Consider the following 57,671-nt stretch of genomic DNA (forward strand, 5'->3'; position numbering starts at 1 on the left):
GCATCCTGCAGTGGCCGCCGCGCTGGCCAACGATGCGATCAACCTGCTCGGCTGGGTCTACGACATCGGCGACGGCAAGATCACCGTGCTCGACGAAACGAATAACAACTTCATCCCCCTGGCCGAAGCGATCAAGCGCGAGCACCAGGCGTGATCCTTCCCGGCCGGGCGCATCTGGGCCACATCCTGCGTTACGTGGGCAAGCCGCTCATCTGGCTGTTCGCATGGGACGTGGCCGTAACGGCCTTCTGGTACGTGATGCACCCGCGCTGGACCGCCGAGTTTCCCGCCCTGCCGCTGACCCTGCTCGGCTCCGCTGTCGCCGTGTACCTGAGCTTCCGCAACACCACCGCCTATGCGCGCTGGTGGGAAGCACGCACGTTGTGGGGCGCGATGGTCAATGCCTCACGCACCCTGGGCCGCGAGGCGCTCACCATGCTGCCGGAGCGTGCCACCGCCATCGCGATCGCGCATCGGCAGATTGCCTACGTGCATGCGCTGCGGCTGCACCTGCGTCGCCAGTCGCCGTGGGAGGAGCTCACTACGCGCCTGCGCGCCGATGAAATCGAGTCGCTGCATCGTGTCGCCAACGTGCCGAACGCCATCCACGTGCGCACGGGTACGCTTATCGCCGAGGCGAAGCCCGAGCCCATCCTGCTTGCGGCCTTCGCCCGCACGCTTTCGGATATCTCCAACGCCCAGGGCGGCATGGAGCGGATCAAGAACACACCGCTCCCGCAGCAATATGCGACCTACCCTGCCATCTTCACCCACGGCTTCTGCATCCTCCTGCCGTTGGGTCTGGTGGAAACCCTGGGCGTGTACACCCCGCTCGGTTCCACGGTCGCCGGCTTCCTGTTCCTGGCACTGCTGCAGATCGGCAACGACATGCAGAACCCCTTCGAGAACCTCGACGACGACGTTCCGATGACCACCCTCACCCGAAGCATCGAGATCGACCTGCGCGACGCCCTCGGCGAGTCGCACGGCCTCGAGCCGGTGAAGCCGAACGACGGCATCCTCTGGTAATACCCCCTCCGGCGAGACGGCATGGTGCAGCGCATCCATGACCGTTGGCACACGACCGCCGCGCCAAATGGGATTTCAATCGATATAAATACCGGTCCCACGGAGATATGCCCTTGCGCGCGATGCACCCGTTCGTCCTTGCCGCTGCCTTGTTGCCTGCGGCCGTCGCCGCCGCATCGGGCCCCGCCGCCCTGGTCAATCCGCTTATCGGCACCGCCAACGGGGGTAATGTGTTCCCCGGCGCCGTGGTGCCGTTCGGCATGCTGCAGTTCTCCCCGGAGGCCTCGCCGTTACCCGGCAAGAAGTCGCCGATCGCCGCGCCGGGTGGCTACGAGTACCGCGCCGATGCCATCCGCGGCTTCAGCCTGACCAATGTCGAAGGCTGGGGTTGTGCGGGCGGCTCGGGCGACGTGCCGATCATGCCGATCACTGAGGACGTCGCCGCTTCTCCGTCGACCGACTTCCGTCACGCGTACGCATCGAAATTCTCGCACGCGAACGAAGTGGCCAAGGCCGGCCACTATCACGTGACTCTCGACAACGGCGTCACCACCGACCTCACCGCTGCGCTGCACTCGGGCGCGGCGCGCTTCGCCTTTCCCGCGGGCAAGCCGGTCAACGTGCTCGTACGCGCGTCGGATTCCGAGTCCGGTTCCGAGAAGGCGACGGTCAGCGTCGATGCCGCACATCAGCGCATCAGTGGTGAGGTCACCAGCGGCAACTTCTGCGGTTACATCAACGAAGCCGATCGTCGTAGCTACTACACCGTTCACTACGTGATCGAATTCGACCAGCCGTTTGCCGATACGGGCACCTGGAAGGACACCACCGTTACCAAGGGTGGCAAGCAGGCCGAAGGCGGCACGGGTTACGGAGAGAAAGGCTTCCCGGATACCGGCAAGGGCTCGGGTGCATGGGTCGGCTTCGCCAAGGGCACGAGCACGGTCAACGTGCGCGTCGGCATTTCGTACGTCAGCACCGCGAATGCCCAGGCCAACCTCGACGCCGAGAACCCCAAGGGAACGACATTCGAAGCCCTGCGGGATAAGGCCGTCGACGCCTGGAATGCGCGCCTCTCGCATATCGATATCGAAGGCGGCACGCCGGACCAGCGCACCGTGTTCTACACGGCGCTCTACCACTCCCTGATGACGCCGAACGTGTTCAGCGACATCAACGGTGAATACGCCGGTTTCGACCAGAAGGTCCATAAGGTCAGCGGTAGCCAGAAAGCGCAATACGCGAACTTCTCCGGCTGGGACGTCTATCGCTCACAGCTGCCGATGGTCGCGTGGCTCGAGCCGAAGACGGCGAGCGACATCGCCCAGAGCCTCTACAACCAGGCCCAGCAGAACAACGGCGTATGGGACCGCTGGACGCACAACAACGGCGGCACGCACGTGATGAACGGCGATCCGGCCGCAGCCGCGATCGCTGGCATCTATGCCTTCGGCGGGCGCGACTTCGACGCCAAGGGCGCCCTCGCCTCTCTTGTCCACGCGGCCGACAACCCGACCGCGCTCGACCTCTCGCATGACGGCTGTGAAGTCGAATGCGTCGGCCAGCGCCCCGGTCTCGATGCGTGGCTCAAGCTGCACTACATACCGGTCGGCGCACCCGCCTGGGGGCCAGCGGCCGATACGCTGGAAACTGTGGCTGCCGAGTTCGGCATCAGCTCGCTTGCATTACGTCTGGGCGATGTCGCAACCTCGCAGCGCTTCCTCGGCCGTGCGCAGTACTGGCGCAACCTGTTCGATCCCCAGGCCACGCCGGAAGGCGGATACATCCGCAATCGCAATGCAGATGGCACCTGGGCGCTGATCAAGGACGACGACAAGGAGCAGCCGCACGCGTTTACACCCTCCACCGAAGATGGCTTCGTCGAAGGCAGCGCCGCGCAGTACGTGTGGATGGTGCCGTTTAATGTCGGCGGCTTGTTCGACGCCATGGGCGGCCGCGAAAAGGCACGCAAGCGACTCGATGGATTCTTCTATCAGCCCGACGGTACGTTCGCCGTCACCAAGTCCGGCCCGCTTCACGCGGAGCTCGATAACGAACCGTCCATCGGCACGCCGTGGCTCTACAACTTCGCCGGCCAGCCGTGGAAGACGCAGGAGCTAGTGCGCCGCGTGCTCGATACGATCTGGGTGAATGCGCCGAATGGCATTCCGGGCAATGACGATCTTGGTGAGATGTCGTCGTGGTACGTGTTCGCCGCGCTTGGCGTGTACCCGTCGATTCCCGGCCGTGCGGAGATGGTCGTCGGCAGTCCGTTGTTTACCAGGGCCACCGTGCACCGGCCTGATGGCAATGTCGTGATCGAGGCGCCGAATGCCGGTACGGGTAAGCCATATGTCACGTCGTTGAAGGTCGACGGAAAGGTCACCACGAAGTCGTGGCTCCCCGAGTCCTTCGCCCTCAAGGGCGGCAAGCTGGAATTCGACCTCTCGGACAAGCCGAACAAGGCGTGGGCGACGAAGGCGACAGACGCCCCGCCCTCATTCGACAAGAAGTAAAGCCGTCGTTGCTGTTGCTTGTGTGGGAGCCGATTCATCGGCGAAATGGGTGCTAGCCGCAAGCACCCTATCGCCGATGAATCGGCTCCCACATTCTTACAGTCTTGCAGTCTTGCAGTCCTACATCTTTACAGTCTTACAGTCCTACATTCCCAAATTCGGGACTTACAGCTTGACCTTCACACCCAGGTTGAAGAACCGCCCGATCGCACCGTCCTGCGCATACGTCGGGTTGTAGTTCACGGCCGCATAGTTAGCCACGTCCAACGGCGCCTTGCGATCGAACGCGTTCTCTACCGACGCCGTCACGGCGATCTTCGGGGTGAACTGGTAGCTGCTGGTCAGGTTGAACTCGGTGAACGAACCGACGCGGCAGCTGGAATAGCCGTCCGGAATGCAGTCACTGCCATACACATCCGGCGCCGTGTTCTTCAAACCACTGGTGTGATAGAACGTGCCCGTCAGGGTGAGGTTGTTCCAGATCATCGTGTTCGACCACGACTCACGATAACGCGGCGTACCCGCGCCGGACGACAGGTTGTACGGACCGTGCGTGCCCGAGAACGATTCCACGGTGCCATCGGGCAGCGTCAGCTTCCAGCTGAAGATGTCCGTACCACTGAAGTCGGAGATGTACTGGATACCGTTGTTGAAGGTGAAGTGCGCCTGCAGGTCGACATCGAGGCCGTCGGTCTTCAGCGAGTTGGCATTGATATAGCTGCCGATCACTTCGATCGGACGAGCCAGCGCGGTGGGATTGGCCGGGTCCGCCTTGTCGGCGATGACCTGGGTACCTGCCGGCAACGGCTGGCCAGCGTAGTACGCGTCCAGGATCTGATTCGCGTCCGTCGACGTGATCACGTCGGTTTTCTTGATGTGGTAGTAGTCGAACGACGCATTCAGCCAGCTGGTCGGCTGCAATACGAGACCCAACGTGTAGCTCTTCGCACGCTCCGGCTTGATGTTCTTGTTCGCGTCGGTGAACTGCGCCAGCTGATACGACTGCACATAGCCGTTATTGCCATGGAGTGCAGCAAAATCCGCCGGTACGTTGTACGTGACGAAGCCTTCGTTGGAGCTCGAGCCGTTCTCCGAGAAGCTCGGAGCACGCACGCCCTTGGAGAACGTGCCGCGCACCGCCAGCCAGTCGAGCGGTTTCCACTTCAGGCCCAGCTTGGGCGCGAACTCCGTACCGATGTCCGAGTAATGATCGACGCGACCGGAAAGATCCGCTTCCAGCGACTCCAGCAACGGCGCATCGAATTCAAGATAGGCACCCTCGACATCGCGGCTTCCCTTGGTCTGTGCATTGCCCAGGCCCTGGAACTCGTTACCCGGATTCAACGTGGGGTCGTCCTGCCGTTCCTGACGCAGCTGGATACCGGCTGCCATGCCAAGCGCACCGCCCGGAAGGTCGAACAACGAGCGGTTGGCCGCCAGGTCGATGGCATTGAGGTCCGACGTGGACGTCTTGTTGTAGCCCGGCGCAAGCGCGTTGCGTACCGACGCACTGTTCGATGCCGGGTTGAGGAAGTTGTAGCTACCTGTATTGACCGCGTTGATCAGCGCCCCGTAATTGAGATAGCCGTAGAGCTGGGAATCGAGGCTGGTGTGATTGAGGACCAACGACGCGTCGTAGTTCCACTCACCCCAGGTACCGGCGATATCGCCAACGATACGCAGGTTGTGATTGTCGTAGCTGCTGCCACGGGGAATGTCGCCGAACGCATAGTTGAGCAGTGCGGCCTGACCGCTTGCCGCGAACGGATCGTTCGGGTTGAGGCTGCCGTTGCTCAGGTACGCCGGCAAGGCAATGTTATTGGTGTTGTTTGGCGTGCCCGACTGGATCTGCGCCGGGGATGCGATCGCATCGGTCTTGGTCTCCATGTAGCTCAGCGACACGTACGCCTTGGTCGTGTCATTGATCTTCATGGTCAGACGACCATAAACACCGCCCTCCTTCGTCTTGGCCTGGATCTGGCCGTACTGCGCCGCCGTGTTCTGCTGGCAGTAGGTACCCGAGCTATCGTGGGTCAACTGGCCTTTGGCACCGCAGCTGCCATTGAGCAGGCTGGCAGTCGCGCCGGTATTCGGAACGCCGGTGGTGACGTCGCCAGGCGTGCCCAGGGTCCCAGGGGTCACCGAGCCGTAGATCGAACCCGAGCCGTTAGCCGGCTGGCCGGTCTGCAGATTGGCGCCGCCGATGCTGCTCAGATCCGAGGTGTTGTACGGAAATCCGCGATCGCCCGCGCTGATCGCGTTGTCTTCCTGGTACTGCGCGCTGAAGTAGGCGTTGTAGCCGTCCTTATTCAGGTCGCCGCCGCCGGCGAGGAAAGTCGCCTTGCGCGTGAAGCCACCACCGTGCGCGGAGTTGCCGACATCAGCCGTCGCCTCAACGCCCTGGTAGCCTGGCTTGAGGATCACGTTGACCACGCCAGCGATGGCGTCGGCACCGTACAGCGACGAGGCGCCGTCCTTCAGCACCTCGATGCGGTCGACGGCGGCAAGCGGGATCGTATTCAGATCGACGAAGGAACGCTGGCCGTCATCGGCCACGGCGTAGCTGGCCGCACGATGCCCGTCGATCAGCACCAGCGTGGAGTTCACGGTCAGGCCGCGCAGGGCGACGCCCGAGGAGCCCGCAGCGAAGCCGGCGGTGAAGCTGTTGGGAATCGAGCCACTGTTGTCGGCCGAGATCGAGCGCACCACATCGGAGATGGTCGTGTAGCCGCTGCGCGCGATGTCCTTGGAAGTAATCGTCGTCACCGGCGAAGCGGTTTCGGTATCGATACGCGGAATAGCCGAACCGGTCACCGTGATCGTCTGCAGCGTGCTGGGGTTGGCGTTGGTTCCCTGCTGGGCGCCATCGGTAGTTGCAGACTGCGCCCACGCGGTACTGGCGACAGGAGTGAGAAGAAGCGCGGCCAAAGCGCACGCAAGCTTATTACGTTTCATGATGACGACCCTTACCCATTAATTTAAGCGAAGTGAGCCAGCCCGACGTGGTGATCAGGTTGCTAAATAGCGTGCGTTAAGACGGGGTCGTTAACAGGGGAAGACCTCGCCTGATATCGAGTCTTCCACCATCACTGGGCGTATACAAGCAATTAACACAACCGCATGAGATTCCGACGCTTGCCGCTATTGCTTGAGGATCCGATCTTGCCGCGATTTTCTACCACCCGCATACCATTCATTTCTGGGGATTTTTTAAACGTGATCGCAATATCCTTCCCTCGACCAGCCTCACCATCTTTCGTTAGTTTCATTTCCATTTCGTCTAAATGAATGCAAGGCAACGGCGGCTTGAACTAATGCCTCGCCGTCGCTTAAATGAAACAAAAAAAAGCCGCATGTGGGGACATGCGGCAATCGATGGGGAGAATTGAAACTGCGACACGCGATCCCGGCCCGGGATGCGCTCCGTCTGCTTATTAGATAATCCTGTATGCGCTGAAAACTCGCACAGCCAGGCTTTCAACAAGCTTTCCCCACCGCCTGTGTGGGAGCCGCTTCAGCGGCGATTGGGTGCTAGCCGTAACCCCGAATCGCCGCTGAAGCGGCTCCCACATGAAGCGGCTCCCACATGAAGCGGGATCGCGTCAGATCACCGCGCGACGCAACCTCAACGCATTCCCCACCACCGACACCGAACTCAGACTCATTGCCACGGCCGCAATCATCGGCGACAACGTCAGGCCGAACAGCGGATACAACACCCCCGCCGCCAACGGCACACCCACCGCGTTGTAAATAAATGCGAAGAACAAGTTCTGACGAATGTTCTTCACCGTCGCTTCGGACAGTGCGCGAGCACGAGCAATCCCCGCAAGATCACCCTTCAACAATGTGACCGATGCGTTCTGGATAGCGATGTCACTGCCGTTACCCATACCGATCCCGATATCCGCCGCAGCCAGCGCCGGTGCATCGTTCACACCATCGCCCGCCATCGCGACCTTCGCGCCACCAGCCTTCAGCGTGTTGACGATGTTCGCCTTGTCCTCGGGCGACGCACTCGCGTGGACTTCATCGATAGGCAGCGACGAGGCCACTGCTTTCGCCGTCGCTTCGTTGTCGCCCGTAAGCATCACCAACCTCACGCCCGCTGCGTGCAGTGCGTCCAGCGCCGGCTTCGTCGACGGTTTGATAGCGTCAGCCAGTGCAAGCACAGCGGCAAGCCGCCCGTCGATCGCCATGAACATGGCAGTCGCACCGTTGGCACGAGCCTTGTCGGTGACCTCACGACCGGCAGCGATATCGATGCGCTCGCCTTCCATAAGCCGTGCATTGCCCAATGCAATATCGTGACCATCGACCCGACCGCTGACACCCTGACCGACGATCACCTGGAACCCCGTGATCTTCGGAATGGAGAGGCCTTCGCCTTCCGCCGCCGCCACGATGGCGGCAGCAAGCGGATGTTCGCTGGGCTGTTCGACCGATGCGGCCCACGCCAGCACTTCGGCGCGCTCCCGCCCGAAGACACGCAGATCGACTAGTGTCGGCTTGCCCTCGGTCAGCGTACCGGTCTTGTCGAACACCAGCGTGTCGACCTCACGAAGCGTTTCGATCGCCGCGGCATCGCGGAACAGCACGCCTGCCTGCGCACCACGACCGCTTGCGACCATGATCGACATCGGTGTCGCCAGGCCCAGCGCACAAGGGCAAGCGATGATTAGCACCGAAACGGCAGCCACCAGCGCATGCGCCAGGGTGGGCGCCGGCCCGACCATCCACCACGCAGCGAACGCCAGCAGCGCCACGACCACAACCGCCGGGACAAACCACGCCGCGACACGATCCGCGACGCGTTGCAGCGGCGCGCGAGAACGCTGCGCCTCCGCCACCAGCGTGACGATGCGCGAGAGCACCGTGTCCTGACCAACGTGGTCGACTCGCACCACCAGGGCACCGTGCTGATTCTGCGTACCACCGGTAACTTTGTCGTGCATCGACTTCGCCACCGGTACAGGCTCGCCGGTGAGCATCGATTCGTCGACGTAGCTTTGCCCATCGATCACGCTGCCATCCGCTGGCACTTTCTCACCGGGGCGCACGCGCACGTGATCGCCAACGTGCAACGACTCGAGTGGAACGTCTTCCTCGGCACCATCCTTGCCGATGCGCCGTGCGGTTTTCGGCACGAGCCCAAGCAGACCGCGCAAGGCTTCACCCGTCTGCCGACGGGCGCGCAGTTCAAGGAAGTCGCCAAGCGTGACCAGCGCAACAATCACGGCGGCCGATTCGAAATAGACGGCCACCTGGCCGTGCATGTCCCGCATTGCCGGCGGAAAGAGCGACGGCAGCGCGAATGCGACCACACTGTAGAGCCACGCCACGCCCGTACCCAGCGCGATCAACGTGTACATGTTCGGCGACCACGGCAGCAGCGAGCGCCAACCGCGGGCGAAGAACGGTGCGCCACCCCACAACACCGCGAAGGTGGCCAACAGGGCTTCGACCCAGCCCAGAGCGCCCGCCCACGGCTGATGCCACATGCGCCCGGTGATGTGCGGGACCATGGCGATCAGGAAGACCGGAACGGTCAGCGCGACAAGCGCGCCGAGGCGACGGCCCAGGGAACGAACCTCGCCGTCATCATCGTCCAGCGAAGGCATGGCGGGCTCGAGAGCCATGCCGCACTTAGGGCAGGAGCCAGGACCTTCCTGACGAACCTCGGGATGCATCGGACAGGTGTAGATCGTCACCGCCGGCATGGGCACAAGATCGATCACGGTCGCGACTTCGTCGGCCGCGCCGTGCGAGCAACAGGCATGAGTCATGGGTTCGGCTCCGCCAGTGCCTTGAGGATCGGGCAGTCTTCCGGCGCACCGTGGCCAGGGCAGGCATCCACCAGCTCGGACAGGCCGTCGCGAACCCGCTGCAGCTCGGCGATCCGTTCATCGATCGCCTGGAGCCGCGCCGCGGCGCGCTCGCGGACGCCTTCGACGCCTTCGTTGCGGTCGGCGGACAGGGCGAGCAGCTCGCGAATCTCATCGAGCGTGAAACCAAGGTCCTTCGCCCGCCGGATAAAGCGCAGGCGAGAGACCGTGGCCTGGTCGTACTCGCGGTAACCCGAGGGACGGCGGCGAGGTTCGGGAAGAAGCCCTTCCCGCTCGTAAAACCGGATGGTGTCGATAGCAACGCCCGCGCTCTGCGCGATGCGGCCGATGGTGAGGGCAGCTGTTTGAGTGTTCATGGGGGTAAGTCTAGACCCTTGATCTAGGTCTAGAGTCAAGCCCTTTCAAACCGCGAGCTGTCGGGCTCTCTTTACCTTGTCATTCGGCTCTGAAACCGTGGCATTGACCCATTACCTTGTGACGGCTTATTACCTGGCCCGTATTCACGGGGAAGAAGCTCTTGCGCTAAAGACACGCGTCGACGTACCCGTCCAGGGACTGGTTCAATCCGAAAACAAACTTAGCCATGGGAATGCCCTCGCCTCGGCTTGGCCGATCGCCTGCCTTAACTATGATGACGAATGGCAGGCCCGGGATTCGACACGCATTTGCGAAACCTCAGCCGAGCCAGGCAATCACCGCTTCCTCATGTTCCGCGGCGGCCGCGTAGAAAGCACAAAGCGCGCGGAGATTGTCCGCAATGTAGCGGCGACTGCCATCACCTTCATCAAACCAACCACCCGGATAGATGTCCACCTTGTCCAGGCGCGAAAGGTCGACGGTGGCAACGATCGCATGCGCGTCGACCGAGCGTAGAGCCTCTGCGACGGCGTTCACGGTTACTGGATCGAGATGTCGCGCTGGGCCGTAACCGAGATCGTCACCGAAAGGTTCACCGCCGAACACGACCTGTGAAAGAATCCCGGGACCGGGCCATGGTTCCCCGTTCAATACGAAATGGATCGCGTGCCATGCCTTGTCGACATCCAGCTTGCCCTCGGCCCCGGGGCCATCGAAACTGATCAGACGATCGGCCGCCGCTGCGTCGGTCATCGCAAGATGGGCGGTCGCCGGAGGGAGTCGGCAAAAATAACCGATCATCGACATGGGTCATTCTCCGTGAGGAGCCTCGTCGCAAATCGCGACGAGGGAGGGAAGTAGTGTGGCCAGGAATATCTCGTTCGCTCGTAGGCATAGCTCGAGCAATTGTGGCGTGTTGGCTTGCATGTATGAGGCGGTGCCAAGGAAACCCAGGGACTTGAACAAGAAGCCTTGTTCATAATTTCGCTTCAAGCGCGAATCGAGCCCGACGAAGTCGATGTCCGGCATCACTAGCATGTCGACGAAGGCTGGAAACGGTATCCGTTTGTCGGTGAAGATCTTGATACCTAAGTAGCATCCCATGCCCGTTTCACTGGAACGGTGAAGCAGGAAATCCTTGCCGAACGCTCTTTTCTGCCGTTGAAAGCCAAACGGCGCGGCAACGGCATGGATCCGCTGAGCTATCGCCTTCGTATCGACAGCCCAGGCATCTCCCTCGGATATTCCAAGAGTACCCGCTTGCCTTTGCATGGCCGCGGTTCTCAACTCCGATGGTGGCTCAAGGCGATGCCTCTCCTCGTTGTATCCCCACAACCAGGGGATCGAGCCGATTAACTCGTGGACCCGGGGCTCCTGCTCGCCTCCATTGATCTCGTCGTACGTCAGGCCTACCGACGCAAGCCGGCACGTGATGGACTCGTTCGATACCCCGTAGCTGCGACCCACATCACCTATCCCCGCCCACACCGAGCCGAATCGCCACCGCCATACCTCCACCATGAATTGGATCCATTCGGGAACCTCGCTCCCTGGTGGTACGCCGACTCCTCCGAACCGCGCGTCCATAAGCTCGAACCCGTGTTCGACGAGGACGCCCGGGGCGAAGGCGAGGCACTTGGCGAGTTCACCGAATCGCGCGAGCTGACTTTCTGTAACCCGTGCTTTCGTTTCCGAGGACGTCATGCGCTTGAGGCTCCTATCCCTCAGCTCATCTGCTCAGCCAGACTACGTGTGCGCGAGGTCACTTCATCGCCCGTGTGCAACGTACTTGCAGGCTCGATCAACAACACCCAGCACTCTTCCTCCGCGACCGGATTGTGGCGAACACCACTCGGCACCGTCAGGAAGTCGCCCTCATTCAAGGTAACCGCTCTGTCCTCGAATTCGAGGCGCAACGAGCCCTTCACGATATAGAACAGCTCGTCCTGACCATCGTGCGCATGCCAGACGAGCTCGCCCTTGAGCTTCGCAGCTTTGAGCAGCTGGTCGTTCACCTGTCCAATCACCTTGGGCGACCAGTAGTCCTGGATCTTGTCGAAGGAGGCAGCAAGGGCAGTAGGAGAAAGCATGATCAGGCCTGTGAATGTTCCGGAGACGTCTGTATAGCCTCGCACGGACCCCGGGCTACTCGCCAATGGCGGAAAAGACCCTGGAGGCCAGAGGCGTCCAGCTCGTCCATTCGTGGACGCCCGGCCCGGTGATGACATGCATTGGTGGAACGGCAGGCGTCAGCAGGGGCATGTTGGGCGCGAACTTGTCTTTGTCACCGTAAGCCAGCCAGACACGCTCGTTTCCACCAGGATGGCTCGACCAGACCTTGGCGCGCCGCCAGATCTGCGGCTGCCAGTTGTCCGGGCCCGGCGTGGCCGCGGGCGGCGCCGGCCAGCGACTCAGACCGCCTGCGTTGCGCACCTCGTCGAGCATGCGGCGATCGCCCAGGAAGGGAGCAAGCAGCACGATCCCGTCGACATCGTCGGGAAACGTCGCGTCGTAAAGAAGAGCTCCCATCCCGCCAAGGGACGCACCGACCAGCCAGACCTGTCGATAGCCCTTCGCGCGTGCGGATCGAACGATCTGGTGAAGGTCGGGCATCGCCTGACCGTCCTTGTAGTAGCCGATGGTCATCTCGACCAGCACCACGTCAGCGTCCGGCCAGACCCCCTGGACGGCGTGCCCGATGCCGCCCGCTTCCAACGAGGCAAGGTTGTCGGCGATGCCCGGAAGCACGACCACCACACGCTGCGCCGCCTGCGAAGCCGGTAGCAGCCGTACGGCCGGCAGACGGGAGGTATTGCGCACGGGATAGCAGGCAGTGAGGAGCGACGTGGCCGCGACGATGACAAGACAGCCGAAACGATTCACGGGGTGACCTCGAAGATGATGCCCTGCAAGTGATACGACCACGCGCGGCCAACGGATGCGCACCAGGTTTTGTATCGAAACGTATCCGGGGACGGGCAGGACACATTCCGAGAGGTTAGGACCCCTTGCCGGACACATCCAGGACGAGTCTGCCTGTTCTCCTAGCATCGTCAAGCTACACACCCCCGGAGAGCCTCATGAACAAGAAAATCGCCCTGGCCGTCCTTACTGCTTTGGCAGGCATGATCGGCAGCGCTCACGCCCAGTCGGCGCAGCAAGCGCCAGCACAGCCACCCCTGCCGGCCCCTTCGTCGCAGGACGCGCTGGGCCCGCTGAAGCACATCCACGCGGGCGTTCTCGATGTCGCCTACGCCGAGCTCGGCCCAGCCAACGGTCCCGTCGTGATCCTCCTGCACGGCTGGCCCTACGACATTCACAGCTACGAGGCCGTAGCGCCTGCACTGGCAGCGAAGGGCTATCGCGTGCTGATTCCCTATGCACGTGGCTACGGCGAAACCCGCTTCCTTTCCGCCGACACGCTACGCAACGCAGAACCCGCTGCGCTCGGCCAGGACGTCGTCGACTTCATGGATGCGCTGCACATCAAGCGCGCCGTCTTCGGTGGCTTCGACTGGGGCGCACGTTCGGCTGACATCGTCGCCGCGCTGTGGCCGGAACGCGTGAAAGCACTGGTCAGTGTGAGCGGGTATTTGATCGGGAGCCAGGAGGCCGGCAAGTCGCCTCTGCCGCCTGAAGCCGAATATCAGTGGTGGTACCAGTACTACTTCGCCACCGAGCGCGGTCGCCTTGGCTACGAGAAGAACCACCACGACTTCGCCAAGCTGATCTGGCGCAACGCATCACCAAAGTGGAACTTCGACGATGCGACCTACGAACGCAGCGCACAGGCACTCGAGAATCCGGACCATGTCGCTATCACGGTTCACAACTATCGCTGGAGGTTGAACCTGGTCGGCGGTGAGGCGAAGTACGATGGTCTGGAGAAGCGCCTGGCTCAGGCGCCGAAGATTGCGGTGCCGACAATCACGCTGGAAGGTGATGCGAACGGCGCACCGCATCCGAAGCCGGAAGCGTATGCCAAGCAGTTCACGGGGAAATATGAGTTCAGGCTGATTACGGGTGGTGTTGGGCATAACTTGCCCGAAGAAGCGCCGGAGGCCTTTACCAAAGCAGTGATCGACGCGGACCGTCTGTAACAACGACCAGGGTGGGCGGTCCTTAAGGCTGCCCACCTCCCCCATCAACATCTCAACCGTGGTCGCCCTTATCCCAACACATCCGCGCATGCGCCTGCGCCGTGCATTGCACCCCCATGTGAGTCAGCGCACAAATCGCCTCCAACCCATGCGCCACACGCTGGCAGTCCACCGTCTCCGACTCATGAATAAAGTCAGCCAGTAGACGCGTAAGGCTCCGCGCGTACTGCAACCACTCTGTAGCCTCATTCATCAGGTCATGCGATGTCGCTTCCGGATCGACTTGGTAGTGAAAACCGGGATGCGTGTGTTGTCCATTCGATGTGGCCATGTCGTTCTCCTTGAATACCGGCCTGCCCCGCATCCAGGTGCGGCACGCCACATAACGCAGCGTGCCGCAGATCTAACGGATTCGCGGGTTCATCAGCTGCCCGTGACCGGGCGCCGTGCGGCGTGATTGACGAAGTGTGTTGCGGCGGCAGTTCCCGTTTCTCGGATCACACGGCAACCTGCCGTGTAGCACAGCCGAGAAAAAACTCAGGGAAACGGCTGACGCCGCGGTTCTTCAACCGTATCTGCAGGGACTGCAGAGCGTCCGGTGACCGATGGGGATGTCGCCGGGGGGATCCAGCGGGCGAGCGGGTAATGGAATGGACGCCTCCTGCCTCGCCCCGGCGCCAGATATCGGATGCATGGGATTTTGCTTAGAAAGGTGGTAAACCGCGATTACAACGATGCCGCCGGAGGGTGTGCCATGAAATCCATCGCTCAAACCATGATAGGTGTGGATATCGCCAAGCAGGTATTCCAGGTTCACGAAGTGAACGCTGAGACAGGCGAGGTCATTCGCAGGCAGATCAAGCGCGCGAAGTTCCTGGATTACTTCGCCAATCGGCAGAGTTGCCTGATTGGCATGGAGGCTTGCGGCGGTGCGCAGCATTGGGCGCGCAGGCTGATGGCGCTGGGGCATGCTGTCAAATTACTCCCCGCTCAGCACGTACGACCGTTTGCTGTAGGCAACAAAAACGACGTCGCCGATGCCCAGGCGATTTGGGTCGCCATGCTTCAGCCAGGCATCCGCGCGGTAGCCGTGAAATCCGAGGCTCAGCAGGCGGTGCTGGCACTACATCGGATGCGACAGCAACTGGTGAAGTTCCGCACTGCGCAGATGAATGGGCTACGCGGTCTGCTGGCCGAGTATGGTGAGGTGATGCCGAAAGGCCGTGCTGCGCTGACAAAAATGATTCCGCTTGTACTCGGGCGACTCACGGATCGATTGCCGACCGTGTTAATCGAGACACTACGCGAACAGTACGCGCGCATTGGGCAGATGGAAGGTCAAATTGCCGATATCGAGCGCAGACTGCAGCTCTGGCACCGAGAGGATGAAGACTGTCAACGGATCGCGGCGATTTCTGGCGTGGGGTTGCTTACCGCCACCGCCGCAGTGGCCTCCATGGGTGATCCGCGAGCTTTTCGTTCTGGCCGGGAGTTCGCCGCCTGGCTTGGCCTGGTGCCTCGGCAGACCGGCACAGGAGGCAAAGTGAGACTCTTAGGCATCAGCAAGCGAGGCGACACCTATTTACGGACGTTGTTGATTCATGGAGCACGCTCGGTACTGGTACACAGCCGAACCCCGTCACCATGGATCACTGCCATCCTTCAGCGACGCTCGCTCAACGTGGCGGCAGTAGCGCTCGCCAACAAAATGGCGCGCACGGTATGGGCACTCATCGCCCATCGACGAATCTATCAATGCGGGCATGTGAGTCAGCCTGCGTAGGCTGGCCAGCCATCGTTTTCCTCTTTCAAGCGTTGTGCAAGGTACGCCACGACATGATGGGCCAACAGGTCGGACCGTGATCCACCAAACCTGAATACGGTACTGGACTTCGAGTCCTTGCGAGTAATGAGGCGTGGGTCAGCTGATTCCATCAGGGCCAGCAGGTATCGCATTCGAGCCTGCACGACAGGCCGTATACATAACCGCGACCGCGCTCTGTTGCTACATCACGTCGAAGGACCTTGCCAAACGGGAGGCGTCCATACATACCGTATGATCGATGGCAGCCACGAGTGACTCCTTACAAGTTGATTGTGGTCAGCAGGCCGGGGGTGCTCGAACACCCTCGGTCTGCGCTTTCACCGCGTGAAGCGATGGGTTGTCTGCGAGGCTTGCACAGCATCGACGCAGACAACGAAACAGACCGTATCAAATCAACCTTGGGTTGTCTGTAGCGATTGTCCTTCTGTCTCAAGGACCTGCCGCTATTCCAGATCCAGCATCAATAAATAGCCTCCGCGGGTTGTCGATCCGCGCATTTCGATGCATACGTGGAGATACGCCTCGACGGCTGACTGGGCGACCTGTCCCGCACCACTCATGCCGCGTTGATGCTCATCGCAACCGGTCGCTCGCTCCAGCCGAAGCGAAAGGAGGTGGGCGGATACGTTCAATGCGCTCATGACATAGACATGCGTACTGAGCGCGATCATGCAGACGATCGCTCCTCCCGCCAGAAGGCCGAGCCATCGAAGTGCTGGTACGAATCGATCGGTGCGGTTGATGCTCGAATTCATGGGAATCCTGATTTCATAAGGTCAAAGCCCGGCACGACGAGCGCGCTCGGCATTCTCGGCATCCATCGCCTTCAGCGGCGTATCGGAAGGACAGCCTTGCGGAACGCGGGCGTCTGCGCGGTAAACGGCGACGCATGCCGCTTCATTGGGCGGCGCCTGGGCATCGGGCATGTCGTTCGCCAGGCTCCTTGCGGGAGCCATGCTGAGACGGGTGTCGCCGTCCTTGGCCGCCGCTTTCGAAGGCGGATCACCAAAGCCACACCCGCCACCCAGTGGACCGACGGCGCAATGCATCCGGACGCCATGACCGAAGTCCACCGTTTTCTTCAGGGTTGCGGCCTCTTGTGCACGACGAAGTCCTCGGCCCACGACGGTTTCGTCGCGCGGCGCCCATGCGTCTTCGAAGCGGGACTTCGTGTAACCGACGACGTCCCGATGCGACATGATGCCGGCGCTATCCGTTGGTTGCGGTGGTGTGTAATCCGGGGTATCCGTCGTGGCGTGGGCTGTCTGCGTCGCAGGGAGGTCGGTCGCCTCGAGACGACCGCGTGTCACCGATGTGGGTTCAGGCGCTGCTGGAGTGTCCGGCGCTGCTGGAGTGTCCGGCGCTGCTGGAGTCGCCGGGGCTGCTCGAGTCTGTGGGGCTGCTGGCGTCTCCGCGGCGGCCGCACTCTTAGGCGCCGACCCAGCCACCGACTCCTCTCGTGTTTTAGCCGGCGTCCGTGAAACGGGCACAGGTGTGGTCCGGGCCGGAAGGGACGGAATCACCCTGGATCGCGATGCCAGCTCGACGAAACGTACCTCCAGCGGAATCTCTCGTGCCGGGGGTACGGCGATGCCGATCTGCTCCTGCGGCCGCATCTCGAAACGGATCGCGAGAAACAGCAGCAGATGGACAGCCATCGCCGACGTGATCGCAAGGCACCGTTCTACCTTGCAATCCACTGGAATCTCCGACATCGTTGCCATGCCGCCAACTTTACGGAGAAAGTTTACTGTTTAACAGTAAACTTTATGTACTTAACAATGATTATTGATTGTGCTAAGGCCAAATCGCGGGCCCGGTGGCTCCGCTATGGCGTGCTCGTCGTCATGGCGTGCATCGTGCTCACCAACATCGCTTTGGCCTTGCCGGGCGGGTGGGAAACGGCCAACGGGTATGTCGAGATCACCCGGTCGTTCACGCGAGCGCTGGCGGATCATCCCCACCTGCTGACGCTCGAAATAGCGCTGGAGTCGCTCATCTGCCTGGTGGGTCTCTATCGGCTGACGAAGCTGCTCCGCTTGTTCGAGAGCGGCGAGTTCTTCAGCGTTCGCGCGGTGCGGCATCTGCGGGCTTTCGCGCTGTCGCTCCTGCTGGTCACCCTTGCCGGATGCTTCCTTCCGCCGATCGAACTGCTGACTGCCCGCCTTCTCGGCGTTGGCCATGTGACCGCTATTGCGGTGGACATCGACAGTAACGATGTCTGGTCCGGCATGATCAGCGCCGTGTTTTTCGTCATTGCCCTGATCATGGGTGAGGCCGGAAAGCTTGCCGAAGACAACGGGCTGATCGTTTAACAGCCATGCCTATCGTCATCAACCTCGACATGATGCTCGCGCGGCGGAAAGTGAAGTCGCGCGCCCTCGCTGCCTATGTGGGCATCACGGAGCAGAACCTGTCCCTGCTGAAATCCAGCAAGGTGCGAGGTATTCGCTTCGGCACCCTGGAGCGCATCTGCGAATACCTCGACTGCCAGCCTGGCGACTTACTCGAGTACCAGCCTGGCGAATCGCCGGATGACGATTCGGACGGGCCGGTCTAGCAACGTGTAGCGATCAGCGCGGTCCACCCGCGCGGATCGTCTCTTCGTTGATCGCGCGCACCCTGCCCTCGTCGACCTTCTCGACCTTGCGATCGTAGGTGTAGAGGCCGTTGTGCTCGCCTTCGACATCCGTGATCTGCGTATAGACGCTGCCTGACACACCGATACCCGGCCCCTTGTCGCGGAGCACAGCGGTATTAGCGACATAACCATCGTTCAACGCCGCGTTGTCTTTCACCGAACCGTACGGATTGATAGCCGTGTTGGGCCAGATGTGGTCGGCGACACCAAGCGTCAGACCACCATGCTCGCCGTCCATCGAAGCACGCGTGGCATCCGGCGCAGGCAGGCCCGGACCCTGGTAGTCATGGACGTCGATGAGGTCCCCTGCTTTCGGGTCGCCCTTGGTGTCACAGCAGTTCGCACCGCTACGCGCATTGACCAGACGCGACGGATCGAGTTTCTTGATCTGATCCGCGAGTTCCGCAGCCGCCGGAATGCTCCACTGCCCCCAGCCTTCGTTGAATGGAATCCAGCCGATGATCGCCGTCTCGCCCTTGAGCTGCTCGACGATGGCAGTGACGTCCTTACGGAAACCCGCCTTGTCGGCATCGCTGAGCTTCTCGTTGTGTCCGTTCGGCAGCGACGGCATGTCCTGCCACACCATCAGGCCGATGCGATCGGCCCAGTAGTACCAACGTGCCGGCTCGACCTTGATGTGCTTGCGGATGGTGTTGAAACCCAGGTCCTTGGTCTTCTGGATGTCGAACTTGAGCGCTTCATCCGTCGGCGCGGTGTAGATGCCGTCCGGCCAGTAACCCTGGTCTAGCGTGCCCAGCAGGAAGGTCGGCTTGCCATTCAATACGACGTGATTGAGCCCACCCACCTTCGCAATGCCGATCGTACGAAGGCCGGCATAGCTGGTCACCTCGTCGCGCTGCTCACCTTGCGCGAGTGTGGCCTTGAAGGTGTACAGGAACGGATCCTGCGGGCTCCACAGGTGCGGCTGCTTGATCGCAAGACGCAGAGGCGCACCAGCCGCCCCGCTCACCTCGCCTACCGGCTTGCCGTCGGCGTAGGCGGTGACATGGAGCGTGGCGTTACCGCTGCTGCCCTGCAGCTTCGAGGTCACGGTGAACGCGTCAAGGCTGGACGCTGGCGTGAACTCGAGTTGCGCGAAGCTCGCGGCGGGCACGGGTTCCAGCCATACGGACTGCCAGATCCCCGATGCCGCGGTATAGAAGATGCCGTCGGGCTTCAGCCGCTGCTTGCCGACCATCACGTTGATGCCATCGACCGGCGCGTGCACGGCGACGATGATCTCCTGCGAACCCTTCGGGCGAAGTGCCTGCGTGATGTCGGCACTGAAGGAGGTGTAGCCGCCGATGTGCTTCGCGACTTCCTTGCCGTTGACGTAGACCGTGGCGTCCTGAGCGACCGCGCCGAAGTTCAGGCGTACGTGCTTGCCTTGCGCGGTGAACGACGCGGGGACGTCGACCAGGCGACGGTAGACCATGAAGTCGGAATGTTTCTGCACGCCGGAGAGCCACCGACTCGATCGGGTATGGCACGAGCACCTGGTCGTTCAGCGATTTACCGAAGGTCGGCGTGGCCTGGCCTTCGGTCGCGGCGTACTGCCAGAGGCCGTTGAGGCTCATCCATGTGGGATGGTCGAGGGACGGGCGGGCTAGTTGGGGGCGCGGGTAGTCGGGGAGTGCGTTGGTGGGTGAGACTTTGGATGTCCATGGGGTGGAGAGGGGGGCGGTTTTGCCGTTCCAGAGGGGGGAGTCGTTTTGGGCTGCCATGGCGGCAGGCGCGGTGCCGAGGGCGATGGCTATGCCTAGCCAGAGGTTCATCTTGGCGGAGTTGGAGCATCGCCGCTGAAGCGGCTCCCACAGTTCTGCCTTGCCCTTCAGTTCTGCCTTGCCCTTCAGTTCTGCCTTGCCCTTCAGTTCTGCGTTGCCCTCCATGGCTGCCTTGCCCCTCATGTCTTCTTTGGTGTTCATTTGTTGATCCTTAGTGCGTCGCGCTTGGGGTCGACATGGACGGCGGGACGTCGTGCGGATCGGTGCCCCAGGTTTTGCTGGGCTCGGGGCCCATGGTGAGTACCAGGGTGGCACCGTTCTCGATGTCGGCGTGGCTGAACCAGGGTTTGGTCCATGGTTTGCCGTTGAGCGTGGCGGACTGAATGTACATGTTCTGCGCGGAGTTGTTGCGTGCGTCGATCTCGAAGGTTTTGCCGTTACCCAGGTGCAGGCGGACGCTGTCGAAGATCGGGCTACCGATGATGAAGTCAGGCGTGGCCGGATCCACCGGATAGAAGCCCATGGCGCTGAGCACGTACCAGGACGACGTCGAACCCTGGTCGTCCATGCCGGGGTAGGCATAGCCGGTGGCATCGCTACCGTAGAGGTCGGCAAGAATGCGGCGGGTCAGCGCCTGCGTCTTCCACGGCTGGCCGCTCCACGCATATAGATACGCGGCCTGCTGATCCGGCTGGTTGCCCTGCACGTACTGGCCGATCACGCCCGTGCAATCGCGGCAGATGCCCTTGGGGTTGTACGGCGTGTTGAAGAACGTATCGAGCTTGGCGTTGAACGCATCGCGGCCGCCGAGGAGGTTCATCAGGCCCTGTACGTCGTGTGGCACCAGCCACAGCGTCGACCAGCCCGAACCTTCCTTCATCATGAAGTTGTAGTACGGCTCGGCGGGATCGAACGGCGAGATCCACTTGCCGTCCTCGGTACGTCCGCGGAAGAAGCCGACCGACGGATCGAACACGTTGCGGTAGTTCCCCGCACGGCGTTCGAACATGGCGGCATCGTCTTTCTTACCGAGACGACGGGCGAGATCGGCGAGTGCGTGATCGTCCCACGCGTACTCGAGCGTCGTGGCGACGCCGGCCTTGCCGCCGGCATAGGGCGGGCTCGGATTGCCCGGCGGGACGATGTCGGAAATCCAGCCGTTCTTGTCGTACTCGGCCAGATAGCCGCGCGGGCCTTTCGGGTCGGTTGCGTTCTTGCGGAGTACCTCGTAGGCACCGGCGTAGTCGAACTTGATGCCGCGCTGCATGGCACCGTCGTAGAGGAAGACGGCGTGGTCGCCGTGGAACGAAGTGTTCATGTAACCACGCTCGCGCGCCCGCTCCAGCTCCGAACGCATGATGTCCTGCACCACCTTCGGCTGGAGAAGCATGAGCAAAACGATCTGGTTACGGCCGGTATCCCAGTACGGCACGGGGCTGTAGAGGTCATACGCCGCGGTCTTGAGCTGGCCTTTGGGGTCGGTGTACTGCTCGCCCTTGCGCGCAATGATGCGTGGACTGGCGAACGAGTGATACAGCGTCGAATAGAACAAGGAACGCTGCTTCGGCGTACCCCCGGTCACCTCGACGCGATCGAATAGCTGAGCCCAGGCAGCGCGTGCCTTGGCGTGCACGCTATCGAAATCGCCATCCGCCGCGTGCAGGCGCTGCGCGGCTTCGTCGGCGTTGTGACCATGGGCGATCCTCACGAGCACCTGGTCGCCCTCCTTCGTGTCGAAGGTGACGTACGCGCCGGCATAGCTGCCGGAGACTGTGCGCTGCCCGATCTGGATGTCTTCGTGACCCAGGCCTTCGCCCTTGTCGTTGACACTCGAGTGGAACGTGCCGAAGGCGGCAAACGGACGCGAGAACTCAGCAACGAAGTACGGACCGTCAGCGTCGTGGTTGCCACGGCTGCTGGTATCGACGCCGCGGATGGTGCGATCACCGACGACTTCGACATCGCCGCCCGAACGACGGAGATTGACCACCACGTTGGAGCGATGGCTCTCCGGGAAGGTGAAGCGCATCAGGCTTGTCCACTGCGTCACCGTGAGCTCGGCACGCGTGTGGAACGTCGCGAGGTCTACGGCGTAGTAACCGGGCGATGCCTTCTCGGTGGACTTGTCGTAGTACGAGGGCGCGTAATCCGGCGGGACCGTCCAGTCACCCACCACCGGCATGATCATCGGCGCGGCGCGTGCGCCATACGTCGAGCCACCGCCGGTGAAGCCGATCATGGCCGGACGGCCATACGCATAGGAAACGGGAACACCCGTGGCGAAGCTGAGGTCGGCGTTGATGTTGACGGGCGCGGCGTCGGTTGAGCTTTGCGGCAGGCTCGCGCCCGGTGAGGTCATGCCCGAATAAAGCGGCTCGCCCGGGGGCGGCGCATTGCCGATGAATTCCTGTTTATCCAGCGGCGCGGTGCCGACCAGCGGATTCGCTTCGTCGACGGATGATGCGGCCGGAGCCGCCTGCTTGCTGTTGCCAGCATGGACCGCGCTGATGCCGCCGAGCGCGAGAACCGAAAGCGCCACCGCAAGCGTGCGGCGGCCATGAAAACGTGGATGAGGGAGAGGCATGCTGTTTTCCTGGGGACGGAAACGAAAGCGGGGTCAGGCTTTCACACCTGACCCCGCCGGACTTTCTTTAACCACCATCACCGAACTTGTAAGTGATGCCTACGTAGTACTGCCGTCCTGCGTATTCGAGGCTGACCAGGCGAGCGGTTGTGTCGCTGCCCAGATACTCGTGCGGTGTCGACTTGGACAGGTTGATGATCGACGCGGTCACCATGAAGTGCTTGTTGAACTCGTAATCACCGTTCAGATCGATCTGGTGGTACGGCGCCGAATAAATCGGCAGGCCTGCCGTCAGACCCTGCATGGTACGGCCGGTGAAGTTATCACTGGCGCGGAGCAGCAGACCGTTCTTCTCGTAGAACACCGACACGTTGGCGGCGTACTTGGCGCTGCCGATCAGCTCGGACTTGCCGACCTGCGTGTCGCCCAGGGAAACCGGGGTTTCCGTGGTGTGGTTGAGCGTGTAGTTGGCGATGTAGCCAAAACCCGATTCCCAGGTGTGCTGCGTGTAGAACTCGATACCCTTGGACGTACCGGAACGGCCGTTGGCATTGGTGCTGTACTGCATGAAGTTCGTCGGTGTGCCGTTGACGTCGACATTGATGTTGTTGACGGTGACCGGTACGACGAAGTTCTTCACCTTCTTCTGGAACAGATCGATACCCACCACCGAATGCGGCCCGTAGTACCACTCGGTCGCCAGGTCGAACTGGGTCGCGGTGAACGGCTTGAGGTCCGCATTGGCGCCGCTGCCGTACCAACCCGGCAACGGGGAGCCGAACTGCTTGCGATCGTTGTAGTAGTCCTGCGTGTAGTTCGTGAGGCTGCCCAGCTGCGCCAGATCCGTGTAGTTGGCACGCGCCAGCGCCTGCGAACCCGCCGCACGAATCACGACGTCGTCGAGGACGTTCCAGGCGATATTGAAGCTCGGCAACAACTTGTTGTAACGCTTGCGCGTGGAGCTGTTGTCGAACGTCTGGACGACCGCCTGCTCGCGCGGCTGATACTGGAAGTCGCCCGGTGCGCAGGCGCCGCCGGCGATGTTCTGTCCCGTGGTCGGGCAGATCAGGATGTTGCCGCCGCCATCGTGGTAGTACACCGCGTTATTGGTCGTGATTTCATCGGCGACAGTGAGGTCCTGACCCGTGCTGACGAAACGCAGACCGACGTTACCGCGGACCGTGCCGGTATCGAAATTGGCCTGGACATAGGCCGCGGCGATCTTCTCCTGGATCGACGACTTGTCATCGGGGTGGTTATAGAGCACCCGGTCGTAGGTCTGGTTGAGATAGTTGTAGTACGCCGGGTAGTTGATCGCCGGGAAGGTGCTGTCGCTGTAGGCCTCGTTGGTGCCGTCGAGCGAATTCGCCTGGAGGAACCCTGCAGGCAGCTGGCCGGCGTTCGGATCGCAGGTCTGGAACTGCAGCGTCGTGCCCTTGCAGTACCAGCGCTGCTCGTTGTTCGTCTGCTCGGCGTGGTTGTCACGGTACTTGAAGCCGAACTGCAGCGACTGCAGCCACGTGGAATCAAACGCCCACGTGAGGTCCGCCTGGGCGAAGTTCTGCGAGTTGCTGGTATTGACCATGTTGGAGCCGGTCGAGCCCAGATCCACCTGGCCCGCACCTGCCAGCATGTTCTGCAACACATCCGGCGAGGCGCTGAGCGTCGGCTTGCCATTGAGCGTCCATGCGGCGCCGTTGCTCCCGTCCACCCACTGGCCGTCGACGAAGTTGCGGGGCTTGGCAGCCATGCTCAACTGTACCGAGGGACCACCGGTGGCCCAGGTACGGCCGAAGTTGAACGACCCACTGAGGCTGCCGCCGTTGTCCCACTCACCTTCGAGGTTGAGGGTCTGCGAGGTGGCCTTTTCAACGTTATAGCTGCCGGTCAGCCACGGAATCTCCGTGGAGCAGGTATCGACCGCCTGTCGAGCGGCACCCGTCGACGGGTTGATGGTTGCATTACAGCCCACGCCCTTGGGCGGCAGGACGTAGTTGGCGCCGGTGACGACGGTGTGCGACGGATCGAACGTCAGGCCATTGGGTGCAAGCAACCTGCCCTGCTGGTCGGCGTAGTTGCTATTGCCGGGCAGGCCCCACTCGGGCACTTCCAGCGTGTTGGTGATCTGGGTCTGTTGGCGCTGGAAGCGGAAGTAGTTACCCGTCAACAACAAATGGTCGATGGGCTTGAACTGCATGGTCGCCTGGGCGCCCTTGGTCTTAAGGTCCAGCTGGTTGCGGCTCGTGGAGAACTGCTGCGGCATCCAGTAGCCCGAATCGACGTTGCCGGCCTGGTCGACGACACCGCCGCCAGACCACAGGTCGAGATTGGGTGCCACGTCAGGACCGTACGGGTTGCCATGTACGTCGGTCGGCGGCGCCGTACATTTTTCCTGGCTCGTACAGTCGTTGCTCCACCAGTGCCAGCTGTCCGCCTTGGCGGTGTAATCGATATCACGGCGCTTCTGGTACGAACCGGCGACGAGGAAGCCGAAGGTCTCGTCCTTGTTCTTCCACGACCACAGGGCCGAGGTCTGCGGCGTGATCTTGCCGCTGTTATCGGAGCCTGCGCCATTGAGGGACACGAAGCCGTCGTTCGCCTTCATTTCCAGCGGGCGGCGCGTATGCAGGTCCACATTGCCGCCGATGCCGCCTTCGTCCAGGCGCGCCTCGAGGCTCTTGTAAAGCTTGATCTCGGAGAACATGTTCGCCGGCATCAGGGTGTAGTTGAACGAGCGCGTCAGGCCGGCCGAGGTGTCGGCCGAGGCCACGTAGTTGCCGTTCAATTCAGTCAGCGTCAACTCCGGCGCCAGGCCGCGGATACTGACCGTCTTGCCCTCGCCCGATTCGCGACTGATGACGACGCCCGGCACGTGTGCCAGTGCATCCGCGATGTTCTTGGCGGGGAACTGCGCGATGTTCTGCGCGTTGATGACTTCGACGATGGAGTTGGCGTCGCGCTTGTCCAGCACGTTCTGGTCGATCGACTGGCGGTAGCTGGTCACCACCACGGCGTCCATGTTGGTCGTACCGGCCGCGGTGTCGTTGGCCTGCTTATCTGCCTTCTTGTCCTTGTCGTCTTTCTTGACTGCTGGGTTGCCCGTCGTTTTCGCGGCGACGGGCGCCGTCGCGGCGGCTGGCGCCGTGTCCTGCGCAAATGCGGTGGCCGGCACCCCTACGTAACCGACCAACGACAAAGTGGCCGCGGCGAGTGCGGCATGAAGAGGCTTACGCTTGAGCATGGTTGGCAGATAAGTCATTAGTTTTTATGTCCCTCAGTGGTGTGCGCCCGTGTGGAATCGGCGCGGTAATCCCCCGTTACATCACTGCAATTGCCCTTTAATCCTGCACGCGCCCTCCTTACCCGAGATCTTTGGATCGATCCAAATTTTTGGCCGTAAACAAGCCCCCCGGCTCGTTTACGGAACATGTTTTGGTTGCCGCACCGCGCCCCGCGGATCAGCGAATGGCGGGCGTCAGACAACACCTTTCCGGGCCGCGATCGTCAGTCGACGAGCGGCAACACGGAGAAGAAACGCGATGATTCGCGCCTAGCGGGTACTACTGGAAATTCGGCGGGAGCGATCCGGGCCGGAGGCAGCAAAGTGCACAATCGCAGGCACGCTGATGATGCGCCGGACTGCAACCATGGAATGACGAACGATGCTTGATTTCATTTGCTGGCTTACCCTTCCCCTAGACAGGCCCGGTGGGAAACCGCCATAGCCAGGGAGGCGCTCGATGCGCAATCCCCTCGGCCTTTCCCACCCCAGTCCAAGTCGTTTCGCTCTTCGCAGCCGCGGCACGGCCCGAATCACATCACGACTTGGATCGATCTAAATCTCCCGGGGACAGATTAAGACGCGAAAGTCGCAAGGAGTCACGCTGCAATGCAAAAATCTTAAGTGGGTTGGGTGTATTCGCAACGGATCAACCGGCCGCCGCTGCGGCAGCCGGTGCACGAACGGGGCACTCTACTAGAGTGTCCCGCCGCCCTCACGTCGTGACGGAGGGTTCGAAGCCAGAACCGTGGATAGCATCGAGTGCGTCAAGACGAGCGCGCCACACGGCGTTCGGTTTCAGGGTCCGCGCCGGCGGGATAACCAGAGTCTCCTGCCCCGTGAACGTGGCGGACACGAAATCACGCAGTGCGATGCGCTGGATATGCGGCCCCTCGATCGGCAAGGTCGGCGCGCGATAGACGATCACCTCGTGGTCGGGTGGGTAGTCCAGACACAGCCGTTCGACAAGCAGCTCGCGGTACGCATCTGGCGTCAGGAAACGGCCAAGCGAGCGATCTCCAACGACACCCAACTGCCACAGAATCACGTGACCCGCTGTGTCGACATTGCGCTCGAAGAAAAGCAGCTGACTCGCCTCCAGATGCTGGCAACCAAAACGCGCCGGATCAATGCCGAGGTCGGCGTAAAGGCAGTCTTCGGCGGATATGCCAGGCTCCATGTACGCCTCATAGCCTTCCCCACGCGCAACTTCAATCACCCTGTGCGGCGACCACGCGAAAATACCCGGATGACCATAAAACACAGCACAAACCCGTTTACCTGCACGCACTTCGGTCATCATCAGCTCGACCCACTCTCGGTAGGTCTTCATTCGCGACTTACCGGGCTTGTAGAACGGCTGGAGGCTGCGGACGTCAGGGTTAAGGCGCTTGAGCCAGAGCTCGACGATATGGTCCGATAGCGCCGCGAAGACAACATCCGCAGTTTCGATGTAGTTACGCGATATGGGGGTCAGATGGGAGCCGAGGGTGATGCCCATGCCGACGGAGGTAATGCTGCCGCGCGGGCCGGTGGCCAGTGCCGAATGAGATGTATTCATAGACTCGTAGGATGCTGAGTTGACTGTGACAAGCTAGGTGGTTCCGTACTCACTTCGAGCGGGGCGCGCCATCATCGGTGTCGCACCTGGGGCCCTTTCTTCCTCATCGCCATCAATAATGACGCGATTGCGGCCCATGTTTTTCGCCTGGTAAAGCGCGGCGTCGGACGCGCGGCACAGCCGCTGAAGATCATAGCCAGACTTATCACTGCTCGCCACGCCGATGCTGGCGGAGAACGGAATCAGAAGATCATCCACGACAAGCGGTGAGGCGGCGAACGCCCGACGGATCCTTTCCGCGATCACGCTGCCCTGCAATCGTGGCGTGTCCATCAGCAACATCCCGAACTCCTCGCCACCGAGTCGCCCGAGCAAATCGGCTTTGCGCAGTTGTCCTTTGCAGATCGCAACCGCGTGCTTCAGCACCGCATCGCCCACAGCGTGCCCATGCGTATCGTTAACCTGCTTGAAATGGTCTAGATCGAGCGAAACCAGACACCCATCGCCCGACCTCTTTTCGAGTACCTGCAACAGGCGAGCGGATTCGCTCATAAAATGCTGGTGATTGAAAATGCCGGTAAGGCCATCACAGGACGATAGCCACTTGAAGCGAAGCTGTGACCGTTTTATTCGGACCATCCACAAAATGACCGAAATAAGAACGAGAGACATCACCGCTATGTAGAGACGACTGGTCTCCACGGCCTTGCCGTCGAGCGCCTGCTGGAGCCGGAGTATACGGTTCTCCTTACTCAGCCCTTCAGTCTCGAGCTTCTCTGCGAGGAAGTGCTGACGCGCGGCCTCGTAAGCGGCGGTCCTGACGTTCGCATCACGCAGGTAGCCTTGGTCCTGAATAACATAGCGTTCGTAGTAGCCAAGTGCGAGGGCATTGTGGCCCTGCGCCTTCGCGATCGAGTACAGAGTGCGGTAGGCGAGTCTCAGTGCTTCGTTGACATCGCCGCTGTGACTCATTGCAACGACCTCCGTCGCGGCTTTCCGAGCTTCGGCCCCACTACCCATCTCTCCGAAAATTTGTGCCCTGGCACTCGCCAGGTCAGTGATGTGTGCGAAGTACCGACTCGCCATGATGGCAGGCGTAATACGTTGGATAACCGCCAGGGCCTCGGCCAGCTTGTGTTCCGCAAACAGGCGGTCCACCAGGATAAGCGAAACGGTATTGGCGAAAATCGGCTGTCTATCCGAGGTGCAGATATCGATCGTCTGCAACAACTCCTGACTATGCGATGTCAGCTGACGAGCCCCTTCAAGGGCGGTCACTTTCTGCACCATGGCCTGGCATAAGGATTGGCCCACCGGTGTAGCGCTAACCATCATGTCGGCGTACTTGAGACCCAGATCAGGCTGGCCAGCGAACGTCAACATCTGCGAAAGATTCGCTAGTAATGAGAACCTGGCAACCGGATCCGTGACATCGGGCAGCGTGTCGGCCGCGCGCGTGGCGATGGCATACGCCTCAGCATACTTGCCCTGGTCAGTCAGGTTATTCATCAGCATGGCAGTAGCACGGGTGGCTACCGCCTCGCTTTCTGCGTGATCCATGACCTCGCGCAGGGCGGCTTCCGCCTCCGGAAGGCGACCTTCGTAATTCGCTTCCCAACCATCGAGAAAGAGCAGGTACGACTTCTCGCTGGACGTTAGGAACGCCGCCTCACGATGTAGGTCAGCCAGCATGCTGACGAAGCGTTCGTGATCCGACGTACGCTGCGCATCAGTCTCAGCGAGCCGGCTGTTGGAAAGCCCTGGCCCCGATTGGTCAGCGTGGACGCACTCTACCTGTGCCCCGATGGACAGTCCCACGAGGAAGAGCCATGACCGCACGCGGCTGAGGGCCATGCGGACTTCTGCTCAGGCTGCGGGCGTGCCGTCGGCATCGTCGGGACGTTTTGCTGGCTCATCGTCCTTGCCATGATCGTGATCGTGATCGGGATGATGGCGCGGGTGGTCGTCGGGGCCGTCGCCCTCATGGCCGCCGGTCTGGCTGCGATGTTCAACGTGCATATGCTGAAGCCCAAGCTCCTTCGCCAGGCCCGTGGTATCACCATTGGTAACCAGTTCTCGCAGGCCCTCCGACGCGTCGTTCGCTTCAAGCACCTTGGCGAGCGCTTCAGGCGAGGCACGCCGCAAAGCGGCATCGCGGCCGATGGCCTCCAACAGTTCAACGGTGTCGCGCATGATTTTCCCCTGGTTCTGTCTGTAATGACGGACCGCAACGATTGCTGTAACGGCAGGTCGCCCGGTTTCTTTAGCGGCGTCTGTCGTAGCCAAGGGCTAGGCGGTCGAGCCGATCTGTCGATAATGCGACAAAACTCACGGTTTCGGCAGTGCCTGTCGTGTAGTAATTTCTCGGGACAGAGCTACGAACATGGCCCCGCGGTGCCTCGCCATGGATCATCTTCTTACGGCGATGCCCTCACGCCATTCGTGCTGGTCTTGCCTGAAGGGAAGCATCCCTCCTGTTATTGCGAATCCAGGTGGCACAAAGCGGCCTCTCCTGGCCTGAGCGTCAGCACCCGCACACCCTTTCGCGTGACCACGACAGTATGTTCAAACTGAGCGGAAAGGCTGCCGTCCCGGGTGTAGACAGGCCATTCCTCCGACTCAGCCGCGATGGCAGCGCGCCCTTGATTGACCATGGGCTCGATAGTGAACACCATGCCTTCCTCGAGCAGGATCCCTGTACCGCGACGGCCGTAGTGAAGTATCTGCGGATCTTCGTGCATTTCCCGGCCGATGCCGTGCCCACAGTACTCTTTCACCACGGTATAGCCATGCGCTTTCGCATGACGCGAAATAGCGTGGCCGATGTCGCCGGCCCGGGCGCCTGGCTTTACCTCGGCGATGCCCTTCCACATGGCTTCGTAGGTTGTCCTGACCAATCGCGGTGCGGCGTAGGACACCTCGCCAATCAGGTACGTGGTGCTGGAGTCGGCGATATACCCGTTCTTCTCCAGCGTGATATCGAGGTTGACGATCTGGCCGTCGCGCAATATCTCGCCTTCGGACGGAACGCCATGACATACGACGTTGTCGACCGAGGCGTTGAGCACATAGGGAAAGTCGTACTGGCCCTTACTGGCCGGACGCGCTCCGAGCTCGTCGACGATCATCCGCTCGACAAGGTCGTTGAGTTCCATGGTGATCCGACCTTCCTTCGGGATCGAATCGAGACGATGGAATACGGAACCAAGCAGCCGCCCCGCTTCCGCGAGTCGGGTTGACCTCACAGAGCATCCCGATGCGAATCCAGAAATTCGCCTGCGCGTTGATCGATCGTATATGCCGCGCAACAGTGCGGATGTCGCCGATCGTTACGCGTGTTCGGCTGCCCACGCCTTGGCATCGGCCCCGGCAGGAATGCGTACCGGCGCCGCAGGGTCATTCACTGCCTGCCACACGGCTTCAGCCACATCCCGCGAGTAAGTCACGGGGGACGACGTGTCCTGCATCATCGCGAACACCTGCTTGACGACGCCCGCGTACGCCTCGTGATCCAGGCCATGCATGCGAGCGCCGGCATTGTTGCCGAAAGCCGTTTCGGGAGAGCGGCCCGGCAGGACAAGGTGCACGCGCACCCCGAACGGGGCGACTTCCTGTGCCATGGATTCGGTATAGGCGTTCACAGCCACCTTGCTCGCCCGATAGGCGGAGATCAGCGGCAAAGGCTTGTAAGTCACGCTCGATGTGACGTTCACGACCACACCGGCCTTGCGCTCGCGAAACTGCGGAAGTACCGCCTGCGTCATGGCCATGGTGCCGAACGTGTTCGTTTCGAAGATGTCGCGCACCATCGACAGGGGCGTGAACTCGGCCGGCGCTGCCCCGCCGAAACCTGCGTTGTTCACGAGCACGTCGATGGGGCCCGCCTTCTCTACGGCGCTACGAATGCTCTCCGGATCGGTCACATCGAGCGGTAGGATGCGCAGCCGATCGGATGCTTCGAACAGGTCCTGGTTCGGCGTACGCATCGTGGCGACGACGTTCCAGTCGCGAGCCAGGAAATAGCGGGCAATCTCGAGGCCGAAGCCGGACGAACAGCCGGTGATCAGAATGGTCTTCATGGGAATCCTTCGTTGGGGGAAAGCGAAGAAACCACGATAGGCCGCACGACGCGAACTTGCTACCATAGGAAATCCGCATTTCTTTAGCAGGAGTCCGGCCATGGCCGATCCGCTCGCCGAGGTAGTCACCCTTCTCCAGCCCCGCACGCGCTACTCCAAGCTGGTCCATGGCGCGGGTCCTTGGCGGGTCGTCCGCTCGGAGGCCGGCGATCCGTCGTATTGCGCCGTGCTCGAGGGAGCCTGTCATATCGCCGTCGATGGCGCGGACCCGATCGTGCTCGAGGCAGGCGACTTCGCTCTCATTCCGGCAACGTACGGCGTGACCATGTCGAGCGTCGACGCGCCTCCTGGCGTGGAATCGGAACTGCCCGTACAAATCGGCCTCAACGAGTTTCGCATCGGCGCGCAGGAAGGCGACACCGACCTTCGATTGCTGGCCGGTCACTGCACGTTCGGCTCTCCGGATGCGTCCCTGTTGGTGTCGCTGCTCCCACAGTTCGTGCACGTGCGTGGCGAACCGCGACTGGCGACGCTCCTGCAACTCATGCGCGAGGAATCGCGTCAGCAGCGGCCGGCACGCGAGGTCATTCTTACGCGCTTGCTCGAGCTGGTGCTTATCGAGGCGCTTCGATCGACGGCGGGCACCAACGCGTCGCCCGGTCTCGTACGTGGTCTCGCAGACGAGCGCGTCGGCGCAGCCCTCCGCGCATTGCATGACCGCCCCACGTATCCGTGGACGGTGGTGGAGCTGGCAAAAGCAGCCGCTCTCTCACGCACGACGTTCTTCGAGCGCTTCAACCTCACGGTGGGCGTTACGCCGATGGAGTATCTGCTCGCGTGGCGCATGGCGATCGCGAAAGACCTTCTGCGTCGTAACGAAGGGCGTGTCGCGGAGATTGCGGAGCGTGTGGGGTATGGGTCGGCCAGTACGTTTACGGTGGCGTTTTCGCGGCATGTGGGGCAGTCGCCAGCGCAGTATGCGCGGGGGCAGGCGGGGGGTTTGCGGGGCTGAGTCGCTTGGAGGGTATGTCGCGGGCGGGCTTTCGCCGATGAATCGGCTCCCACAAGAGCGATGCCGTTGAGGTCGCGGCGATGCCGTCGAGGGCGCAGTCAGGGTTACGCGGACTCGAGGAGTTTGTCGCCGATGTCGCGCATGGCCTTTGAGCCTTCGCGGCCGATCAGGCTGGTGGCCATCTTTTGCGCGGTTCGCCATGCAGGTGCTGCTTTGACGAGAATCGTCTCGCCTTTGCGGCTGAGTACGATGGGACGGCCTCGGCCGCCTTCCGGGTTGTCGACTTCTTCGATCCAGCCTTCGGCGTCGATGACCTTCATGTTTCGTGTGAGCGTCGATCGGTCCTGCTGAAGAAGGCGACCGATGTCCGCACGGCAGATGGGGCCGCGTTTGGCGATCATCGTGAGCAAGCCCATCTGGGGCGCATTGATTCCAAAGGGCCGTAACTCACCGTCATACATGTTCGTGACCACGCGCGCGATGAGCCGCGCGCGTGTCATGAGGCAGTCGTCGTACATCTCGTCGACGAGTGCCGGGTCCAGCCGGGCCGCGTTTTTCTTCATGTGAGCCATGGTGTTGCAGGTGCAGCACCGTGTCAAGGCAGTGCCGGCTGGCCAGCGACGACTTACGCCGCCTTCGTCTCGTATGGAAGCACGAACTGCTCCCGGTACTCGTTGACGAACGCTTCCACGGTCATGAGCGGCTGGCCCATGATGCGCGTACCGACGTCATCCGTGCCTGCCAGCAGCCCTTCCTGCTGGTCGATCGTCACGGCTTCAAAGTGACGACGAAGGCCGACCTCGTTCTCCAGGCCGAACAACTCAAGGAACGTCGAGACTGTGACGTGCTCGAACGGCAACGGCTTACCAAGAACACGACCCACCTCGGCAGCGAGTTCTTCATGGCTGTACTCGACCGGACCATGCAAGGCATAAGCCTGCCCTGCGTGCTCACTGGGATTCAAGAAGATATTCGCCACGATGAGGGCGATATCGCTACCGGCAATCGGCGCAAAGCGGCTTTCCTTGTTGTACGGCATGACATACCGGCCGTACTTGATCTGCGGGGCGATGTAGAGCAGCCACTGCATGAAGAAAGTGATGCGAAGATGCACCGACGGTACGCCCGACCAGTCGAACACCTGCTCGGAAAGCCAGTGGTTCTGCGTGGCCTTGCTCCGCGCATAGGGGCGGGATTGTTTGTGCGACATGTTGGCGATCAGTTCGACTTTCTGCTCCTTTGCGGCCTGCGCAAAGATCACGGCCGCCTCGACCAGACCTTCCGCTACCGGGTAGCAGAAGTAAGCCAGGTTCACGCCTTCCATCGCGCGCCGGGTATCGCGGAGGCTGAGCATGTCGCCGAGGATGACCTCGACGCCCTTGTCGCGGAGACGCTGGGCGCGGGCGTCGTCCGAACGGACGAGTACGCGGACATGGAAGTCTTTCTTCAGGAGCAGGTCGACCATGGGGCGGCCGGTGTCGCCGTTGGCGGCAGTAACAAGTACGGTTTTCATAAGGGGTTCCTTGGATGGTTGATGATTGCGACGGACTAAGTTGCATCTGCAACACGTCACTTCAACCCCGGCTCCCGGGCCGCCCTGCCTTCCGCCCGGCGCCAAACACGCAATACCCCCGGAAAACCCCCAAGCGACGCCCTTCCCCGCCGCCCATGCTGGATCGGGATAGGTCTTAGCCAGTTTCAACGGCTACCGGGCCTGAGAGGCCGGGAGGATATTTATCCCGTCGAAGCGCAGAACGCTTCCTCCTCCCCCACTCATCTCAGGAATGCCGTCATGTCGAAGAAAGTACTGATCACGGGCGCCACCGGTGATACCGGCCGCGCCGCTGTCCGCGAGGCGCTTGCCCTTGGCCTCGACGTCCGCGCCATGGTCCGTCGCCATGACGACCGCTCCGCCGCGCTTGCCGCCCTGGGTGCCGAAGTCGTCCTCGGCGACCTGCAGGAAGTGAACAGTCTGCGCGATGCCATGCAGGGTGTGCAGTCCGCTTACTTCGTCTATCCCGTCGCTCCGGGCCTGCTTTCCGCCACGGTGAACTTCGCCCAGGCAGCCAGGGAGACCGGCGTGAAGACGGTGATCAATCTGTCGCAGCGCTCGGCAGATCGTGAGTCCGCCAGCAATTCTTGCCGCGATACCTATATCTCGGAAGAAGTCTTCAACTGGTCCGGCGTGCCGGTGGTCCACCTGCGCCCGACCTACTTCCTCGAATGGCTGCTCTACCCCTGGCAGCTGCCGTACCTGCAGCAGGGCGTGCTGCGCATGCCGGTCGGCAAGGGTCGCCACTCACCGATCGCCGCCGATGACCAGGGCCGCGCTATCGCCGCGCTGCTGAAGAGCGCGGACGGTTACGTCGGCAAGATCGTGCCGCTTTCGGGCCCGGTCGAAATGGACCATGAGCAGATGGCCGCCGAGCTCACCGAAGCACTCGGTCGCAAGATCGTCTTCCAGGATCTTCCCGTCGAAGAATACGCCGAGTCGATCACGGCCATGGGTGTGCCCGCTTACATCGTCCAGCGTCTCAGTGGCGCCATGGTCGACTACCAGCACGGCCACATGGCCGGTGCGGACAACAACGTCGAACTGATCACCGGTCGCCGTTCGATGACCGTGGGCGAATTCGCCCGCCTGCATGCCGACCAGCTCAACGCCCAGTGATCCCCTTCTCCCTTCTTGCATCGAGGTCGTCATGAACGTCATCAGCCAGTTCGTCCAACGCAACGCCGAGTTTGCCCAGCACGGTTTTCATCAGGAGCTGAAGATCATCCCGACGCTGAAAACGCTGATCCTCGGCTGCGTCGACCCGCGTGTCGATCCGCTGGATATCCTGAAACTGCAACCGGGCGAGGCGGCGATCATCCGCAATGTCGGCGGCCGCGTGAATCCATCGCTGTTCGAAACCCTGAAGATCCTGGCGACCGTTTCCAAGGCCGGCGGCGTGGAGGTGAACAAGGACTGGAACCTGGTCGTGCTCCAGCACACCCAGTGCGGCATCAACGGTTGCTACCACCACGCGCCGGAACTGCTTGCCCCGTACATGGGCGTGCCGCTGGAGCAGCTCGACACCAAGGCGATTACCGATCCGTACAAGGCCGTCGCCATCGATGTAGCCGCGCTTCGGGCCCACCCCGTCGTCGGCAACAACTTCACGATCTCCGGCCTGGTTTACGACGTCACCACGGGCCTGATCGAGACGGTCGTCCCGCCGGAAGCGTGACCCGCCTACGCATGCTCCATCCGCGCCGCCAGCCACATGACCAGCAAGCCGGCACACATGCCGATGGCAGGTGCCGCGCGCTGGTGAGGTGCCAACCTTCCCCATATCCCGGGGAGGATGTCCGCCAGCGCGACGTAGAGCACGGTGCCCGCCGCAGCCGCCAGGGCCAGACCGAGGCCCATGCCGGATAGAGGCACCAGATGCATCACCAGGGCTCCCGCCGGTACGCCAAGGGCCATCAGTACCGAGAGCAGGAAGGCCCGCTTCGGCGGATACCCACCGGCGACCAGCACACTGGCGCTGCTGAGTTCGCGCGGTATCTCGTGCAGGGCAATCGCCAGCATGACGGCGATGCCGGCCGCCTCCCCACCAAGGAAGGCGGCGGCCACGATTACCCCGTCGACCACGTGATGCAGGAAGTCACCCGCGAGGTTCATGCGTGCGAACGGCGTGCGCTGCGCCACGTCACCCGGCGACACGACAGGACCCCGCCGGATCCAGCTCTCGACGACGACCAGCGCGACAGCACCCGCCGCCAGCGCAAGCATGGCTTGCTCGAAGGGCTGCCCTGTTTCCAGCGCCTCGGGTAGGACATGCAACAGGGCGTCGCCAACCAGAAGCCCCACGGCCAACGACTGCAACCACACCAACGAAGACGACAACACACTACCGGGCAACCAGACGACAAGGCGCGAAACAAGCGAGGTGGCACCCAGGAAGCAGGCGGCCAGCAACACTTCGTACATAGGGGTAATCAAGAGCGGGGTCCGGTTGATGGAAGACGAGGTGCCGCTCGACTCAGGACGTCTTGACGACGGGAAGCGTGATGAAGGTCGCGTCGGCGCCACCGCGCATCACATGTTGTGTCGCGGGCTGATAGTCGGCGGGCGTTGCGAAGAAGATGTTCGGCACGAAGGTCTGCGGATTGCGGTCGTAGAGAGGGAACCAGCTCGACTGGATCTGCACCATGACCCGATGCCCCGGCAGGAACACGTGGTTCGCATTGGGCAGGCTGAAATCGTACGGAAGCGGCGAACCCGCGGTCAGCGCCATCGGCTTGTCGAATCCGGTGCGATAACGGCCCCGGAAGATATCCATGGCGATACCCAGTTCGTAGCCGCCCATCTCCGGTTGCTCGGGAACCTGATCGGGATAAACATCGATGAGCTTCACCACCCAGTCGCTGTCCGTACCCGATGTGCTCGCCACCAGATGCACCTGCGGCTGGCCGCTGATACGCAGTGGCTCGGTGAGTACCGCGCTCGTATAGGTCAGCACATCCGGGCGGGTCGCGGCCGCGCGCTGGTCATCGGTCAGCCAGTGCTGCCAGCCCTTGCCGGCCATCGGTCCGACCGGCCGGGGCCGGTACGGCACGGGATGCGCCGGATCGGACACGAAGGTGTCGGAGCCACTCTGCGCTGCGGGTCCGAGTTGCAGCTTGCCGTTCGCATCCGGGTGTATGTCGAGCGATGTGGAAGCCTCGTTCGTCTCCGGCCACGCCTTGGCCTTGACCCAGGCATTCTCGCCGGTGACGTACGCGTTCACTGGCGCGGGGACCTCCGGTGCATCCTTGAGATAATGGGCAAGGAACGGCCGCAGGATGTGCTGGCGGAAGTAGAGGCTGGTGTCGCTGCCGAAACGGACCGCGCCCAGGCTGCTGCCGTCTCCGACTTCCTGGCCGTGGAACCAGGGACCGATGGCGAGGAACAGCCGCTGGTCGGTGTCACGCGGCTTCATCGCGCGGTAAACGGCAAAGGCACCATAAATGTCTTCCTGGTCCCAGAGGCTGGCGACAAGCATGGTCGGCACCGATACGGGCTCGTTGCCGAGTACCTTGTCGACGGCCTGGTCGCGCCAGAACGCATCGTAAGAAGGATGCTGGGCGACCTTGTTCCAGAAGCCGAGCTGTTGCATGCCGTATGCCTTGGCAACGGCACCGGCCGAAACACCCTCGAGGAAGAACTGGTAATCGTCGGCGTAGTTCGACCACCACTTGATCGTGTTCTTCCGCGACGCCGTCTGTTCGTAGATGTATTCCAGGTTCTGCTGGCGGAAGGCGCCGTGGTGGAACCAGTCGTCGCCCATCCAGCCGTCAACCATCGGGTTCATCGGCACGGCGGCCTTGAGCGCGGGGTGCGGATGGATGATCGCCATCAGCGGTTCGAAACCATCGTAGGAAATACCCAGGATGGCGACGCGGCCGTTGCTCTCGGGCACATGCTTCACCAGCCAGTCGATGGTGTCGTAGGCATCGGTGGAGTCGTCGACCGGCGTCGGGTTGAGCGGACCGTGGAGCGGCCGGTTCATGACGTAATCGCCTTCGGAGCCATACTTGCCACGAACGTCCTGGACGACACGAATGTAACCGTCCTGGATGAGGACATCGCTCGCATCGTCATCGTGGCTCACGGAAACGCCAAGATGTCCGCTCTCGACCGCGCTGGTCATCTCGGTCGCGTTGTACGGCGTGCGCGTGAAGAGGATGCCGGCCCCCTTCGCGCCCTTCGGAACCAGGATGACCGTATGCAGCTTCACGCCATCGCGCATCGGAATCATCACGTCTCGCGCTTCGTAGTCGAACGCATCGTGCACCGGTTTGAAGTGCTCGGGCGTCTCGCTCGGCAAAGCAGCGTAGGTTCCCTTCGGGGGCGTATCAGCCTGGACCGGGGATGCGAGGGCTAACGTGAGCGCAACGGCGAGCACGGAGCGGGAGAGGGTCGTGATCAGGTTCAATGAAGGGTTTCCTGGTGTTGAACGGGCTGCGGAGGGATCACTGGCAGGTCGAGGGAAGTCGCGTCACGGCATCGCGTATCTGCTGGGCAGAGGCCTCCGCGTTTTCACCACAAAGGGAAGCGATGTGCCTGCGCGTTTCGGCACGCAAGGCCGTGCACTGCCAGGCACGGGGCGCATCGAGCGGGAGGACGGCATAGGCGACGCCGTTGCATGAGTCGTTGGCGCGGTCAGCCAGGGAGCGGCCAGCGAACTCCGTCGACGCCGATGCCAGGTCCGGCTCGAAGTAACTATCGGGAAACGCGGCAGCATAGGCATGGATATCCACTCGCTGGCGGAACGGCCCGATCGCCAGCGTGACCGGGCCACTGCAGGGTAAACGCCCGGCTACTTCACGGATACCTGCAAGCAACTCCGCGCGACTGCCGCTATGGGGTCCAAGCACGCTGGTCAGTCCGGCCAATATCGGCAACCGGGCGCGCGCCGCCATGACACCGAACTCGTGGGCATGCGCGGGCTCGCAGCGCCCGTAGGCGGTTGCCGCGGCGAGGAAAACGACGTCGTTCGCCGCCTCTGGCGTGGCCGACAGCGCCATGCCGATGTTGGCCAGGGCGTTCCCCGCTTCCACAACCGGCACCGTGATCGACGTCGTGCCCTCTTCCGCGGCTGCCTCGTGGCCCGCTCGACTGGGAGTGTTCACGTGCCTTTCGTCGCTCACCGGCGGCCTCGCGATGAAGACAGCCGCGAGGACGGTCAGCGCGCCCGCGCCGATGAGTAATGCGTTGGACCTATTCGAACGCACGCCGAAGCCTTTCGTCGTCCGTGTCGCTGTAAGCCTCCAGCGTGCCGTTGTCCACGGCATACGCAGAGGACGCCAGCGCGTTCTCGGTGACCTGTGTATGGAGCACGCCTTTGAGCGTGAGTGGGTCATAGAGGCTTGGCGTGGGAATACCGTGGGCCAGCTTCACATGGATAAGCATGTTCGGCGGCGGCGGAGGTACGTGGATGCACGCGCCATAAAACGGGACGAAGAAGAACTCCACCATGTTCCCCTCGCCGTCCGATTCGAGCGGAACGACGTAGCCTGACAACCGCACCTTCGCGCCATTGAGCGCGTCGACGGTATGCAAGGTGCCGATCTGCTTCATGCGCTGGTTGCCGACGTGAAGCACGGGCGGCGCGTTCTCGAGCGCCTTGAAATCCTCCGGTGGCACCATCTTCGTCCAGTCCAGGTCCGAGAAGCCGTTCTCGTCGGGAAGACCCAGCAAGTCGGATCCTGGGGCCGGCGCTGCCTTCGCCACGCCGCGCGAGACGCCGTACGCATTGGCTGCAGCAATACCGGCCGCACCCGCCGACGCGCGGCGCGCACGACCGGCATCCGCTTCGGCCTGGGCTTGCGCGAGCGCGCTTGTCCCCGAGGTGGCCGGTGCCTGCGCGGCATCGTTACCGGAAGGGCCCGCACACCCCGAGACCATGCCAGCCAACACGAATACGGCAGCCAGGTGGCGACGGATGGAGAGATAGCTCATAGCCGCACCTGCAAGCCATCGATCAGGGAGCGCCGGTAGGCGATCCAGCCGGGAATCGCACCGGCGAGCATGCCCAGGGCGATGACGGCGACAAGCAGCCAGGCTTCCGTGGGCGACGGCGCCAGCTCCAGCACGAGACCCGCCTGCGCCAGCAGGTAGTCGTGTCCGAGAACGATCACGGCAAACAGCAGCAGGCAGCCGATAAGCGCGCCGACCGTCGTCAACAACGTGCTCTCGATCACCAGCAACGCGAAGACAGTGCGGGCCGACGCGCCGACTGCCCTGAGGATGGCCATCTCACGGCGACGTTCGTTGAGCATCGCAAGCAATGCGGTGAGCATGCCGGACATACCTACCAGGACGACCATTGCGCTCACGGCCCGAAGCGCATTCTCGGCTGTGCCGATGAGGTGCCAGAGCTCGCCCAGGGCCACACCGGGGAGCACCGCAAGCAACGCTTCATCCGGATACTCGTTGATGGCCTGCTGCACCGCGAACGACGACAGCCTCGACTTCAGTCCCACCAGGCAGGCCGTGATCGCTTTTGGCGTGAGGTCCATATGGCGAGTGCTCTCCGCGCTTGCTTCCATCCCCGGCAGTCGCATGCCGCCCCGCCAGTCGACGTGGATGGCTTCGATCGCTTCCAGGCTCACCGCGATCGTGGCGTCCACCGGCGTGCCTGTCGGCGCGAGGATGCCCTTGATGCGAAACGGCTTGTCCGCATGCATCGCCGTGGCCGGGCCACCGAGGCCGTGCGCCAGCACGATGCTGTCGCCGACGGTGTAATGCAGCTGCCGGGCAACTTCCGCGCCGATAACCGCGTCGTAGAGGTCGGAGAACTCAGCGCCGCTGGTGAACGACAGAGCCTGTTTCGCGCCGTAGTGGTAGTGGGAGAAGAAATCGGTGGTCGTACCGACCACACGAAAGCCGCGGTGTGAATCACCGAGGGAGAGCGGCACGGTCCAGGCCACTTCCGGCATCGCCCGGATGTCCTGGTACGTCTTCCATGTGATGTTGTTGGTCGCTTCTCCCACATGAAAGATGGCATACAGCAGAAGGTTCACCGGTCCCGAGCGGGCGCCCACGACAAGATCCGTTCCCGAGACGGTGCTGGAGAATCCACGCCGGGCGTCGACACGAACACGCTCCACACCGAGAAGAAGAAAAACGCTGAGCGCAATGGTGATGACCGTCAGCACGACACCGGTCCGGCGTTGGCGAAGGCTCTTCCATGCGAGAGAAACGAGGTTCATGGTCAGGCCACCATCTGTGCAGGCGGGAAGTCGCCAAGTGCCACGGCGCGATCGAAATGCCGCGCAAGGTTCATGTCGTGGCTCACGAAAACCACCCCCGTGCCGTGTCGTGTGCATTCGGCAAGCAGGAGGCGGAGGAAGGCATCGCGATTGTCGGCGTCGAGTGCCGAGGTCGGCTCGTCGGCGACAAGCAGCGGCGGCCCACCGATGAGCGCCCGCGCCGCCGCCACGCGTTGTTGCTGACCGACGCTCAGGTTCCCGGTCGCCGTGCGTTCGACAAGCTGGGGCACCAGGCCGAGGGCATCCAGAAGACGCGTGGCTTCGCTACGCTGTTCCTGACGAGTGGCGCCCGCGCGTTTCGCGCGGGCCGTCGACCACGCGCAACCCAGCAGGACGTTCTCGACCGGACTAAGGAATGGCAACAGGTTGAACTGCTGAAAGATGTAGCCGATCTCTTCGGCGCGGAGGCGATCGCGTTGCGACGCCGACAGCGTGGACAGCGGCACGCCAAGCACGGTGACCTCCCCGCTAGTCGCGCGCAACACGCCGGAAAGCAAACCCAGCAGCGTGCTTTTGCCGCTGCCGCTTGGCCCACAAAGAAACATGCGCTCGCCCGGTGCGACAGCGAAATCGTCCATCGTCAACGTCGCGTCCGAGCCGGGCCATGCGAACTGCAACGCCCTGCACGACACCAGGGAAACCTCGCCATACGGAATCATGGGGACAGCGTCACGTGTGTCATCGGCCGGTCGAGGACCTGCTCGGTGGCACCGCTTGCGGTCACGATATCGACCACCACGCGCTGCAAGGTCGGAAAGGCCGTGAACAGGCCGACTTCGAGGGAGCCGAGGCGCGCGGGACTGGCGCAGGTGAACCGGGCCGTCACATCGAAATCGCCATGACCGCCCGGCTTTGCATTCGCGTCGAAGCCGTCGGCAACGACGGTAGCGGGCGGGGCAACGCATCCGGCGGCGGCGGCGGGCACGAGCCACGTGCCGGTCAGAAGCACCTGCTTCGCATGGGCGAGCGTAAGCGTCTGGTCGGGAGTGGAAGGCGGATGCTCGAAGCCCACGGCGTCGTGGCCCGGAATGCTGAGGCCAACGTCCATGACCGGACCCTCCACGGAAAGCTGGAGGGTCGCCTGACCGTGTACGTGTGGACCAAGGTGTCGTTGCTCAGCGTGCACGCCCCCCGCCGCGACAGCGAAGGTAAGGGCAACCAGTGACGGACCGACTCGTAATTTCATGCGCCGCTCAACTCATGTATGTTATAACATAACGTACACGAGAACCCTGGGCATGCGCCAGTCCTTTATCAGTGGGTTTTCGCTTCGACGTACGTCTTGCCCGCTTCGAGCGTGGTGACATACGGGCCGGACCAGTCACGCTCGAAGATGCGCGTCATCGTCCCGGCGGGGCCCGCCCCACGCACGAATACCGAGGCATCCACCGACGTGTGGAAGTAACTCGATTCCCAGTTGCCGGTACCGATGAAGACACTGCGATCGTCGATCACCGCGTACTTGGCGTGCTCGACGCGGGCGTAGGGAATAAAGCCCGACGGTGACGGCGGAACGCGACTGAACTTCACCGTGATGTGCGGCATCAGGCTGAGGCTTTTCAGGTAGCCCTGCATCGGCTCGTGCAACGCCCAGTCGGCGACGATGATGTGCACCTCGACCCCGCGCGCTGCGGCATCGCGCAGTGCTGTATCCACCGGCGCCCACCAGCCTGTCTCGCCGTAACCGCGCAGCGCCGACAACGTCATCACCTGCACCCGGACGATGTGCTGCGCGCTTTTGATCAGATCGACCAGCGCGGGCTCCTCGGCGGTAACCCATCCAGGCATCAGCGAGGCAGGGCTGAACGCCGGAAAGACCAGCAGGCGACCATCGTCCCGCGCGTTGAGGACCTCCGGGTCCATCACCGTGACCGGCGCGAAGTTGAGCGCGGTGGAGGCTCCCTTCGGTCGCGGCGACGCGGCGTCGCCAGCGAGTTGCCAGTCGAAATCGAAGGTCGCGTCGAAGGTCTGGGCGAAGCGGCGGTTACGAATACGAGCGCCGATTTCGTGGATGTCACTCAGCGCCCGCCAGTCCCAGTTCTGGCTGCCGACGAACACTTCCGAGCCGTCGACCACCATGTACTTGGCATGCAGCACCCCGCCCGTCAGCGTTTTGACCGGCAGGACGCGGATCTCGAAGCCTGGCAGCGCACGGAAGCGGTCGACACTTTCGTGGTTCTCCGCCAGGAAGGTCTGGTCGACGAGGATGCGAACCTTGACCCCCGCTTTAGCGCGATCCGCGAGTGCGTCCAGTACGGGCGACAACTGACTGCCGGGTTTATCGGCGATGTAGAAGGCGGCGATATCGATGCTGTTCGTGGCGCCGCGGATCATCTCCAGCCACACCGTTTGCGTTCGACGGACGCCGTCTTCGCCATACATCGTCGCTTCGGGCACGCTCTGGACGATCTCGAATTCGGGAGGTGTCGGCGTTCGCTCCCGCGCATGTAACGCGCCGCTGGCGAGCGCCATGGCGACCACGGCGGCGATGGCGAAACGAGAGGGAAACAGGGAGAGGGCCATGAGCATCCAGGTTGTCTGACTTGTTACTGTATAACATCAAGAACATGACGGATTGACGGCGAAGATGCACGGCTCGTGCACCCGTTCCGACGATAATCCCTGCCATGAAAAAACGACCGGCCTCCCCCACCGTACACGGCAACGGCTTCGTCCGCGTTCGCGGCGCCCGCGAGCACAACCTGAAGAATATCGACGTTGCCGTGCCGCGCGATGCGCTGGTCGTCTTCTCCGGCGTCTCCGGGTCCGGCAAGTCCTCGCTGGCGTTCGGCACCCTCTACGCGGAGGCCCAGCGTCGCTACTTCGAATCGGTCGCGCCTTATGCCCGCCGGCTGATCGACCAGGTCGGCGTGCCGGATGTGGACGACATCGAAGGCCTTCCGCCTGCCGTTGCATTACAACAGCAGCGCGGCACGCCTGGTACACGCTCGTCTGTCGGCAGCGTCACCACCCTCTCCAGCCTGGTCCGCATGCTGATTCGCGTGCCGGCAACTACCCGGCGAAGCAACCGATGCTCTTCGCCGAGGACTTCTCACCGAATACGCCGCAAGGCGCGTGCCCGAACTGTCATGGCCTGGGCAAGGTGTACGAGGTGACCGAGCAGACCATGGTCCCCGATCCTTCGCTGACCATTCGTGAGCGCGCCATTGCTTCCTGGCCACCGGCGTGGCATGGGCAGAACCTGCGCGACATCCTGGTCACGCTGGGGTACGACGTGGACATCCCGTGGCGCGATCTGCCGAAGAAGCAGCGTGACTGGATCCTGTTCACGGAAGAGCAGCCCGTTGCCCCGGTCTATGCCGGGTTTACCCCTGCCGAAACACGCGCGGCATTGAAGCGCAAGACCGAGCCGAACTACATGGGCACCTATATGGGTGCCCGTCGCTACGTGCTGCACACCTTCACCACGACGCAGAGCCCCCTGATGAAGAAGCGCGTATCGCGTTTCATGATCGGCAGCCTGTGTCCGGTTTGCGATGGCAAGCGCCTCAAGCGCGAAGCGCTCTCCGTGACGTTTGCCGGGGTCGACATTGGTGCACTGTCCGCCATGTCTTTCGACGAGCTCGTCGCCACCCTGCGGCCTGCTGCCGAAGGGCGCTTCGACGAACTTGCCACCACCGGCAAGGCGACGCAAAGCCGCGCTGCGGGGAAACGCGATATCGCGCGCCGCGTCGCAGCGGGTGGCCTTGGACACGACGGCTCGTCGGACGTGCGCCGTACGCCGAATCTTTCCGAAGAAAAGCGCATTGCCGCGCAACGCATCGCGCAGGATCTCGTGGCGCGCATCGGAACGTTGCAGTCGCTTGGCTTGGGTTACCTGTCGATGGACCGCAGCAGCCCTACCCTCTCCCCGGGTGAGCTACAACGCCTGCGCCTTGCGACGCAGATACGCAGCAATCTGTTCGGTGTGGTCTATGTGCTCGACGAGCCATCCGCCGGACTCCATCCTGCCGATGGCGAAGCCTTGTTCGCCGCGCTTGGGCAGTTGAAGGCATCGGGCAATTCCATCTTCGTCGTCGAGCACGACCTCGACATGATGCGTCGCGCCGACTGGTTGGTCGATGTGGGGCCGGATGCGGGCGAGCGTGGCGGCGAGATTCTTTACAGTGGGCCGCCCGCTGGACTGGTCGATGTCGCCGCGTCGCATACGGCACGCTACCTGTTCGGTAGCGAACAGTTGACACCACGCACGGCACGCGAACCGAGTGGCTGGATGGAGTTGCGCAATGTCACGCGGAACAACCTCAACCGGCTGACCGCGCGGTTCCCGCTGGGCGTATTCACCTCGGTGACCGGCATTTCCGGGTCCGGTAAGTCGAGCCTGGTGAGCCAGGCGCTGGTGGAACTCCTTGGCGAGCATCTAGGACACGAACCACGCGTCGTGGAAGACGAAGGTGATGATCTGGAACCCAACGTCATAGCGAAGACGTCCGGACACATCCACTCGGGTGCCGACGCGATCAAACGTCTGGTCCAGGTGGACCAGAAGCCGATCGGACGCACCCCGCGCTCGAACCTCGCGACATACACCGGCTTGTTCGATCACGTGCGCAAGCTCTTTGCTGCGACCAAAGCCGCAAAGGCCAAACGCTACGATGCCGGGCGCTTCTCGTTCAACGTCGCCAAAGGCCGATGCGAAACGTGTGAGGGTGAGGGTTTCGTCAGCGTCGAACTGCTCTTCATGCCGAGCGTCTATGCACCCTGCCCTACCTGCCACGGTGCGCGCTACAACGAGCAGACCCTGGCCATCCGCTGGAACGACAAGACCATTGCCGAGGTACTCGGCATGACCGTGGAGGAGGCATGTGTCTTCTTTGCCGACGAGGCCAACGTGCTGAAGTCGCTGCTGCTCCTGCGCGACATCGGCCTGGGCTACCTCCGACTGGGCCAGCCGGCCACTGAACTCTCAGGCGGTGAGGCGCAGCGGATCAAACTCGCCACCGAACTGCAACGCGCCCAGCGTGGCAGTAGCGTCTACGTGCTGGACGAACCCACCACGGGACTGCACCCGTCGGACGTCGACAAGCTGGTCGCCCAGTTGCAGGGTCTGGTTGATGCCGGTAATACGGTAATCGTCGTCGAACACGAAATGCGCGTGGTGGCTGGCAGCGACTGGGTGATCGACGTAGGGCCCGGCGCCGGCAATGAAGGCGGCAATATCGTCGCCGCAGGCACGCCGGCCGAGGTAGCACGCTCAAAGGAAAGCCGCACCGCCCCCTACCTGGCCTCGCTGGTCGCGCCCGCTAGTTAGAAGCCGATTCATCGGCGATGCTCTACCTGTAGGAGCCGATTCATCGGCGATGCTCTAACTGTGGGAGCCGATTCATCGGCGATGCTCTAACTGTGGGAGCCGATTCATCGGCGATAGGCCTTACAGCCTCCCCGCTCCGTTGGCTTTTCGCCGATGAATCGGCTCCTACATTCCGGCTATAATCCGCGACGTTATTTAACACGAGAGGTGTTCGCCCGATGCGCCAGTAATGCCCCGTCTTCCCGACGGAAAGACTCAGTTGCCCTGCCTGCAGGGTGAGTTCTTCGCATTCCTGGAAATCGTATGACGAACCCAAGCCTCACCCTTCACGGGGTCTCGTGCCTGTTGCCGGATGGCCGCCGGCTTTTCTCCGGACTCAACGAAACCTTCGACCTCCGGCATACCGGCCTTGTCGGCCGTAACGGTGTCGGCAAGAGCGTGCTTGCACGCGTGCTCGCCGGATCATGGCCGACTTCGTCGGGGCATGTGACGCGGCAAGGCACGGCGCACTACCTCGCCCAGGAGCCCGTCCGCGACCGCAATGCCACGGTTGCCGCCGCGGCGGGCGTGGCAGACATCGTGGAAGCGATCGCACGCATCGAAGCGGGCAGCGTCGACGCAGCCGACTTCGACATCGTCGGTGCGCGCTGGACCATCCGCCACGATCTCGAGCAGGCCTTGCAAGCACAGGGACTGGGTTATCTCGATGTCGACTCGCCAGCGCACCGGCTGAGCGGCGGCGAAGCCGCACGCGTGGCATTCGCCGGCGCCCTTCTCAGCGAAGCTGACTTCCTCATCTTCGACGAACCAACCAATCACCTCGACCGAAACGCGCGGCGGTCGCTGATCGAGCAACTGGCGCACTGGCGAGGCGGCCTCATCGTGGTCAGCCACGATCGCGAGCTACTCGGACAGATGGAACGCATCGTCGAGCTTTCAACGCTCGGCCTACGTTCCTACGGTAGTAATTACGACCTCTACGCCCTACGCAGCGAGCAGGAACGTGCCGACGCCGAACGAGAGCTGGAACGGAGAAAAACGGAGCGCGACCGCCTGGAATACGCCCTCCGCGCACAGCGTGAACGCGCCGATCGCCGGGAGGCACGTGGGCATCGCGGCGCGCGCGATGCCAACCAGGCCCCCATTCTGTTAGGCCGGCAGAAAGAGCGGAGCGAGATCACCGCCGGACACCTGCGCGAGCGACAGCAAGCGCAGCGCGCCTCGCTCGGAGAGCGTGTAGCCGAGGCGTCGAGACGCGTGGATGAACAGGCGATGCCCATCATGCGAATCGCCGCGACCAGCGGCCACTCCCCGTTTCGCGTTGCCAGCCTGGAGGGTGTGAGGCTCGCCTATCCGGAAGGCACCGGGGAGAAGGTCGATCTCGCGATCACCGCAGGCCAACGCATCGGCCTCGTCGGGCCAAACGGCTCCGGCAAGTCGACGTTACTGCGTACGCTGGCAGGTACGCTCCCGCCGCCCGAGGGCCAACGCAAGGCGTGGACGCCGGTCGCCTACCTCGACCAGCAACTCGCCGCCGTGGAGCCCACCTTGTCCCCGCTCGAATTGCTACGTCGCGTCGCAGTGGAACGCAACGAGGGCGACATTCGCACCTTGCTCGCGCAGGTCGGCATCGATGCGCGTTCGGTCAACCTGCCCTCGGGCCAGCTCAGTGGCGGCCAGCGCCTGGTTACCGCCCTGGCGATGGCGATCCACGCCGACCCGCCAGCGCAGCTGCTTCTCCTGGACGAGCCAGGCAACCATCTCGATCTTCCCGCGTTGCAGGCCCTCGAGGCCGTGCTTTGCGCGTATGCAGGCGCCCTCGTCGTCGCGTCGCACGACGAGGTATTCCTGGCCCGGATCAACCTCACCGAGCGCATGGAGGCCACGGCGAAGGGCTGGGTGCGAACGCGGGTTTAGCCGCCGCCGTCCGGGAGGTTGACGACGTCCTTCACGCTGTAGACGTCGATCGTGTACGCCGACGTCGCGCCGTCCGCCGCGCGGAAGCGGCCGGACACCGTGGCGTTGGCACGTGCACCGCTGGATGCGACGGCACGCTTGAACGATGAGACGTCGCGCTTTCGACCGCTCTGGTCATCGCTGACGTTGAGGCTGACGCTGCCCTTGCACTGGTCGTCCGACAGCGTGGTGACCTTGCCGGCCGACGTCGCCACACCGCGGACGGTCACCGTGGTGCCGATATAGCGGGAGGCGGTGCCGATCACCGTGCAGAGGGTATCCGGCGGGGTGTCGTCCGCCGAACGGGCGGCGGCCGGACCCGCGGCGAGAGCCATGAGCAAGGCGAACGTCGTCGCCCGACCGATCGATTTCGTATACATAGGTGTTCCCCCTTGTTACCCGGCCCCAGGACGGACCGTGCCGAATGGACGGCTAAACGCAGGACACCGCGTTTGCGGCGTCGCGTCAATAAGAAATTTGGGCAGTAAACTCCCCTTCCTTGCCGTTTTCGCCGGAGTCACCCTTGGAAGATCGCGCCCGCCTGGGACTGGGAATCGGCTTTGGCGTGGCTGCGGGCGCCCTGTGGGGACTGGTGTTCCTGGCGCCCGAACTTGCCCGGGATTTCACCGCCCTGCAGCTGGCGGCCGGCCGCTACCTCGTCTACGGGCTGATCTCGGCCTGCCTGTTGGTACCCCGCTGGCGGCCGCTCCGCGCGTGGCTGCAGCGAGCCCACTGGCGGGGTCTGGTCGGCCTGAGCCTGCTCGGCAACATCCTCTACTACGTGCTCCTGGCCAGCGCCGTGCAATGGGGCGGCGTGGCCATGACCTCCCTGGTCATCGGCTTCCTGCCCGTCGCCGTCACCCTGGTGGGGAGCCGCGCCGCCGGCGCCGTGCCCTTGCGCCAACTGGCGCCCTCGCTATGGCTGAGCGCCGTCGCGATCGCCTGCATCGGCTGGCAAGCCATGACGGGGACACACCTGCAGACCCAGCCTCACCGTCTCGCCGGCTTGCTTTGCGCCATCGGTGCCCTCGCCTCCTGGACGGCCTATGCGGTGATCAACGCGCGCTGGCTCGCCCGCCTGGACCACGTCTCCGCCCATGACTGGAACCTGTTGACCGGCGTGGTCACCGGAGCGCTGGCCTTGTTGCTCGTCCCGCCCGCCATGCTGCTCGACGACGCCACGCATGACGGCCCGGCGTGGCTGCGCTTCGCCGCCATCAGCACGGGCATCGCCGTCTTCGCGTCCATCCTGGGCAACGGCCTGTGGAACCGGATGAGCCGTTTGCTGCCGCTGACCCTCGTCGGCCAGATGATCCTGTTCGAGACGCTGTTCGCCCTGCTCTACGGCTTTCTCTGGGAACACCGGTTACCGACGTCGCTCGAAAGCCTCGCCGTGATTGCGCTGGTGATCAGCGTGCTGCTCTGCGTGCGCGTGCACCGGCCTCGGGCGCACTGATACCTCACGCCTTGCCGGCCGCGATGTTCACGCTGATCGCGATGATGAAGACATTGAAGAAGAATGCGATGGCGCTGTGCATCAGACCGATCCGGCGCAGGTAACGCGTCGTGATCTGCACGTCGGAAACCTGGAAAGTCATGCCGATGGTGAACGAGAAGTACGCGAAGTCCCAGTAGTCGGGATCTTCATCACCCGGGAAATCCAGGCCTTTGTGCTTGTCGTCGAAATCGCCGTAATAGCCGTGGGCGTAGTGCAGGGCGAACAGCGTATTCATGAACATCCACGAGAGGATGATCGTCGTCGCCGCCACGGCGATCGCGAACGCCCCACCCTTGCTACCCGAATTGAGCTCGGTGGTCACCGCGACGAGCACGATGGCCGAAAGCGCGACGCCACTGAGCAGGGTGGTCCAGCGACCGGAATCCTGCATACGCGCCTGCCGGCGCATGGACGTCTTGTTCGCTTGAAGGAAGATGCGCAGGATCATCAGCAGGTACGCGAGCGCCCCGATGTCGAACCCAAGCAAGAGCGCCACGCTGCGCTGCAGGCCCGTGAACTCCAGGCCGGCAGCGGCAACGACGGCGATGATGGCACCGATGAGCAGGCGCGGCCGGGAGCGTGCATAGCGGATCGGCCCCCAGCCTTTCTTGTGGCGGCGGGCTGCCGCCGGCGTCTGGGATTCGTCGCTCATGCCACCACTCCACGGGTTCAGGTGGCGCGACTATAGCGGAGCCTGCGTGATCGTAAGTTCGTGCGTGGCTTGATGCAACAGACCCGTCGCACGGCGGGTCGCCTCGGCCGTGAGGCGAACTTCATCCCGTGCCTGATCCCAGGCCCGCGCGTCGATCGCGTCGCCAACGCCCGGGAGCGGCGCCGTGTCTTCACCCTCCTTTCGCCCCGGTGCCTGAAGAAGGTGCCGGTACCACGGACGCTGCGGCAGCCCCGTTGCCTGCAGGAACGCAGGCGCGACATCGCGAAGCGCCTTATTCACCGCAGCGGCCTGCTTCGTCGTGAGCTTGCCGGCCGAGGTAGCCGCCTGGTCGTATGCTTCCGCGGCGGTCAGAAGGTCCCGCTGCGCGTCGTGCAGCGGGCCGAGATCGATGTCCTGCCATGCATCGTCGACACGCGCAGGTGCTTGCTCATGCCGATACGCCACCGCTGCGAGACGATAGGTGCCGTTCTGGAGCAAGGCGTTGTGCCGTACGGCATCCCGATGCTCCGCCGCCGAGCCCGCGGCAAGTCGGTCGATATCCTTGCCCAGCGACAACGCGAACGCCGTGTAGCGCCAGGGCAGGATGTCGGCATTGGCGACGCGGAGCGCGAGCCGCGCGTTCGTCCGGGCAAGCAGGTTCACGTAGGCAAGGCCGGGATCGCCGAACCGCTGGTAGTGCGTGTAGGTGTCGTAGAGCGAGTGGTACACCGGCACGTTCTCGTCGTCGCCGTCGCGGTCGTAGCCATAGCGAACATGCAACGACGGCACACCGAGACGGTGCGCAAAGGCAAGATAATCCGAGCCCGTACCCAGACGCTGCGGAACGATGGATCCCTCGGCATCCTTGCCCTTCCCTGCCGCGTCCACCGCGCGCTTGGCAAGGCGGCGTGCCTGCACCGTTGCGCCAGTCTCCGGATCGCGCAGGTCACTGGCAACGCCATCGACCAGGCTCGCCAGCGAGGGATCGCCCGCGGCGGCGAGGAAGCCGCGGCCGGTGGTGTCGTTGTTGAGGTAGAACACGGCCTTGTGCGCGAGCTCCGTCGCATGGCGATCGGTCCACGCCTTGGAGCCGAGGATGCCGAGCTCCTCGCCGTCCCAGCTGGCGAAGGCGAGCGTGCGTCGTGGCCGGTGCCCGGCTTTTGCTTCCTCGCCGATGGCCCGCGCCTCGGCCAGCAGGGCAGTGGTACCCGCAAGAGGATCCCAGGCACCGAACACCCAGGCATCGTGATGCACGCCACGAATCACCCACTCATCCGGAAGGTCGCTGCCACGCAAGGTGCCTACCACGTTGTAGAGCGTGCGCCACTCCCACGGCGAACGGACTTCGAGGTGAACCTTCGCATCCCCGCCCACGTGATACGTCAACGGCAGGCCACCCTGCCAGCGGCCAGGCACGGCAGGACCGCCGAGAGCACGCAGGAAATGCTCGGCGTCGCCGTAACCGATCGTGACCACGGGGAGGTGCAGGTCGTCGGTATGCCGGTTGGCCTGGAACGTCTTTGCGCTCTTTGCGTCCAGCACGCTGTCGATGCCGAGCGTGCCACGCTGCAAGGTATGCGGTGTGCGCCAGGCGCCGTCCGGGTACACATCGCCCTTGGTGAATCCGTCGGCATCGGGATCGGAATAGATCACCACGCCGACCGCACCGTGCTGCTGCGCCAGGCGCGGTTTTACCCAGCGGCCGGCGCCGGTCGACTTCACCAGTACCACCTTGCCTTCGACCGACTGGCCCGTCCGTGCGAGTTCGTCGTAGTCCTTCGACAGGCCCTCGTTGACGAAGATCAACGGCGCATCGACCGATCCATCCGCACCATAGGCTTCCATGCCGGGCAAGACGCCGTCCTGGCGCGCCGTGTCGTTGTCACCGGGAATAGCCGGTTCGGTGAAGTCGGCCGCGTAGTTGTCGTTACCCAGAAGCGAGAGCTTCTGGACTGTCGGATACGCAACCAGGACGCGGGTGGGCTCGATGGCAACCTGCCAGCCCCAGCTACGCAGGCTGGATGCAATGAAGTCGGCATTCTCCTTGTCATGCGGCGAGCCGACCTGATTCGGCGCCGAGGTAAGGCGCTTCAGCCAGCCGTCGAGATCCGCCGTGGCGATGGACGCGTCGACGCGTCCCTCCAGTTCGCGCTGCGCGGGCACGTCGGCCGTGGCGAACCCAATGGGCGGCACAGCCGTCTGCGCCGACGCACCAGAAGCAAGTGTCAGCAGCAACGCGGGTAACAAGACTCTCATCGTCATCACTTCCACCGGTAGGTCACGCTGGCATAGTAGTAGCGTCCGTTCCAGCTGAGCGGTGAAAACAGGCTGTACTTGAAGTTGCCATTGGTCGAGTTGGCGTACTTGACCTGCTCCGGCCGTGCATTGGTCACGTTGTCCGCGCCGGCGCTGAAGGTCCAGTTGTCCAGGTTGTAGTCGGCAGAGAGGTCGAGCGTCCACCGATGCGCGAAGTTCTGGTCGAGCGCGACGCCACTATTGCTGTAGACGATGTAGTTGCCGTAACGCTGCACATTCGCGTGCCCCGCCCAGCGTCCGTGCAGGTAGTCGAAGCCGGCATCGAGCTTGGTCAGCGGATTGGTGTCGCCCAGCAGGCCGAGCCGCTCGCGACGCTCTACGCGCTGCACGGCCACGCCCAGCTCATCGAGGATCGCCGGGTTAGGCTTCACCTTCGTCACTTCGTTCTCGTTATACGACCAGCCCAACGTCGTGTTGAGGCGATCGCCGTTAGCGAAGTCGAAGGCGTACTGGCTGACGAAATCCAGGCCACGTGTACGCGTATCGACCGCATTGGTGAAGTAGCGAATGGACTGGTAATTGGCGTCGACACCGTTGGCTGCAAGGTAGGCACTGACCGCCGGCGTATTGACCGGAATGTTCGACGACAGATTGATCCGGTTGGTGATCTTGATGTAGTACGCATCCACGCTCACGTTCCAGCCGGTGAGCGGTTCTAGCACGAGACCCAGCGTCGCGCTGCGTGATTTTTCCGGCTTCAGCTTTTCGGCGCCGAGCAGGCTCGCCGCCTGCGCATCCACCGGGAAGGTGCCGGACTGAACCAGCACCTGCCCCTGGCCGAGGTCCTGCAGCTGCTGCGAGATATCGGCGTAATGCTGCTGGACCAGGGTCGGCGCGCGGAAGCCGGTGCCGACGCTACCGCGCAGGGCTACCTTCGGCGTGAAGTCGAAGCGACCGGACAGCGAGCCCGAAGTCGTGTTACCGAAGTCGCTGTAGTTTTCGTGCCGGCCTGCGAGCGAGAGCGCGAAGCGATCGGTCACGTTGGTTTCCAGATCGATGTATTCGGAGACGTCGTGACGCTGCCAGTTGCCCTGCAGGTCACCGGTGATGCCGCCGTTCGCACCGTACTGCGACACGGCGTCGCCTGGCGTCACCTTATACGCCTGGCGGAGATACTCCACGCCGAACGACACGCTGATGGGGTTTGCCAGCCACGAGGGCGAAAACTCCTTGCTGATGTCGACGTTACCGACCTGCTGGTTGGTCTTGTAATCGGCACCCTGGATGAAGAACGGCGTATAGCCGAAGGCCTTGTACCAGTCGGCGTTGATGGACTGGCTGCGCTGGTCGTATTCATTCGACCCATGGCTGGCCGAGACGTCGTAGTGCCAACCGTCGCCGAGCTCACCGCGCAGACCGGCCGTGAGGGTGGTGTCCTTGACAATGGGAACGCTGACCGGCAGATAGCCTTCCGGATAAATGGAAACCACGTTCGTCGAATCACCGCAGTGGCGATACAGGCTGGCGGTTTCGTCGCGATCGCGACGGTAAAGCGCTTCAAAATAAACCTCGGCGGCCTTGCTGAATTCGTACTGCCCGACCAGGGACACTTTGTTCGACTGCACGCCCGGATCGCCAAGCCGATAGACCTTCTGGTTGTAAGTCGTGCCCTTGGCAGACGGCGTCTGGTCGGGGCCGGCGCGATTGGTGTAATCGTTGTTCTGCGTATCGATCGCGACGTGGATGGAGCCTTTGTCGCCCAGCTTGAATCCCGTATCCGCGCTCAGTTGCCGCTGCAGGCCGTCGCCCGCATCGTAGCCACCGAACTTCGCCGTCACCTGGCCACCCTCGCCGCCCTTCTTCAGGATGACGTTGATCACGCCGCCGATAGCGTCCGAGCCGTAGCGCGCCGACTGTCCGTCACGCAGCACCTCGATACGCTCGATCGCCGAGATGGGAATGGCGTTGAGGTCCACGGGGTTCGAGCCGCGACCGATCGCGCCACCCAGGTTGAGGAAGGCTCCGCTGTGCTGCCGCTTGCCGTCGATCAGCACCAGCACCTGGTCCGGACTGAGACCGCGCAGGGTCACTGGCCGGGCGACTTCCGCCCCGCTGATCGTCGTCGGCTGCGGGAAGCTCAACGAAGGCACCAGCCGGGCCAGCGCGGCCGTGAGCTGAGTGGCGCCACTCTGTTGCAACTGCTGTGGCGTGATCACGTCGATCGGCTGCAGCGAGCTGGATACGGTGCGCTCGGTGCTGCGGGTACCGGTCACGATGACGGTGTCGAGCTGGCTGGTCTTCGCGGATTCGGGCTTGTCCGCAGGCGCGGCATCCTGGGCGAGGACAGGTGCCGTGGAGGCGGCCAGGACCAGTGAGACGGCGATGAACAACGGCGTGCGGCGGCGTGGTGCGAGAGCGAACATGGACGTGGATTCCCCTGGGGACAAGGCGAGACGCCGACGCCTCCGGGCGCCGGGTGTGGGAAGACGGCCGCGCTCCGGCGACGCGCAACGCGACGCCGATCAGGCGAGACCGGAAGAACAAGGGAGGGAGAAGGACCGCGGGCAGGGCCGCGGTATCTACGTCAGGGCGTTAAACGCCGGACGTGAAGCCGACTCAAGCCAGGCGACAACAACAACACGCGCAGTCCACCGAACAACGCGGCGTGGCCGCGAACGTCATCGGGGAGGTATGTGCGCTGAGGTTGAGTGCGTTCACTGGTGAGGGGATCGCCTGGGAAAGGGCTTGGAGGGCTATTTGTTGCACCGCGTCGCAAGTTTGTCAACTTTCTTGAATGGCCGTCCATTCGCGTTCGCCGGAGCGGCCCTGCCCCATTAGTGCGATCATTCGCCCGAGACCCACAGGCCAATCCCCATGAATTCCTACGACGACGAATCCTACGAAGAGCGCGAGTACGACGATGACGACAGCGAGGACACGGTCGAAAAACACGTCTGGCAGCTGCTGCTGATGATCAACCCCGGCGACGAGGAGGCCGCCAAGCACCAGTTCATCGCTTACCGCGATGAAGTGGAAGACCAGGGTGACGAAGACCCGATTCGTCTGGTCGCGCAGGTCACCGACTGGCGCTCCAGTTTCGAAGTGGATGCCGACGACACACGCGCCCTGGTCGAAGCGCTCCAGGAACTGATCTCACGCTTCCAGGACGTCACCATGGACTGGGACGGCGATCCGGATGAGGACGAGTACCACGAAGACATCGACGCGGCGGAAATCTTCAACCGCGCTTACGACCAGCTGAAGCCGCATGGTTACACGCTGTGGTCGCGCGAAGCCGATGACGATGTCTCCGCCGGCTGGATCACGTCCTCAAGCGACGACGAGTCGATGCTGGTGGTCGCCACGGCGCTCCACATCAACCTGCGTCGCGGCGACCAGATGAGCTGAACGACGAAACGCGGCTAGACGGTAAGCACCGTCTTGCCGCGTTTCGCCCGCGATTCCGCCTCGAGGAATGCCTGCCGCGCTTCGCCCAGGCGGTAGGTGCGATCCACCTGCACGGTGATGCGTCCGTCCGCCACCCAGCGGACGATTTCCGCCAGTTGCTCCGGATCGGGCTTGACGATGAACCAGAAGGCCTCGATGCCGAGCGCCTTTGCACGTTCCGGGGACGGTGCATCCTCGGCTTCGCCGGAAATCGTGACGAGGCGTGCCCCGGGTTTGACGAACGACCAGCTCCGTTCCAGCAAGTCGCGGCCCACGGTATCGAAAACGACATCGACCGGACCTGACACATCTTCAAAGCGATCCTTTGTCGTGTCGATCGCCAGGTCGGCGCCGAGTTCGCGACACAAAGCGACCGCGTCGGCGCCGCGTGCGGTGGCAACAACGCGCGCGCCCACGCCTTTGGCGATCTGAATGGCGAACGTGCCGACCGCGCCGGCCGCACCGTGAATCAGCACCGTGTCGCCCGCTTTCAGCTTCGCGAAATCGAAAAAGGCCTGCCATGCGGTGAGCGCGCCGATCGGCAGGGTCGATGCCTCGACGGCGGATACAGCGTCGGGTAGCCGCGTGATTTCCGTCGGTAGCACGCTGGCCTGCTCCGCCGCGGCACCGTTGCGCCAGAAGTCGATCAGGCCGACAACGCGATCGCCTACGGAAAAACCAGTGGTTTCCGCACCGACGTGAGCAACGCGTCCGGCGAATTCGTGACCCACGATGACGGGAAGCGGCCGCTTCGAACCATCCGGGAGCGCCATGGTTCCGTTGGTGACCCAGTGCGGTTCACCGAACGTCAGGCCGACGGCATCCACGTTCACCAGCACGCGGTCGGCGGCGTGCGCCGGCGCTTCGGTGTCACCCACGCGAATGGAAAGATCGGCACCCGCGGCATCGGCAATCCAGGCGGCCTTCATAGAATGACTCCACGCATGGCAAGGACCTCGCTGATTCGTGGCCTGAGGGTTTCACGGGAGCGCGTCCCACGCTTGTACACCCCTACCGGGAGTTCGCAAATTCCAGCGAGAGGCGTTCACGCAGGAGGTCGATGAACGCCCGCACTTTGACCGAAGGCTGCCGCCCCGGATAGACCGCGTGCACGCCTCCCTCCGGAAGCCGGAACGCGGGCAGTAGCGACACCAGCCGCCCCGCGTCCAGATCTGCCTTCACCACGTAATCCGGAAGCACCGAGATACCCAATCCGGCGGCCACGAACCCATAC

The 57,671-nt window shown here is 62.9% G+C and carries 47 protein-coding genes and 2 pseudogenes (2 of these 49 cut by a window edge); 14 read left to right on the plus strand and 35 right to left on the minus strand.

All coding sequences use genetic code 11. The features are described 5' to 3' along the window. From ACVWWJ_RS15915 to ACVWWJ_RS15925, 3 genes are all read left to right on the plus strand, one after another. A protein-coding gene (locus tag ACVWWJ_RS15915) for a carbonic anhydrase (RefSeq protein ID WP_159893029.1) crosses the window boundary here: on the plus strand, positions 1-154 show its end. Its footprint begins 518 nt before the window's first position; the window shows 154 of its 672 coding nt (coding positions 519-672); the start codon falls outside the window, past its left edge; its stop codon occupies positions 152-154. Next, positions 151-1,029, plus strand: a complete 879-nt coding sequence (locus ACVWWJ_RS15920) for a bestrophin family protein (RefSeq protein ID WP_456968654.1) — start codon at positions 151-153, stop codon at positions 1,027-1,029. The genes ACVWWJ_RS15915 and ACVWWJ_RS15920 overlap by 4 nt, the downstream gene beginning before the upstream one ends. 122 nt (positions 1,030-1,151) lie before the next feature. Beyond that, positions 1,152-3,545 carry a GH92 family glycosyl hydrolase gene (locus ACVWWJ_RS15925; protein ID WP_456969724.1) on the plus strand — a complete coding sequence of 798 codons (2,394 nt, stop codon included), beginning with the start codon at positions 1,152-1,154 and terminating at the stop codon, positions 3,543-3,545. A gap of 165 nt (positions 3,546-3,710) precedes the next feature. On the opposite strand, the gene ACVWWJ_RS15930 is transcribed toward ACVWWJ_RS15925, so the two are convergent. The 7 genes from ACVWWJ_RS15930 to ACVWWJ_RS15960 form a co-directional block, all read right to left on the minus strand. Next, the gene (locus ACVWWJ_RS15930; protein ID WP_159893035.1) at positions 3,711-6,500 is read right to left on the minus strand and encodes a TonB-dependent receptor domain-containing protein; all 2,790 of its coding nucleotides are present in this window, start codon (positions 6,498-6,500) and stop codon (positions 3,711-3,713) included. A gap of 647 nt (positions 6,501-7,147) precedes the next feature. Further along, positions 7,148-9,331 carry a copper-transporting P-type ATPase gene (locus ACVWWJ_RS15935; protein ID WP_456968655.1) on the minus strand — a complete coding sequence of 728 codons (2,184 nt, stop codon included), beginning with the start codon at positions 9,329-9,331 and terminating at the stop codon, positions 7,148-7,150. Further along, positions 9,328-9,747, minus strand: coding sequence for a heavy metal-responsive transcriptional regulator (locus ACVWWJ_RS15940; protein WP_159893039.1), 420 nt, complete (start codon positions 9,745-9,747; stop codon positions 9,328-9,330). Before ACVWWJ_RS15940 ends, ACVWWJ_RS15935 begins: the two co-directional genes overlap by 4 nt. Before the next feature lie 319 nt (positions 9,748-10,066). Continuing rightward, positions 10,067-10,555 carry a YfbM family protein gene (locus tag ACVWWJ_RS15945; protein ID WP_456968656.1) on the minus strand — a complete coding sequence of 163 codons (489 nt, stop codon included), beginning with the start codon at positions 10,553-10,555 and terminating at the stop codon, positions 10,067-10,069. Between the two features lie 3 nt (positions 10,556-10,558). Then, positions 10,559-11,452 (minus strand): hypothetical protein, encoded by an 894-nt coding sequence (locus ACVWWJ_RS15950; RefSeq protein WP_456968657.1) that lies wholly within the window; start codon positions 11,450-11,452, stop codon positions 10,559-10,561. Between the two features lie 20 nt (positions 11,453-11,472). Beyond that, on the minus strand, positions 11,473-11,838 hold the full coding sequence (locus tag ACVWWJ_RS15955; protein WP_456968658.1) for a cupin domain-containing protein: 366 nt from the start codon (positions 11,836-11,838) through the stop codon (positions 11,473-11,475). Between the two features lie 55 nt (positions 11,839-11,893). Continuing rightward, positions 11,894-12,631 (minus strand): alpha/beta fold hydrolase, encoded by a 738-nt coding sequence (locus ACVWWJ_RS15960; RefSeq protein ID WP_456968659.1) that lies wholly within the window; start codon positions 12,629-12,631, stop codon positions 11,894-11,896. Positions 12,632-12,828: 197 nt separating this feature from the next. Between ACVWWJ_RS15960 and ACVWWJ_RS15965 the strand changes: the two genes are divergently transcribed. Beyond that, complete coding sequence (locus ACVWWJ_RS15965) at positions 12,829-13,848, plus strand: alpha/beta fold hydrolase (RefSeq protein WP_456968660.1); 1,020 nt, start codon at positions 12,829-12,831, stop codon at positions 13,846-13,848. Between the two features lie 52 nt (positions 13,849-13,900). On the opposite strand, the gene ACVWWJ_RS15970 is transcribed toward ACVWWJ_RS15965, so the two are convergent. After that, the gene (locus ACVWWJ_RS15970; RefSeq protein ID WP_456968661.1) at positions 13,901-14,179 is read right to left on the minus strand and encodes a hypothetical protein; all 279 of its coding nucleotides are present in this window, start codon (positions 14,177-14,179) and stop codon (positions 13,901-13,903) included. 432 nt (positions 14,180-14,611) lie between these two features. On the opposite strand from ACVWWJ_RS15970, the gene ACVWWJ_RS15975 reads away from it, so the two are divergent. Further along, positions 14,612-15,631 (plus strand): IS110 family RNA-guided transposase, encoded by a 1,020-nt coding sequence (locus tag ACVWWJ_RS15975; protein ID WP_456969725.1) that lies wholly within the window; start codon positions 14,612-14,614, stop codon positions 15,629-15,631. 485 nt (positions 15,632-16,116) lie between these two features. Here ACVWWJ_RS15975 and ACVWWJ_RS15980 read toward each other — a convergent pair whose 3' ends face one another. Both ACVWWJ_RS15980 and ACVWWJ_RS15985 read right to left on the minus strand, forming a co-directional pair. Next, on the minus strand, positions 16,117-16,428 hold the full coding sequence (locus ACVWWJ_RS15980; RefSeq protein WP_456968662.1) for a hypothetical protein: 312 nt from the start codon (positions 16,426-16,428) through the stop codon (positions 16,117-16,119). Between the two features lie 21 nt (positions 16,429-16,449). Beyond that, positions 16,450-16,983: a hypothetical protein gene (locus ACVWWJ_RS15985; protein WP_456968663.1), complete on the minus strand. Its 534-nt coding sequence runs from the start codon at positions 16,981-16,983 to the stop codon at positions 16,450-16,452. A gap of 336 nt (positions 16,984-17,319) precedes the next feature. On the opposite strand from ACVWWJ_RS15985, the gene ACVWWJ_RS15990 reads away from it, so the two are divergent. Further along, positions 17,320-17,988: a DUF2975 domain-containing protein gene (locus tag ACVWWJ_RS15990; RefSeq protein WP_456968664.1), complete on the plus strand. Its 669-nt coding sequence runs from the start codon at positions 17,320-17,322 to the stop codon at positions 17,986-17,988. 5 nt (positions 17,989-17,993) lie between these two features. Next, positions 17,994-18,233 (plus strand): helix-turn-helix domain-containing protein, encoded by a 240-nt coding sequence (locus ACVWWJ_RS15995; RefSeq protein WP_456968665.1) that lies wholly within the window; start codon positions 17,994-17,996, stop codon positions 18,231-18,233. Positions 18,234-18,246: 13 nt separating this feature from the next. Here ACVWWJ_RS15995 and ACVWWJ_RS16000 read toward each other — a convergent pair whose 3' ends face one another. The 9 genes and pseudogenes from ACVWWJ_RS16000 to ACVWWJ_RS16040 form a co-directional block, all read right to left on the minus strand. Beyond that, on the minus strand, positions 18,247-19,770 hold the full coding sequence (locus ACVWWJ_RS16000) for a glycoside hydrolase family 2 protein (RefSeq protein WP_456968666.1): 1,524 nt from the start codon (positions 19,768-19,770) through the stop codon (positions 18,247-18,249). Between the two features lie 479 nt (positions 19,771-20,249). Beyond that, a complete protein-coding gene (locus ACVWWJ_RS16005; protein ID WP_456968667.1) occupies positions 20,250-22,622 on the minus strand; it encodes a GH92 family glycosyl hydrolase in 2,373 nt (790 codons plus the stop codon). Positions 22,623-22,689: 67 nt separating this feature from the next. After that, positions 22,690-25,881 carry a TonB-dependent receptor gene (locus ACVWWJ_RS16010; protein WP_456968668.1) on the minus strand — a complete coding sequence of 1,064 codons (3,192 nt, stop codon included), beginning with the start codon at positions 25,879-25,881 and terminating at the stop codon, positions 22,690-22,692. Between the two features lie 736 nt (positions 25,882-26,617). Next, the gene (locus ACVWWJ_RS16015) at positions 26,618-27,463 is read right to left on the minus strand and encodes an SAM-dependent methyltransferase (RefSeq protein WP_456968669.1); all 846 of its coding nucleotides are present in this window, start codon (positions 27,461-27,463) and stop codon (positions 26,618-26,620) included. A 33-nt stretch (positions 27,464-27,496) separates the two neighbouring features. Next, positions 27,497-29,317, minus strand: coding sequence for a tetratricopeptide repeat-containing diguanylate cyclase (locus ACVWWJ_RS16020; RefSeq protein WP_456968670.1), 1,821 nt, complete (start codon positions 29,315-29,317; stop codon positions 27,497-27,499). 12 nt (positions 29,318-29,329) lie between these two features. Next, the gene (locus ACVWWJ_RS16025) at positions 29,330-29,656 is read right to left on the minus strand and encodes a hypothetical protein (RefSeq protein WP_456968671.1); all 327 of its coding nucleotides are present in this window, start codon (positions 29,654-29,656) and stop codon (positions 29,330-29,332) included. Between the two features lie 284 nt (positions 29,657-29,940). After that, positions 29,941-30,708 carry a type I methionyl aminopeptidase gene (gene map / locus ACVWWJ_RS16030; protein WP_456968672.1) on the minus strand — a complete coding sequence of 256 codons (768 nt, stop codon included), beginning with the start codon at positions 30,706-30,708 and terminating at the stop codon, positions 29,941-29,943. Next, a pseudogene (locus tag ACVWWJ_RS16035) lies at positions 30,692-30,757 on the minus strand (TA system antitoxin ParD family protein); the annotation flags it as partial. The gene map and the pseudogene ACVWWJ_RS16035, both read right to left, overlap by 17 nt. A 35-nt stretch (positions 30,758-30,792) precedes the next feature. Next, positions 30,793-31,542, minus strand: coding sequence for an SDR family oxidoreductase (locus tag ACVWWJ_RS16040; protein WP_456968673.1), 750 nt, complete (start codon positions 31,540-31,542; stop codon positions 30,793-30,795). Between the two features lie 100 nt (positions 31,543-31,642). On the opposite strand from ACVWWJ_RS16040, the gene ACVWWJ_RS16045 reads away from it, so the two are divergent. Beyond that, on the plus strand, positions 31,643-32,554 hold the full coding sequence (locus tag ACVWWJ_RS16045) for an AraC family transcriptional regulator (RefSeq protein ID WP_456968674.1): 912 nt from the start codon (positions 31,643-31,645) through the stop codon (positions 32,552-32,554). A gap of 104 nt (positions 32,555-32,658) precedes the next feature. On the opposite strand, the gene ACVWWJ_RS16050 is transcribed toward ACVWWJ_RS16045, so the two are convergent. Both ACVWWJ_RS16050 and ACVWWJ_RS16055 read right to left on the minus strand, forming a co-directional pair. Continuing rightward, positions 32,659-33,117, minus strand: coding sequence for a MarR family winged helix-turn-helix transcriptional regulator (locus ACVWWJ_RS16050; protein ID WP_159896748.1), 459 nt, complete (start codon positions 33,115-33,117; stop codon positions 32,659-32,661). 62 nt (positions 33,118-33,179) lie between these two features. Beyond that, entirely contained in the window at positions 33,180-34,067 is an 888-nt protein-coding gene (locus ACVWWJ_RS16055) for an NmrA family NAD(P)-binding protein (protein ID WP_456968675.1), read from the minus strand. A 279-nt stretch (positions 34,068-34,346) separates the two neighbouring features. Between ACVWWJ_RS16055 and ACVWWJ_RS16060 the strand changes: the two genes are divergently transcribed. Then, a complete protein-coding gene (locus ACVWWJ_RS16060) occupies positions 34,347-35,225 on the plus strand; it encodes an NmrA family NAD(P)-binding protein (RefSeq protein WP_456968676.1) in 879 nt (292 codons plus the stop codon). Positions 35,226-35,256: 31 nt separating this feature from the next. Next, positions 35,257-35,784 carry a carbonic anhydrase gene (locus ACVWWJ_RS16065; protein WP_456968677.1) on the plus strand — a complete coding sequence of 176 codons (528 nt, stop codon included), beginning with the start codon at positions 35,257-35,259 and terminating at the stop codon, positions 35,782-35,784. 5 nt (positions 35,785-35,789) lie between these two features. On the opposite strand, the gene ACVWWJ_RS16070 is transcribed toward ACVWWJ_RS16065, so the two are convergent. From ACVWWJ_RS16070 to ACVWWJ_RS16105, 8 genes are all read right to left on the minus strand, one after another. Next, positions 35,790-36,542 (minus strand): ZIP family metal transporter, encoded by a 753-nt coding sequence (locus tag ACVWWJ_RS16070; RefSeq protein WP_456968678.1) that lies wholly within the window; start codon positions 36,540-36,542, stop codon positions 35,790-35,792. A gap of 40 nt (positions 36,543-36,582) precedes the next feature. Next, on the minus strand, positions 36,583-38,517 hold the full coding sequence (locus ACVWWJ_RS16075) for a CocE/NonD family hydrolase (RefSeq protein ID WP_456968679.1): 1,935 nt from the start codon (positions 38,515-38,517) through the stop codon (positions 36,583-36,585). A gap of 37 nt (positions 38,518-38,554) precedes the next feature. Further along, positions 38,555-39,316, minus strand: a complete 762-nt coding sequence (locus tag ACVWWJ_RS16080; protein WP_456968680.1) for a hypothetical protein — start codon at positions 39,314-39,316, stop codon at positions 38,555-38,557. After that, entirely contained in the window at positions 39,303-40,043 is a 741-nt protein-coding gene (locus ACVWWJ_RS16085) for a DUF3299 domain-containing protein (RefSeq protein WP_456968681.1), read from the minus strand. The genes ACVWWJ_RS16080 and ACVWWJ_RS16085 overlap by 14 nt, the downstream gene beginning before the upstream one ends. After that, positions 40,040-41,296, minus strand: coding sequence for an ABC transporter permease (locus ACVWWJ_RS16090; RefSeq protein WP_456968682.1), 1,257 nt, complete (start codon positions 41,294-41,296; stop codon positions 40,040-40,042). Before ACVWWJ_RS16090 ends, ACVWWJ_RS16085 begins: the two co-directional genes overlap by 4 nt. Before the next feature lie 2 nt (positions 41,297-41,298). Further along, the gene (locus ACVWWJ_RS16095; RefSeq protein ID WP_456968683.1) at positions 41,299-42,015 is read right to left on the minus strand and encodes an ABC transporter ATP-binding protein; all 717 of its coding nucleotides are present in this window, start codon (positions 42,013-42,015) and stop codon (positions 41,299-41,301) included. Then, entirely contained in the window at positions 42,012-42,542 is a 531-nt protein-coding gene (locus tag ACVWWJ_RS16100; RefSeq protein WP_456968685.1) for a ZrgA family zinc uptake protein, read from the minus strand. The genes ACVWWJ_RS16095 and ACVWWJ_RS16100 overlap by 4 nt, the downstream gene beginning before the upstream one ends. 68 nt (positions 42,543-42,610) lie before the next feature. Further along, positions 42,611-43,879: a phospholipase D-like domain-containing protein gene (locus ACVWWJ_RS16105; protein ID WP_456968686.1), complete on the minus strand. Its 1,269-nt coding sequence runs from the start codon at positions 43,877-43,879 to the stop codon at positions 42,611-42,613. 104 nt (positions 43,880-43,983) lie between these two features. On the opposite strand from ACVWWJ_RS16105, the pseudogene ACVWWJ_RS16110 reads away from it, so the two are divergent. Next, positions 43,984-46,628, plus strand: a pseudogene (locus ACVWWJ_RS16110) (excinuclease ABC subunit A). A 303-nt stretch (positions 46,629-46,931) separates the two neighbouring features. Next, entirely contained in the window at positions 46,932-48,545 is a 1,614-nt protein-coding gene (locus ACVWWJ_RS16115) for an ATP-binding cassette domain-containing protein (RefSeq protein ID WP_456968687.1), read from the plus strand. Here the strand turns inward: ACVWWJ_RS16115 and ACVWWJ_RS16120 are convergent. Beyond that, on the minus strand, positions 48,542-48,964 hold the full coding sequence (locus ACVWWJ_RS16120; protein ID WP_456968688.1) for a hypothetical protein: 423 nt from the start codon (positions 48,962-48,964) through the stop codon (positions 48,542-48,544). The genes ACVWWJ_RS16115 and ACVWWJ_RS16120 overlap by 4 nt on opposite strands. A gap of 143 nt (positions 48,965-49,107) precedes the next feature. Here ACVWWJ_RS16120 and ACVWWJ_RS16125 point away from each other — a divergent pair, with 143 nt between their 5' ends. Continuing rightward, on the plus strand, positions 49,108-50,040 hold the full coding sequence (locus ACVWWJ_RS16125) for a DMT family transporter (protein WP_159895493.1): 933 nt from the start codon (positions 49,108-49,110) through the stop codon (positions 50,038-50,040). Between the two features lie 4 nt (positions 50,041-50,044). Here the strand turns inward: ACVWWJ_RS16125 and ACVWWJ_RS16130 are convergent, their stop codons facing one another. From ACVWWJ_RS16130 to ACVWWJ_RS16140, 3 genes are read right to left on the minus strand one after another with little or no spacing between them, the layout of a single operon-like run. Further along, positions 50,045-50,734 (minus strand): DUF1345 domain-containing protein, encoded by a 690-nt coding sequence (locus ACVWWJ_RS16130; RefSeq protein WP_159895495.1) that lies wholly within the window; start codon positions 50,732-50,734, stop codon positions 50,045-50,047. Positions 50,735-50,764: 30 nt separating this feature from the next. Beyond that, complete coding sequence (locus ACVWWJ_RS16135; protein WP_456968689.1) at positions 50,765-52,990, minus strand: transferrin receptor-like dimerization domain-containing protein; 2,226 nt, start codon at positions 52,988-52,990, stop codon at positions 50,765-50,767. A 5-nt stretch (positions 52,991-52,995) separates the two neighbouring features. Then, positions 52,996-55,413, minus strand: coding sequence for a TonB-dependent receptor plug domain-containing protein (locus ACVWWJ_RS16140; RefSeq protein ID WP_456968690.1), 2,418 nt, complete (start codon positions 55,411-55,413; stop codon positions 52,996-52,998). A 451-nt stretch (positions 55,414-55,864) separates the two neighbouring features. On the opposite strand from ACVWWJ_RS16140, the gene ACVWWJ_RS16145 reads away from it, so the two are divergent. Then, entirely contained in the window at positions 55,865-56,398 is a 534-nt protein-coding gene (locus ACVWWJ_RS16145) for a DUF6630 family protein (RefSeq protein ID WP_456968691.1), read from the plus strand. Positions 56,399-56,412: 14 nt separating this feature from the next. On the opposite strand, the gene ACVWWJ_RS16150 is transcribed toward ACVWWJ_RS16145, so the two are convergent. Next, positions 56,413-57,366: an NADP-dependent oxidoreductase gene (locus ACVWWJ_RS16150; protein WP_456968692.1), complete on the minus strand. Its 954-nt coding sequence runs from the start codon at positions 57,364-57,366 to the stop codon at positions 56,413-56,415. An 82-nt stretch (positions 57,367-57,448) separates the two neighbouring features. Further along, positions 57,449-57,671 carry the 3' portion of a LysR substrate-binding domain-containing protein gene (locus tag ACVWWJ_RS16155; protein ID WP_456968693.1) on the minus strand. 689 nt of this gene lie beyond the right edge of the window, so 223 of the gene's 912 nt are visible here — the last part of the coding sequence; its start codon lies beyond the right edge, outside the window; its stop codon occupies positions 57,449-57,451.

Source organism: Luteibacter sp. HA06 (genome assembly GCF_054061215.1).

Coding starts and splice junctions, on each gene's coding strand:
- ACVWWJ_RS15950 (WP_456968657.1), bottom strand. CDS start 11,452: ATGACGTCCTCGGAAACGAAAGCACGGGTTACAGAAAGTCAGCTCGCG.
- ACVWWJ_RS16010 (WP_456968668.1), bottom strand. CDS start 25,881: ATGACTTATCTGCCAACCATGCTCAAGCGTAAGCCTCTTCATGCCGCA.
- ACVWWJ_RS16060 (WP_456968676.1), top strand. CDS start 34,347: ATGTCGAAGAAAGTACTGATCACGGGCGCCACCGGTGATACCGGCCGC.
- ACVWWJ_RS16145 (WP_456968691.1), top strand. CDS start 55,865: ATGAATTCCTACGACGACGAATCCTACGAAGAGCGCGAGTACGACGAT.
- ACVWWJ_RS16120 (WP_456968688.1), bottom strand. CDS start 48,964: ATGTATACGAAATCGATCGGTCGGGCGACGACGTTCGCCTTGCTCATG.
- ACVWWJ_RS16095 (WP_456968683.1), bottom strand. CDS start 42,015: ATGATTCCGTATGGCGAGGTTTCCCTGGTGTCGTGCAGGGCGTTGCAG.
- ACVWWJ_RS16050 (WP_159896748.1), bottom strand. CDS start 33,117: ATGAAGAAAAACGCGGCCCGGCTGGACCCGGCACTCGTCGACGAGATG.
- ACVWWJ_RS16115 (WP_456968687.1), top strand. CDS start 46,932: ATGACGAACCCAAGCCTCACCCTTCACGGGGTCTCGTGCCTGTTGCCG.
- ACVWWJ_RS16025 (WP_456968671.1), bottom strand. CDS start 29,656: ATGCGCGACACCGTTGAACTGTTGGAGGCCATCGGCCGCGATGCCGCT.
- ACVWWJ_RS16105 (WP_456968686.1), bottom strand. CDS start 43,879: ATGGCCCTCTCCCTGTTTCCCTCTCGTTTCGCCATCGCCGCCGTGGTC.
- ACVWWJ_RS16150 (WP_456968692.1), bottom strand. CDS start 57,366: ATGAAGGCCGCCTGGATTGCCGATGCCGCGGGTGCCGATCTTTCCATT.
- ACVWWJ_RS16015 (WP_456968669.1), bottom strand. CDS start 27,463: ATGAATACATCTCATTCGGCACTGGCCACCGGCCCGCGCGGCAGCATT.
- ACVWWJ_RS16130 (WP_159895495.1), bottom strand. CDS start 50,734: ATGAGCGACGAATCCCAGACGCCGGCGGCAGCCCGCCGCCACAAGAAA.
- ACVWWJ_RS15930 (WP_159893035.1), bottom strand. CDS start 6,500: ATGAAACGTAATAAGCTTGCGTGCGCTTTGGCCGCGCTTCTTCTCACT.
- ACVWWJ_RS16100 (WP_456968685.1), bottom strand. CDS start 42,542: ATGAAATTACGAGTCGGTCCGTCACTGGTTGCCCTTACCTTCGCTGTC.
- ACVWWJ_RS15945 (WP_456968656.1), bottom strand. CDS start 10,555: ATGTCGATGATCGGTTATTTTTGCCGACTCCCTCCGGCGACCGCCCAT.
- ACVWWJ_RS16140 (WP_456968690.1), bottom strand. CDS start 55,413: ATGTTCGCTCTCGCACCACGCCGCCGCACGCCGTTGTTCATCGCCGTC.
- ACVWWJ_RS16090 (WP_456968682.1), bottom strand. CDS start 41,296: ATGAACCTCGTTTCTCTCGCATGGAAGAGCCTTCGCCAACGCCGGACC.
- ACVWWJ_RS16040 (WP_456968673.1), bottom strand. CDS start 31,542: ATGAAGACCATTCTGATCACCGGCTGTTCGTCCGGCTTCGGCCTCGAG.
- ACVWWJ_RS16085 (WP_456968681.1), bottom strand. CDS start 40,043: ATGAGCTATCTCTCCATCCGTCGCCACCTGGCTGCCGTATTCGTGTTG.
- ACVWWJ_RS16045 (WP_456968674.1), top strand. CDS start 31,643: ATGGCCGATCCGCTCGCCGAGGTAGTCACCCTTCTCCAGCCCCGCACG.
- ACVWWJ_RS16135 (WP_456968689.1), bottom strand. CDS start 52,990: ATGAGAGTCTTGTTACCCGCGTTGCTGCTGACACTTGCTTCTGGTGCG.
- ACVWWJ_RS15990 (WP_456968664.1), top strand. CDS start 17,320: ATGGACAGCCATCGCCGACGTGATCGCAAGGCACCGTTCTACCTTGCA.
- ACVWWJ_RS15980 (WP_456968662.1), bottom strand. CDS start 16,428: ATGAATTCGAGCATCAACCGCACCGATCGATTCGTACCAGCACTTCGA.
- ACVWWJ_RS15995 (WP_456968665.1), top strand. CDS start 17,994: ATGCCTATCGTCATCAACCTCGACATGATGCTCGCGCGGCGGAAAGTG.
- ACVWWJ_RS15965 (WP_456968660.1), top strand. CDS start 12,829: ATGAACAAGAAAATCGCCCTGGCCGTCCTTACTGCTTTGGCAGGCATG.
- ACVWWJ_RS16065 (WP_456968677.1), top strand. CDS start 35,257: ATGAACGTCATCAGCCAGTTCGTCCAACGCAACGCCGAGTTTGCCCAG.
- ACVWWJ_RS15935 (WP_456968655.1), bottom strand. CDS start 9,331: ATGACTCATGCCTGTTGCTCGCACGGCGCGGCCGACGAAGTCGCGACC.
- ACVWWJ_RS16005 (WP_456968667.1), bottom strand. CDS start 22,622: ATGCCTCTCCCTCATCCACGTTTTCATGGCCGCCGCACGCTTGCGGTG.
- ACVWWJ_RS15970 (WP_456968661.1), bottom strand. CDS start 14,179: ATGGCCACATCGAATGGACAACACACGCATCCCGGTTTTCACTACCAA.
- ACVWWJ_RS16020 (WP_456968670.1), bottom strand. CDS start 29,317: ATGGCCCTCAGCCGCGTGCGGTCATGGCTCTTCCTCGTGGGACTGTCC.
- ACVWWJ_RS15925 (WP_456969724.1), top strand. CDS start 1,152: ATGCACCCGTTCGTCCTTGCCGCTGCCTTGTTGCCTGCGGCCGTCGCC.
- ACVWWJ_RS15940 (WP_159893039.1), bottom strand. CDS start 9,747: ATGAACACTCAAACAGCTGCCCTCACCATCGGCCGCATCGCGCAGAGC.
- ACVWWJ_RS16055 (WP_456968675.1), bottom strand. CDS start 34,067: ATGAAAACCGTACTTGTTACTGCCGCCAACGGCGACACCGGCCGCCCC.
- ACVWWJ_RS15955 (WP_456968658.1), bottom strand. CDS start 11,838: ATGCTTTCTCCTACTGCCCTTGCTGCCTCCTTCGACAAGATCCAGGAC.